Annotated in this window: 54 protein-coding genes (1 of these 54 only partly in view); 40 read left to right on the top strand and 14 right to left on the bottom strand. The window is 72.6% G+C overall.

From position 1 onward, the window contains the following. A protein-coding gene (locus Ade02nite_RS03895; RefSeq protein ID WP_239168503.1) for a hypothetical protein crosses the window boundary here: on the bottom strand, positions 1-869 show its 5' portion. Its footprint begins 424 nt before the window's first position; only the first 869 of its 1293 coding nucleotides appear in the window; it begins with the start codon at positions 867-869; the stop codon falls past the left edge of the window. Continuing rightward, positions 866-2395 carry a DUF3492 domain-containing protein gene (locus Ade02nite_RS03890; protein ID WP_203760097.1) on the bottom strand — a complete coding sequence of 510 codons (1530 nt, stop codon included), beginning with the start codon at positions 2393-2395 and terminating at the stop codon, positions 866-868. The genes Ade02nite_RS03895 and Ade02nite_RS03890 overlap by 4 nt, the downstream gene beginning before the upstream one ends. A 498-nt stretch (positions 2396-2893) precedes the next feature. On the opposite strand from Ade02nite_RS03890, the gene Ade02nite_RS03885 reads away from it, so the two are divergent. The 3 genes from Ade02nite_RS03885 (at position 2894) to Ade02nite_RS03875 (ending at position 7478) form a co-directional block, all read left to right on the top strand. After that, positions 2894-3088 (top strand): hypothetical protein, encoded by a 195-nt coding sequence (locus Ade02nite_RS03885; RefSeq protein ID WP_127497323.1) that lies wholly within the window; start codon positions 2894-2896, stop codon positions 3086-3088. Positions 3089-3283: 195 nt separating this feature from the next. Then, the gene (gene smc, locus Ade02nite_RS03880) at positions 3284-6865 is read left to right on the top strand and encodes a chromosome segregation protein SMC (protein WP_203760096.1); all 3582 of its coding nucleotides are present in this window, start codon (positions 3284-3286) and stop codon (positions 6863-6865) included. A 1-nt stretch (position 6866) separates the two neighbouring features. Further along, positions 6867-7478 carry an HAD family hydrolase gene (locus tag Ade02nite_RS03875; RefSeq protein WP_203760095.1) on the top strand — a complete coding sequence of 204 codons (612 nt, stop codon included), beginning with the start codon at positions 6867-6869 and terminating at the stop codon, positions 7476-7478. A gap of 37 nt (positions 7479-7515) precedes the next feature. Here the strand turns inward: Ade02nite_RS03875 and Ade02nite_RS03870 are convergent, their stop codons facing one another. Genes Ade02nite_RS03870 through Ade02nite_RS03860 form a run of 3 tightly spaced genes read right to left on the bottom strand, consistent with a single transcriptional unit; the run spans position 7516 to position 10240 of the window. Further along, positions 7516-8058, bottom strand: coding sequence for a hypothetical protein (locus Ade02nite_RS03870; RefSeq protein ID WP_203760094.1), 543 nt, complete (start codon positions 8056-8058; stop codon positions 7516-7518). Next, positions 8055-8573 carry a DinB family protein gene (locus Ade02nite_RS03865; protein ID WP_203760093.1) on the bottom strand — a complete coding sequence of 173 codons (519 nt, stop codon included), beginning with the start codon at positions 8571-8573 and terminating at the stop codon, positions 8055-8057. Before Ade02nite_RS03865 ends, Ade02nite_RS03870 begins: the two co-directional genes overlap by 4 nt. Further along, positions 8570-10240: an alkaline phosphatase D family protein gene (locus Ade02nite_RS03860; RefSeq protein ID WP_239168502.1), complete on the bottom strand. Its 1671-nt coding sequence runs from the start codon at positions 10238-10240 to the stop codon at positions 8570-8572. The genes Ade02nite_RS03865 and Ade02nite_RS03860 overlap by 4 nt, the downstream gene beginning before the upstream one ends. A 118-nt stretch (positions 10241-10358) precedes the next feature. Here Ade02nite_RS03860 and ftsY point away from each other — a divergent pair, with 118 nt between their 5' ends. The 7 genes from ftsY (at position 10359) to Ade02nite_RS03825 (ending at position 21405) form a co-directional block, all read left to right on the top strand. Further along, positions 10359-11540, top strand: coding sequence for a signal recognition particle-docking protein FtsY (gene ftsY, locus Ade02nite_RS03855; protein ID WP_203760091.1), 1182 nt, complete (start codon positions 10359-10361; stop codon positions 11538-11540). A 45-nt stretch (positions 11541-11585) separates the two neighbouring features. After that, on the top strand, positions 11586-12389 hold the full coding sequence (locus Ade02nite_RS03850; protein ID WP_239168501.1) for a phosphotransferase: 804 nt from the start codon (positions 11586-11588) through the stop codon (positions 12387-12389). A 249-nt stretch (positions 12390-12638) separates the two neighbouring features. After that, on the top strand, positions 12639-14009 hold the full coding sequence (locus Ade02nite_RS03845) for an ammonium transporter (protein ID WP_275409869.1): 1371 nt from the start codon (positions 12639-12641) through the stop codon (positions 14007-14009). Positions 14010-14044: 35 nt separating this feature from the next. Further along, positions 14045-14383: a P-II family nitrogen regulator gene (locus tag Ade02nite_RS03840; RefSeq protein ID WP_203760113.1), complete on the top strand. Its 339-nt coding sequence runs from the start codon at positions 14045-14047 to the stop codon at positions 14381-14383. A gap of 9 nt (positions 14384-14392) precedes the next feature. Beyond that, positions 14393-16657: a [protein-PII] uridylyltransferase gene (locus Ade02nite_RS03835; RefSeq protein ID WP_203760090.1), complete on the top strand. Its 2265-nt coding sequence runs from the start codon at positions 14393-14395 to the stop codon at positions 16655-16657. A 40-nt stretch (positions 16658-16697) separates the two neighbouring features. Then, the gene (locus Ade02nite_RS03830) at positions 16698-19127 is read left to right on the top strand and encodes a glycosyltransferase family A protein (RefSeq protein ID WP_203760089.1); all 2430 of its coding nucleotides are present in this window, start codon (positions 16698-16700) and stop codon (positions 19125-19127) included. A 1276-nt stretch (positions 19128-20403) separates the two neighbouring features. Further along, a complete protein-coding gene (locus Ade02nite_RS03825; protein ID WP_203760088.1) occupies positions 20404-21405 on the top strand; it encodes a class I SAM-dependent methyltransferase in 1002 nt (333 codons plus the stop codon). Positions 21406-21561: 156 nt separating this feature from the next. On the opposite strand, the gene Ade02nite_RS03820 is transcribed toward Ade02nite_RS03825, so the two are convergent. Further along, positions 21562-23715: a glycosyltransferase family 2 protein gene (locus tag Ade02nite_RS03820; RefSeq protein WP_203760087.1), complete on the bottom strand. Its 2154-nt coding sequence runs from the start codon at positions 23713-23715 to the stop codon at positions 21562-21564. A gap of 92 nt (positions 23716-23807) precedes the next feature. Here Ade02nite_RS03820 and Ade02nite_RS03815 point away from each other — a divergent pair, with 92 nt between their 5' ends. The 4 genes from Ade02nite_RS03815 to Ade02nite_RS03800 are packed head-to-tail and all read left to right on the top strand — an operon-like array spanning position 23808 to position 28459. Continuing rightward, positions 23808-25802 (top strand): glycosyltransferase, encoded by a 1995-nt coding sequence (locus Ade02nite_RS03815; protein ID WP_239168500.1) that lies wholly within the window; start codon positions 23808-23810, stop codon positions 25800-25802. Next, positions 25795-26415: a hypothetical protein gene (locus Ade02nite_RS03810; protein WP_203760085.1), complete on the top strand. Its 621-nt coding sequence runs from the start codon at positions 25795-25797 to the stop codon at positions 26413-26415. Before Ade02nite_RS03815 ends, Ade02nite_RS03810 begins: the two co-directional genes overlap by 8 nt. 30 nt (positions 26416-26445) lie before the next feature. Beyond that, on the top strand, positions 26446-28014 hold the full coding sequence (locus tag Ade02nite_RS03805) for a hypothetical protein (RefSeq protein WP_203760084.1): 1569 nt from the start codon (positions 26446-26448) through the stop codon (positions 28012-28014). A gap of 37 nt (positions 28015-28051) precedes the next feature. After that, the gene (locus tag Ade02nite_RS03800; RefSeq protein ID WP_203760083.1) at positions 28052-28459 is read left to right on the top strand and encodes a hypothetical protein; all 408 of its coding nucleotides are present in this window, start codon (positions 28052-28054) and stop codon (positions 28457-28459) included. On the opposite strand, the gene Ade02nite_RS03795 is transcribed toward Ade02nite_RS03800, so the two are convergent. Next, complete coding sequence (locus Ade02nite_RS03795; protein ID WP_203760082.1) at positions 28453-28935, bottom strand: CAP domain-containing protein; 483 nt, start codon at positions 28933-28935, stop codon at positions 28453-28455. The two genes, Ade02nite_RS03800 and Ade02nite_RS03795, sit on opposite strands and share 7 nt — an antisense overlap. Before the next feature lie 148 nt (positions 28936-29083). Here Ade02nite_RS03795 and Ade02nite_RS03790 point away from each other — a divergent pair, with 148 nt between their 5' ends. The 3 genes from Ade02nite_RS03790 to Ade02nite_RS03780 are packed head-to-tail and all read left to right on the top strand — an operon-like array spanning position 29084 to position 32789. Continuing rightward, the gene (locus tag Ade02nite_RS03790; protein ID WP_203760081.1) at positions 29084-31117 is read left to right on the top strand and encodes a glycosyltransferase family protein; all 2034 of its coding nucleotides are present in this window, start codon (positions 29084-29086) and stop codon (positions 31115-31117) included. Positions 31118-31119: 2 nt separating this feature from the next. Continuing rightward, the gene (locus tag Ade02nite_RS03785; protein WP_203760080.1) at positions 31120-31785 is read left to right on the top strand and encodes a hypothetical protein; all 666 of its coding nucleotides are present in this window, start codon (positions 31120-31122) and stop codon (positions 31783-31785) included. 38 nt (positions 31786-31823) lie between these two features. Further along, the gene (locus Ade02nite_RS03780) at positions 31824-32789 is read left to right on the top strand and encodes a glycosyltransferase family 2 protein (RefSeq protein ID WP_203760079.1); all 966 of its coding nucleotides are present in this window, start codon (positions 31824-31826) and stop codon (positions 32787-32789) included. Positions 32790-32886: 97 nt separating this feature from the next. Here Ade02nite_RS03780 and Ade02nite_RS03775 read toward each other — a convergent pair whose 3' ends face one another. The 3 genes from Ade02nite_RS03775 to Ade02nite_RS03765 form a co-directional block, all read right to left on the bottom strand. Continuing rightward, the gene (locus tag Ade02nite_RS03775; protein WP_203760078.1) at positions 32887-33663 is read right to left on the bottom strand and encodes a hypothetical protein; all 777 of its coding nucleotides are present in this window, start codon (positions 33661-33663) and stop codon (positions 32887-32889) included. Positions 33664-33726: 63 nt separating this feature from the next. Next, positions 33727-34983 (bottom strand): nucleotide sugar dehydrogenase, encoded by a 1257-nt coding sequence (locus Ade02nite_RS03770; RefSeq protein ID WP_203760077.1) that lies wholly within the window; start codon positions 34981-34983, stop codon positions 33727-33729. Next, complete coding sequence (locus tag Ade02nite_RS03765; RefSeq protein ID WP_239168499.1) at positions 34980-36749, bottom strand: stealth family protein; 1770 nt, start codon at positions 36747-36749, stop codon at positions 34980-34982. The genes Ade02nite_RS03770 and Ade02nite_RS03765 overlap by 4 nt, the downstream gene beginning before the upstream one ends. Positions 36750-36963: 214 nt before the next feature. On the opposite strand from Ade02nite_RS03765, the gene Ade02nite_RS03760 reads away from it, so the two are divergent. The 7 genes from Ade02nite_RS03760 (at position 36964) to Ade02nite_RS03735 (ending at position 41932) form a co-directional block, all read left to right on the top strand. Further along, a complete protein-coding gene (locus Ade02nite_RS03760; protein ID WP_203760076.1) occupies positions 36964-37194 on the top strand; it encodes a hypothetical protein in 231 nt (76 codons plus the stop codon). A 65-nt stretch (positions 37195-37259) separates the two neighbouring features. Further along, positions 37260-38813: a signal recognition particle protein gene (ffh, locus tag Ade02nite_RS03755; protein WP_203760075.1), complete on the top strand. Its 1554-nt coding sequence runs from the start codon at positions 37260-37262 to the stop codon at positions 38811-38813. Between the two features lie 147 nt (positions 38814-38960). Then, complete coding sequence (locus tag Ade02nite_RS03750; RefSeq protein ID WP_203760074.1) at positions 38961-39578, top strand: Uma2 family endonuclease; 618 nt, start codon at positions 38961-38963, stop codon at positions 39576-39578. A gap of 55 nt (positions 39579-39633) precedes the next feature. Continuing rightward, positions 39634-39813 carry a hypothetical protein gene (locus Ade02nite_RS49025; RefSeq protein ID WP_239168498.1) on the top strand — a complete coding sequence of 60 codons (180 nt, stop codon included), beginning with the start codon at positions 39634-39636 and terminating at the stop codon, positions 39811-39813. Positions 39814-39815: 2 nt separating this feature from the next. Next, positions 39816-40235, top strand: a complete 420-nt coding sequence (locus Ade02nite_RS03745; RefSeq protein ID WP_239168497.1) for a Uma2 family endonuclease — start codon at positions 39816-39818, stop codon at positions 40233-40235. Between the two features lie 195 nt (positions 40236-40430). Beyond that, on the top strand, positions 40431-40823 hold the full coding sequence (locus Ade02nite_RS03740; RefSeq protein WP_239168496.1) for a Uma2 family endonuclease: 393 nt from the start codon (positions 40431-40433) through the stop codon (positions 40821-40823). Positions 40824-40855: 32 nt separating this feature from the next. Next, positions 40856-41932 carry an amidohydrolase family protein gene (locus Ade02nite_RS03735; protein WP_203760072.1) on the top strand — a complete coding sequence of 359 codons (1077 nt, stop codon included), beginning with the start codon at positions 40856-40858 and terminating at the stop codon, positions 41930-41932. Here the strand turns inward: Ade02nite_RS03735 and Ade02nite_RS03730 are convergent. Both Ade02nite_RS03730 and Ade02nite_RS03725 read right to left on the bottom strand, forming a co-directional pair. Next, positions 41922-43289 (bottom strand): outer membrane protein assembly factor BamB family protein, encoded by a 1368-nt coding sequence (locus Ade02nite_RS03730; protein ID WP_203760071.1) that lies wholly within the window; start codon positions 43287-43289, stop codon positions 41922-41924. The genes Ade02nite_RS03735 and Ade02nite_RS03730 overlap by 11 nt on opposite strands. Further along, the gene (locus tag Ade02nite_RS03725) at positions 43279-43797 is read right to left on the bottom strand and encodes a SigE family RNA polymerase sigma factor (protein WP_203760070.1); all 519 of its coding nucleotides are present in this window, start codon (positions 43795-43797) and stop codon (positions 43279-43281) included. Before Ade02nite_RS03725 ends, Ade02nite_RS03730 begins: the two co-directional genes overlap by 11 nt. Before the next feature lie 75 nt (positions 43798-43872). On the opposite strand from Ade02nite_RS03725, the gene proS reads away from it, so the two are divergent. From proS to Ade02nite_RS03660, 13 genes are all read left to right on the top strand, one after another. Next, on the top strand, positions 43873-45279 hold the full coding sequence (gene proS, locus Ade02nite_RS03720) for a proline--tRNA ligase (protein WP_203760069.1): 1407 nt from the start codon (positions 43873-43875) through the stop codon (positions 45277-45279). After that, positions 45279-45935, top strand: coding sequence for a ribonuclease FAU-1 family protein (locus Ade02nite_RS03715; RefSeq protein ID WP_203760068.1), 657 nt, complete (start codon positions 45279-45281; stop codon positions 45933-45935). Before proS ends, Ade02nite_RS03715 begins: the two co-directional genes overlap by 1 nt. Positions 45936-46106: 171 nt before the next feature. Next, positions 46107-46622, top strand: a complete 516-nt coding sequence (gene rpsP, locus Ade02nite_RS03710; RefSeq protein WP_203760067.1) for a 30S ribosomal protein S16 — start codon at positions 46107-46109, stop codon at positions 46620-46622. Beyond that, entirely contained in the window at positions 46600-46857 is a 258-nt protein-coding gene (locus tag Ade02nite_RS03705; RefSeq protein ID WP_014447131.1) for an RNA-binding protein, read from the top strand. Before rpsP ends, Ade02nite_RS03705 begins: the two co-directional genes overlap by 23 nt. Positions 46858-46860: 3 nt before the next feature. Then, positions 46861-47427: a ribosome maturation factor RimM gene (gene rimM, locus Ade02nite_RS03700; RefSeq protein ID WP_203760066.1), complete on the top strand. Its 567-nt coding sequence runs from the start codon at positions 46861-46863 to the stop codon at positions 47425-47427. Continuing rightward, entirely contained in the window at positions 47427-48185 is a 759-nt protein-coding gene (gene trmD, locus Ade02nite_RS03695) for a tRNA (guanosine(37)-N1)-methyltransferase TrmD (protein WP_203760065.1), read from the top strand. The genes rimM and trmD overlap by 1 nt, the downstream gene beginning before the upstream one ends. 124 nt (positions 48186-48309) lie before the next feature. Beyond that, positions 48310-48666, top strand: coding sequence for a 50S ribosomal protein L19 (gene rplS, locus Ade02nite_RS03690; RefSeq protein WP_203760064.1), 357 nt, complete (start codon positions 48310-48312; stop codon positions 48664-48666). A 112-nt stretch (positions 48667-48778) separates the two neighbouring features. After that, positions 48779-49648, top strand: a complete 870-nt coding sequence (lepB, locus tag Ade02nite_RS03685) for a signal peptidase I (RefSeq protein ID WP_203760111.1) — start codon at positions 48779-48781, stop codon at positions 49646-49648. Beyond that, complete coding sequence (gene lepB / locus Ade02nite_RS03680) at positions 49645-50283, top strand: signal peptidase I (RefSeq protein ID WP_203760063.1); 639 nt, start codon at positions 49645-49647, stop codon at positions 50281-50283. Before lepB (Ade02nite_RS03685) ends, lepB (Ade02nite_RS03680) begins: the two co-directional genes overlap by 4 nt. 44 nt (positions 50284-50327) lie before the next feature. After that, a complete protein-coding gene (locus tag Ade02nite_RS03675; RefSeq protein ID WP_203760062.1) occupies positions 50328-50771 on the top strand; it encodes an NUDIX hydrolase in 444 nt (147 codons plus the stop codon). Further along, complete coding sequence (locus tag Ade02nite_RS03670) at positions 50771-51610, top strand: ribonuclease HII (RefSeq protein WP_203760061.1); 840 nt, start codon at positions 50771-50773, stop codon at positions 51608-51610. The genes Ade02nite_RS03675 and Ade02nite_RS03670 overlap by 1 nt, the downstream gene beginning before the upstream one ends. Further along, complete coding sequence (locus tag Ade02nite_RS03665; RefSeq protein ID WP_020517955.1) at positions 51607-51930, top strand: DUF2469 domain-containing protein; 324 nt, start codon at positions 51607-51609, stop codon at positions 51928-51930. The genes Ade02nite_RS03670 and Ade02nite_RS03665 overlap by 4 nt, the downstream gene beginning before the upstream one ends. A 56-nt stretch (positions 51931-51986) precedes the next feature. After that, on the top strand, positions 51987-52421 hold the full coding sequence (locus tag Ade02nite_RS03660; protein ID WP_203760060.1) for a M23 family metallopeptidase: 435 nt from the start codon (positions 51987-51989) through the stop codon (positions 52419-52421). Between the two features lie 3 nt (positions 52422-52424). Here the strand turns inward: Ade02nite_RS03660 and Ade02nite_RS03655 are convergent, their stop codons facing one another. Beyond that, a complete protein-coding gene (locus Ade02nite_RS03655; protein WP_203760059.1) occupies positions 52425-53609 on the bottom strand; it encodes an aminotransferase class V-fold PLP-dependent enzyme in 1185 nt (394 codons plus the stop codon). A 17-nt stretch (positions 53610-53626) separates the two neighbouring features. Next, positions 53627-54892 carry a tyrosine recombinase XerC gene (locus Ade02nite_RS03650; RefSeq protein WP_239168495.1) on the bottom strand — a complete coding sequence of 422 codons (1266 nt, stop codon included), beginning with the start codon at positions 54890-54892 and terminating at the stop codon, positions 53627-53629. 62 nt (positions 54893-54954) lie between these two features. Here Ade02nite_RS03650 and Ade02nite_RS03645 point away from each other — a divergent pair, with 62 nt between their 5' ends. From Ade02nite_RS03645 to Ade02nite_RS03635, 3 genes are all read left to right on the top strand, one after another. Further along, the gene (locus Ade02nite_RS03645) at positions 54955-55449 is read left to right on the top strand and encodes a DUF6636 domain-containing protein (RefSeq protein ID WP_203760058.1); all 495 of its coding nucleotides are present in this window, start codon (positions 54955-54957) and stop codon (positions 55447-55449) included. A 39-nt stretch (positions 55450-55488) separates the two neighbouring features. Continuing rightward, positions 55489-55950, top strand: a complete 462-nt coding sequence (locus Ade02nite_RS03640) for a pyridoxamine 5'-phosphate oxidase family protein (protein ID WP_203760057.1) — start codon at positions 55489-55491, stop codon at positions 55948-55950. A gap of 197 nt (positions 55951-56147) precedes the next feature. Further along, the coding region (locus tag Ade02nite_RS03635; protein ID WP_203760056.1) for a hypothetical protein at positions 56148-56337 on the top strand (190 nt) is incomplete at its 3' end.

Below are 56337 nucleotides of genomic sequence, written 5' to 3'. Positions count from 1 at the left end.
TCGGTGTGCCAGCCGATCAGCGCCTCGAGGATCGGCACCGCCAGCAGCAGCGGCAGCCAGAACGGCATGGTCGAACCGGACGGCCCGGCCTGCCAGAGCTGCCCCACGCAGATCGCCTGGGACGCGCCGATCAGCAGGAACGTGCTGCCGCGCCGCAGCTCCGGGCGGGTCAGCCGGGGGATCCGCCCGGGCACGCCGGGGATCACGACCGGGCGGAACGCGCGCACCGCGGCGACCACGATCGCGGCCGGCAGCAGCGTGCCGACCGGCAGCTCGGCGACCGACTCGCCGGCCGGCCCGGCCAGCGTGGCCGCGGCGAGCAGCCAGCACGGCACGCTCCACCCGACGATCGCCGCCTCGGAGCGGGTGACCAGCGCGGCCGTCACCGTCGCCAGGCTCGCCAGGCCGCCGAGGCCGATGACCAGGGCGAGCCCGCGGTCCGGCCCGACCAGGGCGGACGGTGTCACCCAGACCAGCGCGCACCACAGGGCGGCGACGGCGGCGAACCCGGCGCCCACCAGCCGGGTCGCGGCGGACGGGCCGGCGCGCCGGGCGACCGCCACGCCGGTGCTGGTGAGGGCCTGCGCCGCCGCCCAGCCGAGCAGCAGGGTGACGATCGGCACCGGCCAGGCGACCCGGCCGAGCGGCTCGCCGGCGGCCGTCGCGACGCTGAGCGGCCCCAGGTAGAGGCCGCAGCGCAGCAGGGCGGCCCGCAGGCAGGTGCGCCGGACCGGAGCGCGCCGGGACCGCGGCTCGGCGGGTGGGGCCGGCTCGGGCAGCAGGCTGATGGCGTGCCGGGGCGGCGCGGGGACCCGGTGCCGCCTCCTTCTCGGGGTGTGCGTGCGGGGACGGGCGGGGGTGATCGTCATCGTTCCTCCCGGACAAGCCAGCGAAGCGTGGCCGGCGGCTCGGAGCGCGGTGCCGGCACGGCGAGCGCCAGTTCGAAGGCGGGCGCCGGCGGGGGCGCCGCGAGGTCGGTGTAGAGGGCCCCGTAGACGCGGACCACCCGGTCGTTGGTGAAGTGGGTGAGCGCGCGCCGGCGGGCCGCGTCGCCGAGCTGCCGGCGGCGCGCCGGTGAGCGCAGCAGGTCGCTGATGGCGATCGCCAGCTCGGCCGGGTCGCCGGGCTGCACCAGCACCCCGGCGTCGCCCAGCGTCTCGGCGGCCGGCCCGACGTCGACGCCGACCACCGCGCGGCCCGACATCATGGCTTCGATCAACCGGTACGGCGGGTCGGCCGGCCCCGGCACGTGCGCCACCACGTGCCCCGCGGTGTAACGGTCGCGCGGGTCGGCGGGAAGCGGGTGCAGCCGCACGGCCCGGCCCAGCCGCATCCGCTCGATCTGCTCGGCGCAGTGGTCCTCGTGCGCGGCGGTCACCCCGACCAGGTGCAGCACGGTCCCGGGCACCGCCGCCGCCACCTGCTCGAACGCGGCGAGCAGGGGGGTGAGCCCGCTGTCCGGCCCGCCGCTGCCCGCCCACACCACGGCCGGATCGGTGTCGAGCTCGGCCGCGCCCGGATATTCCGACGGGTCCACCCCGGCCGGCACCTGCACCAGCTTGGCCGCCTGGGCGCCGTGCCGCAGCGCCCAGCTGTGGTGATAGGCGCTGAGCGGCGCGATCAGGCCGGCCTCGGCATAGCCGGTGCGGGCCACGGACCCGCGGAAGCGGCGCAGGATCGTGCGAACGGCGGGGGAGAGGCGCTCCTCGTGCGGCTTGTGCCGGGCGACCGGGGTGCGCGCCTCGGTGAGCAGCAGTGGCGTGCCGGCGCGCCACCGCCCGGCCAGCGCGGTGAGCAGCGGCGTCGTGCCACCCACGCAGTGCACCAGGTCGGACTCCGGCAGCTCGACGGCGAGCGCGCCGAGCGCGTGCCGCAGCAGCGTGGCCGCCGTGCGGGCGTCGCGCATGGTCAGCCGCGGCGCGGACGGGTCGGCTCCGGAGCGCCACGCGTCGAGCAGGGCGTCGGCCAGCGGCAGCGCACCGAGGGCGGCCGGGCGCTCCGCGGCCAGCTCGGCGAGCCGGCGCAGGCCGCCGGCGAAGGCCCGGCCGGCGTGATCCGGGCGGTCCGCCTCGTCCGGCCCGTCCGCCCGCTCGACCAGGCCCTCGCAGAGCAGCGTGGCGGCGGCGCGGCCGGGATCGTCGGCGTCGCCGCGGCGGCGTTCCGGCCGGGCCGAGTCGCGCCCGACGGCGACGGCGTGCGCCGAGCGCACGTTGAGGGGCAGCGGGTACGCGGGAGCGGACGGCGGCTCGCGGTCCGTGACGGTGAGCAACTCGAAGCGGAACCGGCGCAGCCCCTCGACAAGGGTGCGGCACCAACCGCTGAGCGCGTCCCGCCGGTACGGGTACCCGCCGCCGGTGAGCAGGCAGATTCGCTCTCGCGACGGGGTCGGATTCACGATGGGGGCAACGACGGACCGCCGCTCGGCGCGGAAGCGTGTCGGGTAGGTGACACAATTGGACGGTTTTCATCCGATTTGCCTACCAATATGGCATCTTATGTCCGGATTCGCGTTTGCCGGACCGTTTTGGATCTTTACTAGGGTCGGCACGCGCGCGCGTAACGGCCGCGACGCCACAAAAGCCCAGGTGAAGCCGTCAAGGTGGCAAGATTCACTCTCGGTCCGCGCCGGGGGCGGGTCGCACGGCTTGACGGGAGTTGGGTATCGGCGGACTATGGAGAAGTCGCCAGTCGCGCCCACTCATGCCTGTTTCGGAACGGACAGCTCCGGCCAGACGTGAGAGATCTGCACCTTAAGAAACACATCCGAGGGTGCATAGGTCTGTGCTCATGCGTGCCCTTGAGCATAGATGCCGCGGTGCACTGGGCGCGCGTAGCGCCGGCCTTTCCGGCAACGCTTTCACAAAGAAGAAGCACAGCTTCTCAAGGAGTCACCATGGCGAAGGCCCTCTTCGGCCACGTAGGTGCGGCGCCCGATCGGCGCCTGCTCGACGAGGTCACCCGACTGCGTTCCAGGGTGCAGGCCCTGGAGTTCGAGGTCACCCGCCTCCGGGCGGAAAACGATCGTCTCGCGGCCGCCGCCGCGGAAGCGGACGATTTCGCGCGGCTGACCGAGCCCGCACTGACCTGAGCTCCACCGGCCGTCGCGACCCGGCGGCCCTGACCCTTCGACGCACCCCCCTTGCAAAACCGCGCGCCTCCACCCCGTGGCGGCGCGCATCTTTTTGCCCGATTTCCGGGGCGCGGGGTGTTGCGGGTACGGCCACCGGCACATGCTGCGGGTAGCCTGCACCAAACGTAGGTACCGCTGACCCCCGGGAAATCCGTGCACCTCAAGAGCCTCACGGTCAAGGGCTTCAAGTCCTTCGCCTCCGCGACGACACTGCGGCTGGAGCCGGGCATCACCTGTGTGGTGGGCCCCAACGGCTCCGGCAAGTCCAACGTCGTCGACGCCATCGCCTGGGTGCTGGGCGAGCAGGGCGCCAAGGCACTGCGCGGCGGCAAGATGGAGGACGTCATCTTCGCCGGCACGGCGGGCCGCGCGCCGCTCGGCCGCGCCGAGGTGACCCTGACGATCGACAACAACGACGGCGCCCTGCCGATCGAGTACACCGAGGTGTCGATCACCCGCCGGATGTTCCGGGACGGCGCCAGCGAGTACGAGATCAACGGCAACGCCTGCCGCCTGCTCGACATCCAGGAGCTGCTCAGCGACTCCGGCATCGGCCGCGAGATGCACATCATCGTCGGGCAGGGCCGGCTCGACGCGATGCTGCACGCCAAGCCCGAGGACCGCCGCGCCTTCATCGAGGAGGCCGCCGGCGTCCTCAAACACCGCAAGCGCAAAGAGAAGGCGATCCGCAAGCTCGACGCGATGCAGGTCAACCTCAACCGGCTGACCGACCTCACGGCCGAGCTGCGCCGCCAGCTCAAGCCGCTCGGCAAGCAGGCGGAGGTGGCCCGCCGCGCCGCCGGCATCCAGGCCGACCTGCGCGACGCCCGGCTGCGGCTGCTCGCCGACGACCTGCACACGCTGCGCACCACGCTCGACAAGGAGATCGCCGACGAGTCGGCGATGCGCGAGCGCCGCCAGCAGGTCGAGGCCGAGAATCGCGAGATCCAGCGCCTGCTGGCCGACCTCGAGCTGGCGCACGCCGAGGACGCGCCGCTGCTGCAGGCCGCCCAGGACACGTGGTACAAGCTGTCCGCGCTCCAGGAGCGCTTCCGCTCCACCGAGCAGCTCGCCACCGAGCGCCTGCGCCACCTCGCCGCCACCCCCGACGAGGAGCGCCAGGGCCGCGACCCCGACCAGCTCGTCGCCGAGTCGGAGCGGGTGCGCGAGCAGGAGGAGGAGCTGCGCGAGGCGCTCACCGACGACCAGATGCGCCTGGCCGAGGCGATCGAGCAGCGGCAGGACCTCGAACGGCAGCTCGCCGCCGCCGAGGGCGCGCTCCGCTCGGCCGCCAAGGCGATCGCCGACCGTCGCGAGGGCCTGGCCAAGCTGGTCGGCAACGTGAACGCGGCGCGCGCCCGTACCGAAGGCGCCACCGACGAGATCGAACGGCTCGCCGCGGCGCACACCGACGCGATGATGCGCGCCGAGGCGGCGCAGGCCGAGGTCGACCTGGTCGCCGCGGAGTCGTCGGACGCCGACCGGGACAACGTCGAGCTCGACGCGCGCCACGCCGAGGCCGTCGCCGAGCACGATCGCGCGAACGCCGTCGTCAAGGAGCTCTCCGACGCCGAGCGCGCCGCCGAGAAGGACGCCGCGAGCTGGAAGGCCCGCGAGGAGGCGCTCGCCCTCGGTCTCCAGCGCAAGGACGGCGCCGGCGCCCTGCTCGCCAAGGGCGCCGAGGTGCCCGGCCTGCTCGGCAGCCTCGCCTCGATGCTCACCGTCCGGCCGGGACACGAGGCCGCCCTCGCCGCCGCGCTGGGCACGCTCGCCGACGCGGTCGCGCTCTCCGGAGTGGACGAGGCGATCGAGGCCATGCGTACGCTCAAGATCGCCGACGCCGGCCGGGCCGCGCTCGTGGTCGCCTCGCCCGCCGCGCCGGGCATGCAGGGGTCGCTCGACGCGCTGCGGCCCGCGCTGCCGGACGGCGCGGTCTGGGCGCCCGACGCGATCGACTGTCCCGAGACGGTGCGGCCCGCGCTCAACCGGGCGTTGCGCGACGTCGTCCTGGTGAACGACCTGCCCGCGGCCGCCGCGCTGATCGCCGGCAACGCGGAGCTGCGCGCGGTCACCCCCGACGGCGACGTGCTCGGCGCCTACGCCGCGGCCGGCGGCTCCGGCAAGGCCTCCAGCTACATCGAGGTGCAGGCGGCCGTCGACGAGGCGAAGGCCCGCCGGGCCGAGGCCGAGGCGTCGATCGGCGAGCTGAAGGCGCAGCTCGCCGAGGCGCGCGCCGAGGTCGCCCGGCGCAAGGAGGCGGTGAACGTCGCCGCGGCCGAGAAGCGCGCCGCCGAGGGCGAGCGCAACGCCGCCGCCCGCCGCCTCGCCGAGCTGGGCGCCGCCGCCCGCTCCGCCAAGGCCGAGACCGACCGGCTCGGCGCCTCGCTGCAGAAGGCGCAGGCCGCCCGCGACGCCGACCTGGTGCGCGTGGCCGAGCTCGAGGAGCGGCTGCGGCTCGCCGAGGCCACCCCGATCGACGAGGAACCCTCCACCGACGAGCGTGACCGGCTCGCCGCGCTGGTCCCCCAGTCCCGGCAGAACGAGATGGAGGTGCGCCTCGCGGTGCGCACCGCCGAGGAGCGGGTCGCCTCCATCGCCGGCCGCGCCGACTCGCTGCTGCGCCAGGCCAACGCCGAGCGGCAGGCCCGCGAGCGAGCCGCCGCCCGCCGCGCGGCCCGTGCCCGGGGCGCCGAGATCGCCCGGGCCGTGGCGCTCGGCGCGGCGGCCGCGCTGGCTCGCGTCTCGGTCTCGCTCGCCGCGGCCATCGAGGTGCGCGACGAGCTGGCCCAGGCCCGCACGGCCCGCGAGGCGGAGCTCCAGGAAGTGCGCGCGAGCGCGAAGCGCCTGGTCGCCGAGCTGGAACGGCTCACCAACGAGGTGCACCGCGACGAGGTGGCCCGCGCCGAGCAGCGCATGCGCATCGAACAGCTCGAGGCGAAGGCGGCCGAGGACTTCTCCCTCGACGTCGACACGCTGATCACCGAGTACGGTCCCGAGCAGCTGGTGCCGCCGACACAGGCCGAGGTGGCGCAGGCCGAGAAGGACGGCAAACCCGCACCGGAGCCCGTGCCGTTCCATCGCCCCACCCAGGAGAAGCGGGCGAACAAGGCCGAGCGCGACCTGGCCCTGCTCGGCAAGGTCAACCCGCTGGCGCTGGAGGAGTTCGCCGCTCTGGAGGAGCGCTTCAAGTTCCTCTCCGACCAGCTCGAAGACCTCAAGGCCACGCGCAAGGACCTGCTCACCGTGGTCAAGGACGTCGACGACCGCATCCTCGAGGTCTTCACGTCGGCCTTCGAGGACACGGCCCGCGAGTTCCAGACCGTCTTCCAGGTGCTGTTCCCCGGCGGTGAGGGCCGGCTGGTGCTCACCGATCCCGAGGACATGCTGACCACCGGCGTCGAGGTCGAGGCCCGCCCGCCCGGCAAGAAGATCAAGCGCCTGTCGCTGCTCTCCGGTGGGGAGCGCTCGCTGACCGCGGTGGCGATGCTCTGCGCGATCTTCCGGGCCCGCCCCTCGCCCTTCTACATCATGGACGAGGTCGAGGCGGCCCTGGACGACGTCAACCTGGGCCGGTTGATTACCCTCTTCCAACAGCTGCGTGAAAAGAGCCAGCTGCTCATCATCACGCACCAGAAACGCACGATGGAGGTCGCGGACGCCCTCTACGGCGTCACGATGCGCTCCGGCGTCACCCAGGTGATCAGCCAGCGCCTCAACCGCGAACCGGAGGACTGAGATGACGCGCGATCGCGCCCGGGCCCTGCTGATCGACTTCGACGGCGTCCTGCGCCGCTGGGACCCGGCCCCGATGATCGCCGTCGAGGTCAAGTACGGCCTGAAGCCGGCCGCCCTGCTGGAGACGGCCATGGCGTGGGACATCTACCGTCCCGCCATGGCCGGCGAGATCTCCGACGCCGAGTGGATGGAGCTGGTCGCCCAGCGCCTCCCCATCGACAACGCCGCCGAGGCCGTCGCCGAGTGGCAGGCCTACCGGGGCGAGCCCGACCCCGACGCCCTGGCCTTCGTCCGCTCGGTGCGCGCGGCGGGCCGCAAGGTGGGCCTGGCCACCAACGCCACCGACCGCCTCCGCGGTGACTTGGAAGCCCTCGGCCTGACCGGCGAGCTCGACGTGATCGTCAGCTCCTGGGAGATCAAGGTCCACAAGCCGGCCCCCGAGTACTTCACGCGCGCCTGCCAGATCATCGGCGAGCAGCCCAAGCACGTCCTCTTCGTCGACGACGACGACCGGGCCGTCCGCGGCGCCCGCGCGGCCGGCCTCTCCGCCTACCGCTGGAGCGGCCCCCAGCACGTCGCATACCTGCGCAAGGCCCTCGACCTGCCGGAGTGACGGCGGCGAGCGGCTGTCCTCGATCTGGATCTGCCGGTCAGGCCCAGGAGCTCCGGGGCCGGCGCACGGCGTGCTCGACCTGCTCCTCGGTGACCTCGGGCCAGCCGTTCTCGCGCAGGCGCTGGGTGACGCGGGCGAGGGTGATGCCGTAGGCGTCGCCGCGGATCCGGAGAGCGGCCGTCCTCAGCCGGGAGAGCTCGGCCTCGCCCATCGCCACCGGAGCCGGTGCCGGCTTGCGCCGGACGGCCACGGCCGACAGGGCCCGCACTCGCGCGCCCGGAAGAGGCGGCGGCAGGAGCGCCTCCACCTCGGACCTGGTCACGTCCGGCCAGCCCTCGTGGCGCAGCCGCCGGACCAGGCCCTTGCTCCCGATGCCCGGGACCTCCTTGCGGGCCAGATCGATCGCGACGCCCAGGAGCCGGCGCCGGGTGGATTCGGGCGCCGTCCGGCCCCGCCCCGCCATGGCCGACGGAGCCGGTGTGAACATGCTCCGGCGCGCCCGCCGCACGATCAGGCCGTCGGGCAGCCGCGCGAGAGGCCCGTCCGCCGGGTCGTCGTTGGCCGGGTCGTGGCGGCTCATGCGCCGGTGACGCCGTCTATGCGTTCGCGGAGCAGGTCGGCGTGGCCGTTGTGGCGGGCGTACTCCTCGATCATGTGCAGGTAGACCCAGCGGAGGCTGCGGCGGCCGCGGGCCGTCGCGAACTCGTGGTCGAGGTCCAGGGTGGCGGCGGCGCGGTCGGCATCGGCGCAGGCCGCTTCGAAGCGGGCGAGATCGGCCTCGGCGTCGGCGGTCGCCACGTCGTCGAAGTCGCCGTCGGGGTTGTCGGCGGAGTTGTAGGGCGAGCCGACGGTGTGGTCGCCGGCCGCCCGCCAGCGGAACCACACGCGCTCGACGTCGGTCATGTGCCGGACCAGGCCCAGCAGGGTCAGGTTCGAGGGCTCGACGGCGGCCAGCTTGAGCTGGTCGGCGGTCAGGCCCGCGCATTTGGTGAGCAGCGTCCGGCGGTGCCAGTCGAGCCAGCCTTGCAGCATGGGGCGCTCCGGGCCGGTCAGGGGCTCGCCGACGCGGGTGGGCTCAGGGGCTGTCCAGGTCATCTCGGGTAAGTCACCTCAGCTACTTCGAAGAGAGTGCCGTCTTTTTCGGTGCCTTCCACCCGCACGGTCGCGCGGGGGCCGGCGAGCTTGAGCGTGCTGATGGCGTTGCCGAAGTACGGGCCGGCCAGGCGTTTCCAGCGCCAGTGGGGCTTGTCGACGCCGGCCGAGCGGGCCAGGCCGCGGACGCCCTTGGCGGCGGCGCGCGACCAGGCGAAGCGCATCAGGGGGCGCATGACGGCGGGCACCTGGTTGTGGACCGGCGAGCAGGTCAGCTGCATGACGGGGGTGGCCATGGCGTGGCCGAAGTCGGCCTCGGCCACGTACGAGTGGTGGACGTCGCCCGAGAGGACGCTGATCGAGGCCGGCGCCGCGTAGGCCCCGCCGGCGCCGACCCGGTGGCCGGGTGCGCCGGTGCCGCCCTCGCCGAGGCGGCGGAAGAGCTCGCCGAGCGCGTTGAAGGAGCGGCCGAAGGCGGCCCAGTGTTCCAGGTCGACGGCGCGGCGCAGCTTTTCGGCGGCGGTGGCCACGCGCTTGTTGCCGGAGTCGGCGGTGCGCTCGTTCCACGCCTCGAGGTGGTGGATCGCGGGTGGCATCAGCCAGGGCAGGGACGAGCCGACGACGAGGTGATCGTACGAGCCGTGCGCCTGGTCGACGAACCAGTTCCACTCCTCGGCGGGCAGCATCTCGCGGCGGCCGGGGGTGAGGACGCGGCTGCACCGGTTGTCGAGCATCACCAGCCGGGTGCGGCCGATGTCGAGGGCATAGCTCCACTGGTACGGCTGCTCGCCCGTGTCGAGCGAGCGGCCGAACTCGTGCAGCAGGTCGGTGGCGTCGTCAACCGTGGTGACCTTTTGATAGAGCGGGTCGGTCGCCAGCTCGTCGGGGCTCAGGTTGCCGAGGTGCTGATAGACCCAGTAGGAGGCCAGGCCGCCCGTGATGCGCTCGGTCCACCACGACTGGGCGCCCATGTCGGCGCGCCACGAGGCCGACGTGTTCCAGTCGTCGATCATCTCGTGGTCGTCGAAGATCATGATCGTGGGGACGGTGGCGAAGAGCCAGCGCACCTCGGGGTCGCGCCACGACTCCAGGTAGAGCTTGGTGTACTCGTCGAAGGTGACGACCTGGTCGGAGGGGCCGTCGTGGCCGGACGCGCGGCGGCGCCGCAGGAAGCGCCGGACCTTGGCCGACGTCTTGTCCGCGTACACCTGGTCGCCGAGCAGGACGATCAGGTCGGGACGCAGCTCCGGGTTCTGCGGATCCCGCATCAGCCTGCGGGCGTACGCGTCGAGCGCGTCGGGCGGCAGGCGGCGGCCCGTCGCGTGCGGCGTGGCCTCGCGGCACGAGCCGAAGATCAGCCGGACCGGCTCGGTGTCGTCGTCGGCGGGACGCGTGTGGATCGCGGGCGGCGGATAGGTCGACTCGGCCGAGGGCCAGACCACACGATCGTCCAGGAGCACCTGGTACGAGCTGGACGCACCCGGGCGCAGGCCCTCGACCACGACGAGCGCGTAGTGGTGCCCGTACGCCGAGAAGGTCGCCGCGGAGCCGGAACCGCCGCCCTCGGCCTCGACCCGCACGACGGCCGGCTCGGTGGTCTCCACCCAGATGGTGGCGCGATCTCCGGCGACCCGCCGCAGCAGCGGGCCGATGAGCAGGTGAGCAGTCACCGGGGTGGGGGTCCTTCGCTGGAGGGGTGGGGGCGTCCCATCTTGCTGCACGAGCGCCACGGGCCGCCAGTGCACGGCCGACGCCACGGGCAGACGGCGCATCTGTCAGGATTTCGGCATGGAATACGTGGTCGCCGCAGTGATCCTGCTTGTCGTCCTGATCGCCGGCGCGGTCGGTCTGGTGGTGCCGCGCATGCGCCGCCGGGAGCTGCCCCCGCAGGGCGGGACGACCACTCTCGAGAAGCCCACCGTCGACGAGCAAGCGCCCCCGGTGGTCGTCCCACCCGTGCGGGACGAGGAGCTGCCGCCGCTCATCGTCGAGGAGAAGCCCGCGCCGGCGGTCGAGGAGAAGCCGGAGATCGAGCGGCCGGAGCCGACCGCGGGCCGCCTGGTGCGCCTGCGTGCCCGGCTGTCGCGCTCGCAGAACATCTTCGGCCGCGGCCTGCTCAGCGTGCTCTCCCGCGATCACCTCGACGAGGACGCGTGGGAGGAGATCGAGGACACCCTGATCTCGGCGGACGTCGGCGTCGAGGCGACCCAGGTGATCGTCGAGCGGCTGCGCGAGCGGGTGCGCGTGCTCGGCAGCCGCACCGCGGCCGAGGTGCGCGAGCAGCTCGCCGAGGAGCTGACCGCGGCGCTCGAGCCCGACCTCGACCGCAGCCTCAAGACCGCGCCGCACGACGGCCGGCCGGGCGTGATGATGGTGGTCGGCGTCAACGGCGCCGGCAAGACCACGACCTGCGGCAAGATCGGCCGGGTGCTGATCGCCGACGGCCGCAGCGTGCTCTTCGGCGCGGCCGACACCTTCCGCGCGGCCGCCGCCGAGCAGCTCGCCACCTGGGGTGAGCGGGTGGGCGCCGAGACCGTGCGCGGGCCCGAGGGCGCCGACCCGGCCAGCGTCGCCTTCGACGCGGTCAAGCGCGGCATCGAGACCGGCGTCGACACCGTGGTGATCGACACCGCGGGCCGGCTGCAAAACAAGATCGGCCTCATGGACGAGCTCGGCAAGGTCAAGCGGGTCGTCGAGAAGCACGGCCCGGTCGACGAGACGCTGCTGATCCTCGACGCCACAACCGGGCAGAACGGACTCGAGCAGGCGCGGGTCTTCACCGAAGTGGTGGACGTTACTGGTGTGGTGTTGACCAAGCTCGACGGCACCGCGAAGGGCGGAATCGTCATCGCCGTCCAGCGCAAGCTGGGCATTCCGGTCAAGTTGGTGGGTCTGGGCGAGGGGCCGGACGACCTGGCGCCCTTCGAGCCGGCCGCCTTCGTCGAGGCGCTGCTTGGCGGTGCCGCGTAGTCTCGGGGGAGACGTACGGCGCGGGGCCGTTGTGGTGCGGGGAGGATGTTGGTGACGCAGGAGCCGGTGCGGGAGATCCCGCTCCACGGCGGCAACGTCAGCACGGTCTCGCGCGTCGGCGACACCGTGCGGCGCAACGCCGGCCCGTGGACCCCGGCCGTGCACGGGCTCCTCAACCACCTCGAGCGCGTCGGCTTCACCGGCTCGCCGCACGCCCTGGGCATGGACGAGAAGGGCCGCGAGGTCCTCTCGTACCTCGACGGGGAGTGCGGCGAATATCCCCTGGCCCCGCACTGGGTGACCGAGGAGGCCCTGGTCACCGTCGCGACCATGCTGCGCATGTTCCACGACGCGCAGTACGGTTTCGTCCCGCCGCCCAACGCGGTGTGGCGCTCGTTCGGCCCGCCCCCGCCGGACACCGAGGTGATCTGCCACCACGACGCCGCGCCGCACAACGTGGTCTGGCGGCCCGACGGCACCCTCGCGCTCATCGACTTCGACCTGGCGTCGCCCGGTGCCCGCATCTACGACGTGGCCTACGCGGCGTGGACCTGGGTGCCCCTGTTCAGCGACCGTGACTCGTACACGCTGGGGTGGAAGAGGCCCAACAGGCCGCGCCGGCTGCGGCTGTTCGCCGACGCGTACGGGCTGATCCCGCGCGACCGGCACCGCCTCGTGCGCACGATCCGCAAGCGCATCGTCGACCACGTCGAGGGCATCCGGCGGATGGCCGCGGCGGGCGACCCGGCCTTCGTGCGCATCGTGCACAAGGGTCATCTGCGGCGCCCGATGCGCGATCTCCGGCTGCTCGATTACGAGCGCCACACCCTCGAATACGCGCTTCGTTGATCGGCCGTCAACAATACGGTTGACCTTCGCTGTCCGATTTTCGGTGGCAATTGTGCCTGTTCAAGCACGTTTGTCGAACGGGCTGTGAGAGTTTCTTCACACGTACGAAACAACCCGTCACGTGCCGGAAATCGCGCGTAGACCGTGCGTGAAACAGCGGAGCGGAAGGCTCCCGTCATCAACCGGCCGAGGGGCGACGCAGCTCTGTGGGTCGTGTGGGAGGACACCTTCATTCCGAGAGGAGGCAGCGTGGAGATCGACACCGGCAATACCGCCTGGTTGCTCCTGTCGTCTGCGCTCGTTTTGCTCATGACTCCGGGTCTGGCGCTGTTCTACGGTGGCCTCAACCGGTCCAAGGGCGTTTTGAACATGATGATGATGAGCTTCTCGAGCATCGGACTGGTGTCCGTGCTCTGGGTGCTCTACGGCTTCACGCTGGCGTTCGGCGCGAACGACAGCGACGGCCTCAACAAGTTCATCGGCAGCTTCACGCAGTACTTCGGCACCGGCACGAGCTGGGCCGGCGACATCTGGGGCGAGACCGGCATCCCGGTCTACGTCTTCATGGCCTTCCAGATGATGTTCGCGATCATCACCGTCGCCCTGATCAGCGGCGCACTCTCCGACCGCTTCAAGTTCGGCGGCTGGGTCCTGTTCGCGATCGGCTGGTTCACCATCGTCTACGTCCCGGTCGCGCACTGGGTCTGGGGCGGCGGCTGGATCGGCGCGCAGCTGCACGCGCTCGACTTCGCCGGTGGCACCGCGGTGCACATCAACGCCGGTGCGGCGGCCCTCGCGGTCGCGATCGTGCTCGGCAAGCGCATCGGCTGGCCGCGCGAGAACATGCGCCCGCACAACGTGCCGTTCGTGGCCCTCGGCGCCGGCCTGCTCTGGTTCGGCTGGTTCGGCTTCAACGCCGGCTCCGAGCTGACCGTCGACAGCACCACGGGTGTTGCCTTCGTCAACACGCAGGTCGCCACCGCGGCGGCGCTGCTCGGCTGGATCGTCGTGGAGTGGCTGCGCGACGGCAAGCCGACCCTCGTCGGCGCGTCCTCCGGCGCGGTCGCCGGCCTGGTCGCCATCACCCCGGCCTGTGGCTTCGTCGCCCCGCTGCCGGCCGGCCTCATCGGCCTCATCGCCGGCGCGGTCTGCGCCCTGGCCGTCGGCCTGAAGTACAAGCTGGGCTACGACGACTCGCTCGACGTCGTCGGCGTTCACTTCGTCGGTGGCTGGATCGGCTCGCTGTCGATCGGCTTCTTCGCCACCACCCAGGTCAACGGCGCCATGACCGAGGTCCTCGGCGGCGAGAACGGCCTGTTCTACGGCGGCGGCCTGACCCAGCTCGGCCGGCAGTTCGTCGGCAGCGCGGCCGTCTCGGTCTACTCCTTCGTGATCGCCCTCGTGCTCGCCCTGATCCTCAAGGCGATCAAGCTCGGCCGGGTCAGCGAGGAGGCCGAGGTCGGCGGCATCGACATCGCGGACCACGGCGAGACCGGGTACGACCTCACGCCCGCCGCGGGCTCCGGCGGGGGCGGCGCCTTCGCCATGGCCGGCCTCAAGCCGGGCCAGGGTGTCGACGCCGACGGCAAGGCCGACGCCAGCCAGAAGGTCGCCGGTTAGATTCGACCATGACTGCTCCGAGAGAGGGACTGAGCATGAAGCTGGTGACCGCGGTCATCAAGCCGTACCAGCTCGACGCGGTGAAGGAGGCCCTGCACGCCCTCGGCGTGACCGGCCTGACCGTGAGCGAGGTGCAGGGCTACGGGCGGCAGAAGGGTCACACCGAGGTGTACCGGGGAGCCGAGTACACGGTCGAGTTCCTGCCGAAGATCAAGGTTGAGGTGGTGACCGACGAGATCGACGTCGACAAGATCGTGGACGCGATCGTCACCGCCGCCAAGACCGGCAAGATCGGCGACGGCAAGGTCTGGGTCACCACTGTCGACGAGGTGATCCGGGTCCGCACCGGCGAGCGCGGCCTCGACGCGCTCTGAGCTGACCACATGACACGCATGACCAGCGAGCCGCCGGCGCCACCCTCGGTGCCCGTCGGCGGCTCGCCGGCCAAGCTTCGCGAGCACATCGGCGCCGCGGCCCGCGATGAACGGGCCGCGGCGCTCGACGCTTGGCTCACCGAGCTCTTCCCCGCCCACCTGCCCGGCGTCAGCCTCGTCGCGGTGGGCGGCCTGGGGCGGCGCGACTGCGCCCCGTACAGCGATCTCGATCTCGTGCTCCTGCACAACGGCGCGGCCGGCATCGACCGGATCGCCTCCTCGCTCTGGTATCCGATCTGGGACGCCCGGCTCGGCCTCGACCACTCCGTGCGCACGCTGCCGGAGGCGCTGTCGGTCGCGCACGACGACGTCAAGGTCTCGCTCGGCCTGCTCGACTGCCGGCACATCGCCGGCGACGCGTCCCTGAGCGCCGAGCTGATCGCGGCCGCCTCAGACCAGTGGCGGCGCACCGCCGTGCGGCTGCTGCCCCAGCTCAAGGACCTGACCACCGCCCGCTGGGCCAGCCACGGCGAGCTCGCCTTCCTGCTCGAGGGCGACCTCAAGGAGGCGGCCGGCGGGCTGCGCGACGTGACCATCCTGCGCGCCATCGGCCGTGCCGGGGTCGCCGACACGATGCGCCCGGCCGTCCGCGCGGCGAACCTGCGGGTGCTCGACACGCGCGACGCGCTGCACCTGGCCGTGGGCCGCCGGGTCGACCGGCTGGTCGCCCAGGAGCGGGCGGCGGTCGCCGACCTGCTCGAGCTCGACGACGGCGACGCGCTGCTGCGCCGGGTCGCGGGCGACGCCCGTACGATCGCCCATGCCCTGGACGACGCCTGGCGCGCGGCGGACCGGCTGCGCGGACGCCGCCGGGGTCTGCCCGCGGGCGTGCCGAACCGCCGGCCGGTCGCCCGCGACGTGGTGGAGCAGGACGGCGAGCTCGTGCTGGCCCGCACCGCCATCGGCCCGGTGCCCGACCCCAGCCTCTCCCTGCGCGTGGCCGCCGCGGCCGCCACCGTGCGGCTGCCGATCGCCCGCGCCACCAGCGAATGGCTGGCCGCGTTCTGCCCGCCGCTGCCCAACCCGTGGCCGCCGCAGGCGCGCGCCGCCCTGGTCTCGCTGCTCGGCTCCGGCCCCGGGCTGCTGCCCACCTGGGAGACCTGCGACCGGTACGCGCTCACCGACGCCTGGCTGCCCGAGTGGGCGCGGCTGCGCAGCCTGCCGCAGCACCACCCGATCCACCGGTACACGCTCGACCGCCACCTGGTGCAGGCGGCGTACGAGGCGAGCGCCTACACCCGCGAGGTGGAACGCCCCGACCTGCTGCTGATCGGCGCGTTCCTGCACGACATCGGCAAGGGCCTGCCCGGTGACCACAGCATCGTGGGTGCGCCGATCGCCGCCGAGATGGCCGCCCGGATCGGCCTGCCACCGGCCGACGTGGCGACCGTCGAGAAGCTGGTCCGGCTGCACCTGCTGCTGCCCGACGTGGCGACCCGGCGCGACCTGGGCGACCCGAAGACCATCTCGTCGGTGGCCGAGGCGGTCGGTGACGCGGCCACGCTCGACCTGCTGCACGCGCTGGCCCGGGCCGACTCGCGGGCCACCGGGCCGGCCGCCTGGTCGGACTGGAAGGGCCGGCTGATGGCCGAGCTGGTGAGCCGGGTGCACACGCGGCTGGACACGGGCGGGCTGCCGGAGCCGCCGGAGCCGGACCCGGAGCTGCTCGAGGGCGACCTGCCGGCCGTGCACTTGGACGGCGATCGTGTCGCGGTGGCCGCGGCCGACCGCAGGGGCCTGCTCGGGCAGGTGGCGGCGTGCCTGGCGATGCACCGGCTCGACGTGGTGGGCGCGAACACCGCGACGGTGGGCAACAGGGCGATCGTGGAGTTCTTCACGCAGCCGCGCTACGGCAGCCCGTACGACCCGGTGGCGCTCGCGGCGGACCTGCGCCGGGTGGCGGCGGGCGACGTGTCGGTGACCCAGCGGGTGCGGGCGCGGGCGATGAGCGCCCGCGGCGGCACGGCCTCGCCCCGGGTGGTGTGGCAGCGCGGGGCGGCCACGGACGCGGCGATCCTGGAGCTGCGGGCGGCGGACTCGGCGGGCCTGCTCTACCGGGTGGCCACGGCGCTCGACGAGGCGGGCGCGGACGTGCGGGCGGCCCGCATCTCGACGCTGGGCGGCGACGTGGTGGACGCGTTCTACCTGGTCGGCTCGTGGGCCGACCAGGCCGAACGGGACCGGGTGGGCGCGGCCGTGCTGGCGGCCGTCTGAGGCCCGTCACCGGTGCCCTGGTGTGGGCGTTGGTCCCGGCATGCCGCAGCACCCTCCCGGCCTGCTCGACGATCATGTGACGGCGGCCGGCTCCCGTCTGCGCCTGGCGCTGACCGCCACGGCCGTCCGCAACCGTTCGCTCGACGCGCGGCTGCTGCTGGCGCGGGCGGCGCTGGGCCCGCACGGCACGCTGGACGAGCTGCTGGAGGCGGCACGGCGGGGCGACCGGCGGTGGTTGCGCCGCCTGCGCCGCACCATCGATCCGCCGTTGGTGGCGGCGGTCGCGCACTGCATGGCCCTCCAGGAGGAGACGGACGACGCGCTGGCGCTTTTCGAGCTGGCGCGGCGGGCGCTGGGGTCGCGGGCGCTGTCCCCGGCCAACCAGGTGTTGCACGCTCAGCTGGCGCTCGCCTGCGAGGGGCCGGCCCGGGCGCGCAAGCTGATGCGGCGCTACCGCAAGATCGGGGAGCCGGCCCGCGAGGGGCTGATGGCGGATCTGCTCAACCCGTTCGCCGCCGACGCCGGCCTTCCCGCGGAGCCCTGGCTCGCGGCGTTCGGGGCGCTGCTTCCCACACCGGCGTTCACGCTGGCCGAGTCGGACTTGACGCCGTTCGACCGGCTGGTGCCGGCGCCCGTCGACAGGATCGAGGGGCCGCATCGCGTCTCGGTGATCGTCACCTCGTACCGCCCGGATCGTGGCCTCCTCACCGCGGTGCGCTCGATCCTCGCGCAGAGCTGGGCCAACACCGAGGTGATCCTGGTCGACGACGCCTCGCCGCCGGAGTTCGACGACATCCTGGCCGAGGCGGTCGCGCTGGGCGACCGGGTGCGCCTGCTCAAGATGCCGATCAACGCCGGGACGTACGCCGCCCGCAACGCCGGCCTGGACGCCGCGGGCGGCGAGTTCGCCACGTTCCAGGACTCCGACGACTGGTCGCATCCGCGCCGCCTCGAACACCAGGTGCAGCCCCTGATCGACGACCGGCGCCTGGTGGCGACCACATCGGACGGTCTCGCGGTCACCGACCAGCTGCTGTGCACCCGCCCCGGCGTGCGCAGCGGCCGCCTCAACCCGTCGTCGCTGCTGATCAGGAGGGGCACGGTCCTGCGTACGGTGGGCTATTTCGACCGGCTCCGCAAGGCCGCAGACTCCGAGTACATCGGCCGCATCCAGGCGGCGTTCGGCGCGGCCCGGGTACGGCACATCGAATCGAGGCCCCTGGCCCTGATCCGCCTGTCGGCCGGCTCGCTCTCCCGCGCCGAGATCCGCGCGCACTGGATGCACCCCGCGCGCACCGCCTACATGTCGGCCTACCAGCGCCACCACCAGCTCATCGCCACCCGCAGGGCGAGCGCCTACCGCCCCGCGGACGGCGCGGACCGCCCGTTCCCCGCCCCCGACCACCTGCTGGGCACGGTCCGCGACAAGAGCTACGACGTGGTGATGGTCGCCGACTGGCGCTTCCTGGACAGCACCCAGCGCACGGCCCTCGACGAACTGCGCGCCCTGGCGGCCGCCGGCCTGCGGGTGGCGCTCCTGCACCTGGACTCGCTGCGCGCGGTCCACCAGCGCCGCATCGCGGCCTCCGCCCCGGTCCAGGACCTGATCAACGAGGGCGTCGTCGACCACCTCACGCCGGATGAGCCCGTGGAGACCGCCCTGCTGATCGTCCGCCAGGCGGCGGTCCTCCAGTTCACAGCCGAGCACAGAAGCTCCCTCCGCGCCGCCCGAACCATCGTGGTAGCCGACCGGGCCCCCACCCGAGCCGACGGCACAGACCACCGCTACGACCCGGCGATGTGCACGGAGGCAGCCCACCGCCTCTTCGGCGCGGACCCGCTCTGGATCCCCCAGGACGACGGCGTCCGAGCCCACCTGCCCACGCAGGCGCACGAGGAGAACCTGCCCATCACCCTGGCCCCGTCGGGCTGGGTGGCGGACCGCACCACCGCCGCCCCCGGCCCCGCGATCGTCGGCACAGACCTCTGCGACACGGCTTGCTGGCCCCCCGACGCCGCGGACAGGCTGGCGGTCTTCGGCCGCCTCCCCACAGCGGACGTACGGGTCAGACTGCCCGACCGCCCCGCGAACGAGATCTCCGTGCCGCTCGGCCCCACATGGCTCGGCTACGTCCCGGCGGACCTGGGCTCGCGGCCCTTCCTGCACCAGCTCGACTTCTACTTGCACTTCCCACCCCGCGAGTCGGCCGAGTGGTACAGCCGCCCCGCCCTGGAGGCGGCCCAGACCGGCTGCGTCGTGGTGATGCCCTCTCGGTATGCCCCCTTCTACGGCGACGCGGCCGTCTATTGCACGCGCTCCGAAGTCGAGCCGCTGATCGCCCGCTATCGCGCCGACCCGGCCCTTTTCGCCGAACAGAGCCGAAGGGCCAGAGCGGTCGTGGCGAATGCGAACAAGCCGGAGGCCTTCGTCGAATGGGTCCGCCAATTGTTGCCCATTGCGGTAGCCTGATGTCATCGCCGACCTGAACAGGAATTGCCGCGACGGAGTCGACTCGGTGGCGGTTTGAGGCGGCGCCGAAATGGCTGACATGGTCCGGTGCCGCAGGGCCGGCGGCGCAGGGTCCGGTTTGCCGGCCGGGCTGTCGGGTGAGACGGGTCCACCGGACTCGGGCGCTGCGGTCGCCGGGCATGGCGGCATGGCGCGCGCCCGCGGCGCGGAGTGAACGGGCCTCGGGCCGGGCGGCGCGGACGTGACCGACCTCGGGCTTGGCGGCGCGGGCGTGCCTTGCCGCGGGTTGGGTCGCGCGGGTGTGGCTGACTGCGGGTGGGGCGGCGCGGACGTGGCTGGCCTTGGGTTTGGCGGCGCGGACGTGGGTGGACCTGACCTGGGTGGCGCGGTGGTGACTGTCTCCGGCTCGCTCCGTCGGGTGGTGAGGGCAGGCTGGGCAACCCGCGCCTGTGGGATGGCGGCGCGCACCGTCTGACCGGCGCGCCTCAAGCCCTCGCGCTCGAGTTGGCGTAGGCGCAAGGCGTGGCGCTGGGCCAGGCCCCAGTCACGGTGCCTTTTGTGTTCGCGGCGAAACTCCTCGCCCGCGGCAGAATAATTGCGCGCCTTTGTGCGGTCGCGCATCTTGGCGAGCTGAGACGAGGTGAAAAATTGGAGCTGCCGCATGCTTGAATTATCTCGCCTCGCGGATGCAAAAGCCATTTCGGGGAGGATGTTGATCGTGCCAACCCGCCGACGTGCCAGGACGCGCGAACCTTCACTGTCGCAGGCGGAAAAATGCGATTGCTGCGAATTCGGGCGTGCGTGAAACTGGCCGTAAGAAGGATTGGCGCGAATCCCGGCGATGACTACAGGTCTGAAGGGTTACGGCCGTGAGGCGACGGTGAGCGTGGGCCGGGCGGCGGGCGCAGGGTGCCGCGGGCCGGCCCGTGGGATGCGGGCCGTGAGGCGACGGTGAGCGTGGGCCGGGCGGCGGGCGCAGGGTGCCGCGGGGCGGGCCGTGGGATGCAGGGCGCGAGGTGACGGTGGGCGTAGGCCGGGTGGTGGGCGCAGGGTGCCGCGGGGCGGGCCGTGGGATGCAGGGCGCGAGGTGACGGCGAGCGCGGGCCGGGCGGCGGACGGAGGGTGCCGCGGGCCGGGCCGTGGGATGCGGGCCGTGAGGCGACGGCGAGCGCAGGCCGCCCGCAGACTGCATCGGGGAGCACAGCCCGGACACCGAGAAAGACCCCAGCGTAACGACCCACCCCCACCCCGCGTTACCCCCGATGTGTGGCCCACCATGGATTTCCTCAGGCGAAAGCTGCGCCCCCGCGCCCGCAGATACGCCGCCAGCCTCTCCCGGCGTCAGCTGGCCGGCATCGCTGTGGTGCTTGCCGGATCGGCTGGGGTCGCTGTGGCGGCGGTCTTCGGGCAGGGTGCTGTGGCCATGTGCCTGCTTGCGCTTCTGCTTGCCACCGTTCTCGCCGGGGTCATTCATCTTTCGCGGCGGATCGCCGGTGGGAACAGGGCGACGCAGGCGGCCGTACGGGATCTGCGTCTTGTTGTGGAGCAGCTGCAACGACGGGTCATCGCCTCGGTGGAGAAGGAGCGGCTGGCCGCCGGTGACCGGCATCTGGAGTTGACCGAGTTGCTGGCTCGCACCGAGCGGCTCACCGGGCGGGGGGCCGAGCTTCTTCTCCGGGAGCAGAGCCGGGAGATCGAGGCCCTGGTTCAGCTTTTCCAGTGGGTGACGCCGCGGGCGCCCATGCCGGCCGGGGCGAGTTTGACGCCTACCGACCTTCTCGGCCTCGTGCATGTCGCCCGTGGGCGTGCGCCTGGGCTGACCGTGGCGCTCGGCAGTGGGCCTTCGACGATCTGGCTGGGCTATGCGGCCGAGCTGCGCGGTGGGCGCCTCGTCGTGGTCGAGCACGACAAGGCCCGGGCCGGCCGGACCGCGACGCTGATCGTCGAGCACGGTCTCGCGGCGGTGGAGGTGCGGCATGCGCCGGTCGCCGAGCTCGGCGTGGAGGGGCGCACGGTCGACTGGTACGACGTCGACGCCCTGGACGGCCTGCACGAGGTCGATCTGCTCGTCGTCGACGCCACGCTCGCCCCGGCGCGGTCGGACGCGCTCACGCCGGCGCTGCATGTGCTCGGCCGGCGGCTCGCCGTGCGGGGCGCGGTGGTGGTCGACGAGGATCCGCGCCACGCCTACGGGCTCACGGTTCAGCGCCCGTTGCCCGGCCGCTGGATGTCGCTGGAGTATCCACAGTCGACGATCGCGGTGAAGCAGAGGGCGTGAGGAAGACAGCGCGACCCCGCCGCAGGGGGAACGGCGGGGTCGCGGTCGCAGCCTCGGTGCGGGGGGCACCTGCCGCGCGGGCCGGCGGGGGCCGTCCCGCCTGTATGAATCGGTTGCGTGCCGGGCCGGTTGACGATTCCGGGGGGTGCCGGACGGTCACGCCTGCGTTGCCAATCGGGCGATGCGGTCGGCGTACAGCTCGTGGGCGTGGTTTCGGCGGACGAAGTCCGAACCCCGGCGGCCCTGGTCGCGCAGCGCTCGGCGGTTGCCGTGCAACATCCGTACCGTGTCGAGCAGTTCGGCGGGATCGCAGTAGACCGCCGCGTCGCCGAAGGCGTCGGCGTATCGGTAGGGGAGCACCGCGACGCAGCCGGCGGCCAGCGCGGCGAGCACGTCCGGGTCGGGGTCGGCGGGCACCTCCGCCGGGGGCAGGTGCAGGTAGAAATCGATCTGGTAGAGGAACGAGCGCCGGCTGACGTCGCCGGGGCCGTAGACGAGCCAGCTTCGCGGCGGGCCGAAGCGGCCGAACGAGGGGCCCGCGGTGCCGGCCGAGTCGAGCAGGCGTACGTCCATGCGCCCCGTGTCCGGCAGCTCGTCGCGCAGGCGATGCCACTCGGCCCGGCCGCCCCGGCAGTAGCGGCCGACGACGGGACGGTCGGCGCGCGGCCCGCGGCGGTCCAGGCGCCACTGCCCGGCGTCGAGCGTGCCGGGCAGGTCGAGCGTCGCGAGGTCGTTGCCGGCTTCGAGGCGCCGCCGGCCGTCCGGGCCCGCGGGGGCCCACAGCGGCCGCCTGCCGAAGAGCCGGTGCGCGGCCGAGGCCGCCGCCTCGGAGACCGTCGCGTCCTCGATCACGACGCGCTGGGCGCGGACGCCGCTGGGCAGGTCCGGCGCGTGCTGGAGGACCCGTGCCGTCCGGGCGACCAGCAGCCGCGTGCGCACGTCGTCGGTGAGCTCGACCTGGGTCAGGTCGCCCGAGTTGATCAGGTGTTGCACCACCGGGTCGAGGTCCTGCGGTCCTTCGCGCAGGTTCGCCAGCATGTCGAGCTGGAGTAGCGCCGCGCGCAGGCCGCGGGCCGCGAGCGCCCTCAGCTGCCCGACCCCGGCGGTGCCCGCGCCGCCGGCTCGCGTCCAGTCGCCGGCGAGCACCACGTCGTACGCCTGCGCCCCGGTCTCGCCCCGCAGCCGGCGCGGAACCGCGCAGCGGCCGTCCCCCGCCGCGTGCCGGGCCCGGAACGCCGACCGGTACGACCGGAGCGCCGGGTGGTCCGCGTCCGGCGGCCGGACAAGGGCGAGCGGATCGTTCAGGTGGCGCGTGGCCGCCGACCCCAGGACCGCGCGGGCCCGGGCGATGTACTCGGCGTCGGCGCCCGAGCGGATCGGCTCGAAACGGCCGAGCCGGTGCAGCGCCGGCTCGCGCCGCATCATCAGTGACGACAGGTGGTATGAGCGGACGTCGTCCTCGCCCACCCGGGTCAGCACGAGCTCGGGCGTCACCCGGACGCCGGCCGAGGTGGTCGAGAAGAGCGCGTCGTCGGCGAGGAGCGGCGCCACCTGCCGTTCCAGCCGCAGCGGATGGGACCAGTCGCCGGTTTCCTGGAAGGTCACGAAGTCGCCGGTGGCCGCGTCCAGGCCGGCGTTGCGGGCCACGTACGGGCCGCCCCGGGTCACCATCCGGATCACCCGGACGCGCGGGTCGATCGCGCCGGCCGCGCGCAGCACCGGCTGGAACGACGCCGGCGAGCCGTCGTCGACCACGAGGATCTCCTGGTTGGTCCAGGTCTGGCGGGCCAGCGAGCGGACGGCGGTGAGCAGGCTCTGATCCGGCTGGTACGTGGTGACGATCGACGTGATGCGCCGCGGGTGCCCGGTGCGCTGGATCGGCCGGGTGGTCACCCGATCGAGGGGCGGCCCGGTGCCGTCGGCGATCGACACCGAGGGCATGAGCTCGGCGAGGCTCCACCCGTGGCCGCTGCCGCCCGCGTACGGGTTGCGCAGATCGAGCCCGAGCGCCGTGCGGATGCCCGGTGCGACGTCCGCGTACGAGCCGAGCAGCGCCCCGGCCAGCGCGTGGTCGCCCGAGGCGTACGCGAGCTGACAGTGCAGCCCCTGATGGGCGGGCTCGACGGTGCCGAGGGCCCGCAGTTTGTCCAGCATGCCGAGCGCCGTGGACCGGTCGTCGGGCCGCAGGTTCTGCAGGGCGATCACCCGCGCGAGCTCGCCGACGGCGAAGGGGTCGGCGGCGACCCGTTCGAGCGGCGCTCGCGCGGCGACGGATCGGGCCTGAAGGGCCGCGACGGCGAGCGGGTGCATGGCGGGAGCCTCCTCGGTGGTGCCTTCTCCACCATGAACGACTCGGGCGAATTGTCCGTATCGCCCTGTTGGGGCGCGTCGTTGACCCAGCCGTGTACGACGTCGCCATCCTGTCCGACCTGCGGTACCCGGGCGGCAACTCGGCGAGCATCGTGGCCGAGGTGCGGGCGCAGGCCGCGGCGGGCCTGAGAACCGTCCTGATCCACGTGCCGTCCCCGCACCTGCGGCACGCCCGCCCGTTCCAGTCGCGCATCGTCGCCTGCCTGCGCGACGGCCTGGCCGACCTCGCGCACGACGACGGGTCCGAGACCGAGGCGAAGGTGCTGCTGATCCGCCAGCCGCGGATCTTCACGGCGGACCTGGCGCGGCCGCCCGTGGTCCGCGCGGACCACACCATCGTCGTGCTCAACCAGGCGCCGGGCGACGCGAGCGACCCCGAGCGCTACTACGTCTTCGACGAGGTCCGCGAGCGCGTCGAGCGATATTTCGGCGCGGGCGTCGTCTGGGCGCCGATCAGCGCGCGCATCCGCGACACCGTCGCGCCGCGGGCCGCCCTGCCCGACACCGACTGGCACGAGATCATCGACGTCGCCGACTGGCAGGTGGAGCGCCGCCGCGAGCCGGGCGCGCCGCCGGTGATCGGCCGGCACGGCCGCCCCGACCCGGTGAAGTGGCCCCGCGATCCGGGCGAGCTGCTCCAGGCGTACCCGGACTCGCCCGACGTGCGGGTGCGCGTCCTGGGCGGCGGCGAGATCGCCGTGGAGCGTCTCGGCCGCCGGCCGGAGAACTGGGACGTGGCCGACTTCGGCGCCGAGTCGCCCCGCGACTTCCTCGCCACGCTCGACTTCTTCGTCTACTTCCACGACCGCGATCTGGTGGAGGGCTTCGGCCGCACGATCCTGGAGGCGATGGCCGCCGGCGTGCCGGTCATCGCCGGGCCGCACTTCCGCGCGGTGTTCGGCGACGCCGCGCTCTACACCGACGCTTCGGGCGTACGGGATCTGGTCCGTCGCCTGCACAAGGACCGCCCCGCCTACGACGCCGTGGTGCGCCGCGCCCGGAGCTTCGTCAGCGAGCACTTCGGCAACGCGTCGCACATCGCCCGCCTCGCGTCCCTCGGTGTGATGCCGGGCCGGGAAAGGCGCGAACGGGTCACGGCCGCCGCGACGTCCCGCCCGGCGCGGCGGGTGCTCTTCGTGGCCGACGACATCGCGCGGTTCCGGGCCATCGCCCGACGCCTCCCCGCGCACGTGGAGGCCGTCGTCGTCGCCGGGTCGGCCAGCCTGCCCCAGGCGCACGCCGCCGGGCTGCTCACCGAGTATCTGCCGGCCGCCGGCGAACTGGGCGTCTCCGACGAGCGCTGGGCCGGCTTCGTCCGCGACCGCCTGCGGCACCTGATCGAGCTGTACGGCCCGAAGGCTGTGCTCGTCGGCGGCGTGCCCCACGACGGCATCGCCGCCGCGATCGCCGGCAACGCCGGGCCGCGCTGGCTGTGGCTGCGCCCCGCGATGTGGAAGCGCGGCACCGGCGGGGAATGGGCCGCCCGCGGCGCGCTCTTCGCCGGCATCCTCGAACCGGGCGAGTTCGCCGCCGCCGGGGACGAGGGGTGGACCACCACCGCGCGCGCCGGAGTGAGCACAGTGGACCCGATCACCGACCTGCCGCCGCGGCGCCCGCGCCGGACCCGTGAGCGCACCCTGCTCTGCCGCGGCGTCGAGGCGACCCTGCCCGGCTTCCGCACGGTCGAGGCCGGCCCCGACGGGCTGGGCGAAGTGGCGCTCGCCGTCTCCCGCGCCGACTACACGAGCTTCCACGAGCTGCTCGGCGCCGGCGTGCCCACCGTCTTCGTGCCCGACCCGGCGGCCGGCGACGACGAGCTGGCCCGGGCCCGGTTCGCCGCGGCGGCCGGGGTGGCGGTCTGCGCGACGAGCGACGACGAGGCGGCCGAGGCCCTGGAACGGCTGGCCGCCCGCGAGGCCCGCGAGGCGCTGAGCCGGCGCTGCGCGGAGATCTCCTTCGGCAACGGCGCCGGGGACGCCGCTGCCTGGCTGCTCCGACACACCACAGTGGAGGCACCCGTTGGATGAGCCGGAACTCGCCCTGGCCCGCTGGCAGGTGGCCACGCTGACCGGGCGGCTGCGCTGCGTCGAGGACGAGCGCGACGCGGCCGTGCGCGAGCGCGACCGGCACCGCGAGATCGTGCTGGCGATGCGCCGCAGCCGCTCGTACCGGCTCGGCCGTGCCCTGGTCGACCTGGCCCGCGACCCGGTGCGCTTCGGTCCCACCATCGCCGGCCGGGCCGCCCGCCGGTTGCGCGGGGCCACACCGCCGCCGGCCGGCCGCAAGCGGCTCGCGTCGCAGCCCGTGCCGGCGCGGGTCTACGTCGCGATCGGGCTCTCCCGGCCCGCCTCGCACGCGCTGATCCGGGCCCTGCGGCAGCGGATCCTGGTCGACGCCGACCACCTGCCGGTGGTGGTGACCGACCAGCCGTCGCTGCACGGGCTCCGGGTGCCCGGCGTGGTGCTGGAGTATCTGCCCGACCCGCAGACCTGGTCGCGGCACGATACCGGCGACGGCTGGGAGGCGTTGCTCGCGGGCCGGATCGCGCAGCTCTGCCGCGACCACCGCGCGGACCGGGCGGTGGTCGTCGACCCCCGCGATCCGCCGACGCTGGCGCGCCTGCTGGAGGCCGCCGCGTAATCGGGAGCAAGACCGATCGTTGGCGATGTCATGAGTGCCCCCACGGTCGATGCCCCGCCCGCCCCGCGCGTAGCCATGCGCTTCGTGGTCGAAGGGCCGCCGGTCCGCGCGCTCTGGCGGCGTGCCCTGCTGCGGGCGGCGCTGGTGCCGCTGCCGGTGCTCGCCCCGCTGGTCGCGCTGACGCCGAGCCGCGATCACCGGTTCAACATCTACTGGCACGGCGGGCTCTTCCGCGAGAACCCGCTCGCGATCGTGCCGCACACCGTCGACTCGCTGCCGGGCTATCTGCGGCTGGGCAATTTCCGGCTCTTCGGCCGGATGCTCGAGAAGGCGCTCGACCTGGCCGCGTACGCCCTGGGCGACGTGCTCGGCCTGCCGGCGAACGTGGCGTTCCGGCTGGTCTCGTTCGTCTCGGCCGTGCTGCTGTGCGTGGTCGCCCTGCTGCTGGTGGAGAGCGTGGTGTCGCGTGGCCAGCTCTTCGCGCGGCCGCCGTCGAGCGCCGCCGCGGTGGTGCCGTTCGCGGTGGCGGCGGGCTTCGTGGCGGCCGGCGGGTCGAGCCCGATCGTGCTCTTCGGCGGGCTCTATCTGGCGTCCGCGGCCCTGGTGCTGGGCGTCGCCGCGGCGCTGTGCCGCCTCGTGGAGCTCCGGCTCTGGTGGGCGCCGCTGCTCGCGCTCGGCGGGGCCTCGCTCGCCGCGTTCAACGAGATCGCCTATCTGGCGCCGCCGCTCGCGACCGTGGCCGTGCTCGCCCGCGGCCACCTCGTGCTCGGCCACGGCCCGCGCCAGATGGTCGCCTCCGCTGCCGCGAAGGCCGTGGGCCTGCTCTGGGTGGGCTTCCTTCCGGTCTTCCTGGCCGTACGGGTGGTGATCCACCGCTATTGCGCGACCGGCCGGTGCTACCGCGGCTCGGACGTGCAGTTCGGCCCGGAGACGTTCGAGGCCCTGCCGGTACGGGCGATCGCGTGGTTGCCGCCGTTGCTGTGGCAGGCGGCCGTGCGTGGCGGCAGCCCGCGCCCGTGGCTGTTCGGCGTCGTGCTGGTCACCGCCGTCGTGGTGCTGGCCGCGCTCGCCCGGCACGCGCTGCGCGATCTGCCCCGCCTGTCCGCTGTGGACCGGCGCCCGGCTGCGGCGCTCGCGGTCGTCGCGGTGACCGCCGTGCTGCTCGGTGCCGGCATGGGCTCGCTCAACGCCGACGTGCAGCGGATGACCGTGTGGGGCCTGGGCTGGCGCGACTCGGCGGTCACCACCACGGCGGGCGGCCTGATCGTCGTGGCCGCGCTGCTGCTCGCCGCCCGGCGGCGACGGTGGGTGCTGGTCGCGGCCGTGGTGGTGCTGGCCGGCGCCACGGCGGTGTCGGCGGCGGCCAACAAGCGGCAGCGCGACACGGTCATGGCGAGCGTGCCGGCCCGGCTCTACGACCGGATCGCCGTGGAGATGGCCGACTTCGACCGCACCCCGGCCGGCGAGCGGCGGCGCTGCGCCCTGCGGACGGAGTTCGCCGCCATCTATCCGGAGTCGCTGCGCCGCTTCGACGCCGCGCTGAGCGTGGCGACCGAGCAGCGGGCCGGCGTGCCGTTCTGCCCGGGCGTAACCCGCTGAGGGCCGTCGCGTTGACGAGGGGGACGAAGGGAGAGCGATGCGACGGCTGCGCAACCTGACACGACGCCAGGCGAGCCTCCTCGCCGGGGCCGCCGTGCTCTGCGCCGCGGTCGCCGGTGCCGCGCTGACCGGCTATGTCGGCGTCGCGCTCACGGTTCTCGGGCTCTTCTTCGCCGTCCTGCTCGGCCTGCTGTTGCTGCTCGTCCGGCGGCTCGCCGCGTTGCAGCGGTCCCACCGCAAGGCGCAGGCCGACCTGCGGGCCGTGCTCGACCAGACCCAGCGCCGGGTGCTCGGCGCGGTCGAGGAGCTGCTGCTCCACTCGGGCGACCGCCACCAGGAGGTCACCGACACCCTCGCCGCCCAGCGCCGCGACATCGAGGAGCTGGCCCAACGCGTCGAGGGCCGCACCGGAGACGGTGAGGCCCTCGAGACGATCGGTCAGTAGCCGAAGTTCTGGGTGTAGTACGGGTTGCCGTTCGCGGCGTAGACCACGCCGACGCCGACCGTGGCGGCCTTGCAGTTGAGGATGTTGGCGCGGTGGCCCGGGCTCGCCATCCAGCCCTTGACGACGTCGGTGGCGGTGCGGTAGCCGTACGCGATGTTCTCGCTCAGCGGGCGGGTGTAGCCGGCCGCCTTGACGCGGGTGACGAAGCTCGAGCCGCGGGCGCCGGTGTGGCTGAACGCGCCGCCGCGGGCCATGTAGGCGCTGTGCCCGGCGGCCGCCTTGGCGAGGCGGGCGTCGACGCGGACGGCCTTGCAGCCCTTCGCCGCGCGCTGCTTGTTGGTCAGGGTGACGATGTCGGCGGCCAGCTGGGTGGTGCTGACGGCGGCGTTGGCGGGCGACGCGAGCGCAACGATCGCAAAGAGGGTGGCGGGGATCATGGCGATCAGGGCCAGACGCTTGGTGATCGAGGAGCGCATCGACTGCCTTTCGGTAGGTGCCCCGGTCGGCTGCTACCGCCGGGTTCACCGTCATAGTTCGGCCCGATTCCAGTGACGATTACCGCTGGATGGGTGCGGTCGCGGCGCGCTTCGGTTGCCGGACGGTTCACCGCTCGTTGATCAGGTCATGCCCGTGACCGTGTACGACGTGGCGGTTCTCGCCGACTTCCGGCAGCCCGGCGCCGCGTCGGCGGCCCTCGCCGCCGAGGTGCACGCCCAGGCCGAGGCGGCGCTGAGCACCGTGCTCGTGCACGTGCCCGCGCCGCAGCAGCCGGCCGGGCCCCTGGGCTTCCGCCACCGGATCAGCGACCTGCTGCGCGCCGGCGCCGCGACGCTCGCCCGCGACGACCAGCCGGTCGCCGCGCGGCTGCTGGTGGTCCGGCGCCCGTGGACGCGCCCCGCCGCGCTGTCCGTACGGGCCGAGCGCACCGTTCTCGTGGCGGACCGGCCACCCGCCGAGCCGGCCGTCTACGAGCAGGCCCGGCACTGCTTCGGTGCCGAGGCGGCGTGGGCGCCGGCCGGCCCGCGGGCGCGCGAGCAGCTGCTGCGGGTCGCCCCGGACGCACGGATCGACCCGGACGACTGGCACGAGATCATCGACGTGGCGCACTGGTGGCGCGACCGCGACGGCTTCGTCGGCGACGAGCCGGTGGTGGGGCTGCGCGGGCCCTTCCCGGTCGACCTGGGCGACCTGCGGGTCCGGTGGCTGGGTGACACCTCGCCGTTCCCGCAGTGGGAGGCGGTGCCCTTCGGTGCCGAGCTGCCGGACGAGTTCCTGCGCACCGTCGACTTCCTCGTCGACTTCCAGCAGACCTTCTCCCGCTCCGCGCTCGAGGCGATGGCCGCCGGGGTGCCGGTGATCGTGGGCGAGCACCTGCGCCCGTTCCTCGCCGGGGCCGCCCTGCACTCGCCGCCGGACGGCGTACCCGCGCTCGTCCGCGAGGTTTACGCGGACCCCGAGCGCTACCGGGCCGTGGTCGACCGGGCCCGCGAGTTCGCCGAGCGGCACTACGGCCATCGCTCCCACCTCGTGCGCCTCGCCCGTTACGGCATCCGCCCGCGCATCAACGTCCCGGGCCCGCGCCGCGAGCTCGTCCCGGCCGCGCCGGCCGGGCCCCGCCGGATCCTGATGGCCGCCGAGGACGACCTCTCGCTGCTGCTGGCCGTCGCCCGGCGCCTCCCCGCCGGCCTGGCCGCGGTCGTGGTCACCCAGTCCTCCGAGGCGCCGATCGCCCACCGGGAGGGTTTCCTCACCGAGTACATCCCGTCCCGCGAGGCGCTCGGCGTCCCGGAGCCGCGCTGGACCCGGCTGCTGCGCGACCGGCTGGCGCACCTCGTCGACCTGTACGCGCCGGAGGTGGTGGTGGTCGACGGCCTGCCGTACGAGGGCATCGTCCGGGCGGTCCGCGACCATCCCGGCGTCACCTGGGTGTGGATGCGCCGCGCCATGTGGCCGCGCGGGGCCGGCGCCGAGTGGATGGCGGCGGGCCGGGCCTTCGAGCACGTCCTGGAGCCCGGGGAGTTCGCCGCGCTCGCCGACGACGGGCCGACCGTGGCCGAGCGCTCCCGCGTCCACCGGGTCGGCCCGATCACCGGCCTCGACGCCGGCGAGCTGCTCGACGCGGCCCGGGCGCGCGCCGAGCTGCGGCTCGACGACCGCCCGGCGGCGCTGCTGCGGCTCGCCCCCGAGCATCCGGAGGCGATCGAGCGGATCGCCGCGCACCTGCGGCGGCACGGTTTCCAGCTCGTGCTGGCCGAGTCGCCCGTCGCCGCCACCCCGATGCCGTCGGTCGCCGGCGCGCGGATCGTCCAGCCGCACCCGATCGGCCGCTTCCTGCGGGCGTTCGAGCTCACCGTCAGCACGGCCGGCTATCAGGCGTACCACGAGCACCTCGCGTCCGGCGTGGCCACGGTCTTCGTGCCCGACCGGCGGGCGGCGCTCGACGACCAGGTGGGCCGGGCCCGCTACGCGGACGCCGCCGGAGTCGCGCTCACCGTCGAGGACCCGGCCTCGGCCGAGCTCGACCAGGTGCTGGACGCCGCGGTGCGCCCGGAGGTGCGCGCCGCGTTGCGCCGGCGCTGCGCGGAGCTGACGTTCGGCAACGGCGCGGCGGCGGCCGCCGCCTGGCTGAGCGGGCTCACGGCCCGGGTGAGGGGCTGAGCATGCAGAGGACCGTGGTGCCGCTCGACGCGATGGAGCGCGCCCGCTGGGAGCTGGCCGCGATGGCCGGCCGGCTCCGCTCGCTCGAGGCGCGACTCGTCGAGGAACGCCGGCTCGCCGAGGCGTACCGCCAGGAACGGGATCGGGAGCGCAAGCGTGCCGATCGCCTGCGCGGCAGCGAGTCCTATCGGCTCGGCTTCGGCCTGGTGTCGCTGCTGCGGGATCCGGTGGGCACGCTGCCCCGGCTGACCCGTGCGGTGCTGCGCCGGGTGAGCCGCCCGCGTGCCGCCGGAGCGCGTCCCGTGCCGGGACCCGGCCGCGCACCCGTCGCCGCCGCCCGGCCGCCGGTCCACCTCTACGTGGTGATCGGCATGGACGCGGACGGGGTGCGCGACTTCGTGCTGACGCTGCGCCAGCGGCTGCTCGTCAGCCCGGACCACCGGCCGGTGGTGGTGACCGACTGCCCGTCCTTCGCGCCCCTGCGCGACCAGGGCGTGCTGCTCGAATACCTGCCGGACCGGGCCACCTGGGACCGGCACCGGCCCGACCGGCCGTGGGAGGACGTGCTCTCCGAGCGGCTGTCGCGGCTCTACCGCGACCACGACACGGTCCGCACGATCATCGTGGACCGCTCGCGGCCGCCCACGCTCGCCGAACTGCTGCGGTAAATCGCAACCTCCGGGTCCGGCGCGTCGTTTGCCCGGGCATGAGCGCGCTGATTTCGGTGGTCGCGCCGGTCCACAACGAGGGGCCGGGGGTCGAACGGTTCGTGCGGCGGCTCACGGAGGTGCTCACCGGCGCCGGGCTGCGGTTCGAGCTGGTGCTGGTCGACGACGGCTCCCGGGACGACTCGTGGGACCGCATCGTGCGGCAGTCCCTGCTCGACCGGCGGGTGCGCGGCATCCAGCTCTCCCGCAACTTCGGCAAGGAGCCCGCCGTGCTCGCCGGCCTGGAGCACGCGACCGGCGACGCCGTCGTGGTCATCGACTCGGACCTGCAGCACCCGCCGGCGGCGATCCCCGCCATGGTCCGCCGCTGGCGCGAGGGCGCGCACGTCGTCGAGGCGGTCAAGCGCAACCGCGCCGGGCAGGGCCTGGTCGGCCGGATCGGCGGGCGCCTGTTCAACAAGGCGTTCACGGCGATGACCACAGTGGACCTCGTCGACGCCACCGACTTCCGGTTGCTCAGCCGGGCCGCGCTGGACGCGTTGCTGCGGCTGCCCGAGCACTCGTCGTTCTTCCGCGGCACCAGCAGCTGGATCGGCTTCCGGCGCAGCACCATCGAGGTCGACATCGACCACCGCGCGGACGGCGGATCGCGCTGGACGTTCCGGTCGCTGTTCCGCCTCGCCGTCAACGGCATCACCTCGTTCACCTCCGCCCCGCTGCACCTGGTCACCTTCGTGGGGCTGGCGTTCGCGGCGTTCGCCGTGGTGCTCGGCGCCCAGACGCTGATCCGCTGGGTCAACGGCGGATCGGTCGCCGGCTTCCCGACGGTCATCCTGCTGCTGCTCGTGATGGGCACGTTCGTGCTGCTGGGCCTCGGCGTCATCGGCGAATACCTGGCCCGGATCCACGAGGAGGTGCGCGGCCGGCCCCGCTATCTGGTGCAGGAGCGCGTCGACGGGCTTCCGGTCGCGCCGGAGCCGGTCGCGGAGCGCGCTACGCGTTGACCCCGCGGCGGACGCGCTACGCGTTGACTCCGCAGCGGACGCGCTACGCGTTGTCTCCGCGGCGGACGCGCTACGCGTTGACCCCGCGGCGGACGCGCTACGCGTTGACCCCGCGGCGGGCGGCGGCCGGCGCGATGGTCTGCGGGAAGAGCGGGGCAAGCGCGGCCAGCACGAGCCCCAGCACGGCGAACAGGCGGACGCCGAACCGCATCGAGATCTCCCACGGCAGCGGGAACGGCCCGGTGCCGCGCACGGCGAGCGCGTCGGCCACCAGGCACGCCGTGGTGCCAAAGGTGTTGAACGCCAGGAACAGCAGCGCCGCGAGGCCCAGGCCGTTGCCGAACCGCTCGGCGGCCCGCCGGCCCAGCACCAGGCCCGCGATCCAGGCGAGCGCGGTCAGCACGAGCGCCGCGATCGGCGCCGCCCGCTCCACCCGCAGCTCGGCGTCCGAGCCCTCGCCGTCGGACGGCCGGAACGTCAGCCGCCAGTCGTCGTTCGCCGCCGTGAGCCCGCCGGAGCCGTCGTCGCCGACCCGCCATCCGTCCGCCTCGAGCCGCGCCCGGGCGGCGACCAGGTCGGTCCGGGCTTCGCCGAACGACATCTCGGCGAAGCCCGCGCCGTACTCGTCGATGCCGAGCACCCAGCCCAGGACGCCGCCACCGTCGTCGCCGTAGGCGGACCCGGAGACATGGCCGGCCCGGGTGATGTCGGTGCCCTTCTCCGATCCCTGGACGACCATCCCGGCGAGGGCGTGCATCCGCTCGTCACCGGGCAGATCGCCGGCCGTCACGCGCCACGCGGCCCAGGCGACGACGGCGGCGAGGAGAGCCGCCGCCGTGAGGGCGACGGCGATTCGCAGGGCGAGGCGGCGCATGGCGCGAATGATCCCGGAGCGCGACCGCGCCGCGCTACCCCGGCGTGCCTCTTTCGGCGGCGGTCAAAGGCGGTGCGCGTGCCGGACGGTCGTGGCGCCGCGGGTGTCGAAGAAGCGCTTCGCGAGCCCCGCCAGGTGGTCGGCGTCGTACTCGCGGTGGTTCTGCACCAGGATCACCAGGTCGGCGGAGGTGGTCGCGCCCTCCAGGTCGTCGGTGCGCGACACCTCGACGTCGCCGACCGTCCACTGGGGAACGTGCGGGTCGTGGTAGAGCACTGTCGCGCCGAGCGCGGCGAGCTGGCGGGCCAGCGGGGTGGCCGGCGACTCGCGCTGGTCGGCGATGTTCGGCTTGTAGGTGACCCCGAGCAGCAGCACGGTGGCGCCGTGCACGGCCTGCCCGTCCGCGTTCAGCAGGTTCTGCGCCCGCCGCGCCACGTAGTCCGGCATCGTCGCGTTGATCTCCTGGGCCAGCTCGACGAAGCGGAACGGATAGCCCAGCCGGCTGCGCACGTTGTGGCTCAGGTAGTTGGGGTCGATCGGGATGCAATGCCCGCCCACGCCCGGGCCGGGAAAGAAGGCCTGGAAGCCGAACGGCTTGGTGGCGGCGGCCCGGATCACGTCCCACAGATCGATGCCGAGCTCGTGGCAGAACCGCGCCATCTCGTTGACCAGGGCGATGTTCACGTGCCGGTACGTGTTCTCGAGCAGCTTGGCGGTCTCGGCCTCGCGGGTGCCGCGCGTGCGCACCACGGTGTCGACGAAACAGCCGTAGAACGCCGCCGCCCGGTCGGTGCAGGCCGGCGTGTAGCCGCCCACCACCTTGGGTGTGTTGCGCGCGCCGAAGCGCTCGTTGCCCGGATCGATCCGCTCGGGCGAGAACGCCAGGTGGAAGTCGATGCCGGCGGTCAGCCCGGAGAGCCGCTCCAGCAACGGGCGGACGACCTCGTCGGTGGTGCCCGGATAGGTGGTCGACTCCAGCACGACCAGCATGCCCCGGCGCAGGTTGCGGCCGATCGCCTCGGTGGCGGCGACGACCGCCCGCAGGTCCGGGCCGTCGCCCTCGGCGAGCGGGGTCGGCACGCAGACGACCGCCGTCGTGGCGGCGGCGATCGCCCGCTCGTCGCAGGTGGGCGTGAAGCCGCCGGCGAGCATCTCGGCGATGTCGGCGTCGCTCAGGTCGTCGACGTGCGAGCGGCCGGCGGCCAGCGAGGCCACCACCGACGGCTGCACGTCGAAACCGGTGACCGCCAGCCCGGAGCGCACGGCCTGCTGCGCGAGCGGCAGGCCCACGTAGCCGAGCCCGAGGATGACGACGGTCATGCGAGAGGCCTTTCGGTCAGCGGGGCCGGTCGCGGCGCCCTCGTCGCCTGGCGGCCGATCACCGGCGCGGCGACGGGGGAGAGCGGCATGGTCCCCGGTCGCGGCTCGGCGAGCTCCCAGCGCGAGGGGAACGGCAGGTAGGCCGGGAGGAACTCGGCCAGCAGCGCGGCCTGCTCCGGAGCCAGGTCGTCGGCCGAGTCGGTGTCGTTGAGGCAGAAGGCGTCCAGGTTGCGGTTGTGCAGCAGCCGCGCCAGCCGGAACGGCGTCGCCGGGTCGGCCAGGTCGGTGTACAGGTACTCGATCTCGCCCGGCGCGGCCCGCCCGGTCAGGTACGCGTAGTACTGCTGGAGCGAGGAGAGCAGCGCGATGTCCTCCGGATGCCGGAACTGGTGCCCGGCGGTGGCGGCCACCTCGTCGGCGAAACGCAGCTCGATCTCGGCGAGCACGCTGCGGCGCGACGGGTGCGGCGTGTGCTTCATCTTGCGGGTCAGCACCCGGCCGAACGCGTCCCGGATCAGATCGCGGTTGTTCTTGCCGGCCGAGTTCGCCGGGGTGTCGCCGGGCCGCCGCGGCGCCGAGTCGACCCGGGCCGTGGACGGGAAGAAGCGGGTGAGCCCGCCCGGGGTGAAGAACATCTCCGGCGGCACCGGCCGGCCCAGGAAGACGTCGTCGTTGAGGTAGAGGAAGTGCTCGGCCAGCCCCGGGATGCGGTGCAGCCGCGACTCGATCGCCTGCGAGTTGAAGGTGGGCAGCCGCCCGGTGTCGCCGAAGATCTCCCGGTGGCTGACCACGGTGAGGTCGGCGCGGTCCAGGTCGAGCCAGGCCGGCACCTGGTCGTCGGTGACCAGGAAGACGTGCCGGATCCAGGGGGCGAACGCGTGCAGCGAGCGCAGCGAGTAGCGCAGCTCGTCGCGGGAGACGAAGCGCGACCGGTTGGCGGTCTGCCCGCTGGAGCCGGCGACCCAGCCGTTGTCGCGCAGCGCCCGCGCCTTGCGCTCGTACCAGCCGGGGTCCTCGCCGTCGACCCAGGTGTAGACGGCGTCGATCGGGAACGCCACCCGGTCCGGGCTCACCATGGTGAAGATCTCGCGGGTGCGGTAGCGGGGGAGCGGGCCGGGGACGCCGAACGAGCCGAAGACCGGCTCGGGGGCGAGCGTGCCGGGCTCGCCGGCCGGCACCGAGCTCGCGACCGGGTTGGGGCGGGGCCCGGTGAGACGGCCGTCGGCCGCCCGCCACAGCTCGACCTCGCAGGCGTATTCCGTGCCGTACACGATGTGCCCGCCCGTGTCGGTGACCGGCCAGCTCACCCGCAGCAGCCGGGTGGTGGCGCGGCGGCCCACGATCTCCAGGCGCCCCACCTCGGCGGCGGTGAGGGCCGCGAGCACCTCCAGGACGCGCTCGCGGTCGTCCTCGGGCACGGCCACGGCGGTACGGGTCAGCGAGTCGGCGGGGACGCGGAACCAGTCGATGCCCGCCGTCTCGAGCGCCGCCACGACGCGGTCGAGGTTCTCACGGCGTACCGATGCGGGATCCGACCAGGGCGAACGACGGGCCGTGAGGCGCGCCGCGGCCGTGCGCACCCGCATGGCCGGCGCGTCGGCCGGTGGCGGCAGCAGCCGGCGGCGGGGTCCCAGCGGAGCCAGCCGCCGGGCCGTCCGCAACCGGCGGTCCGCCGGGACGCGGGGCAGGAGCCGCAGCTCCAGCTGGCGCATCACGCGCCGCCGGACAGGCCAGGGCGCCAGCCCGAGGATCCGCCGCAGATGCACGCCGTCGTCCTTCCGCCGGGGTCAGTCGCTGTGCTGTGACCCTCAACTGGCGCCTGCGCCGTAAGTGACGCCCTATATCACCGGTATACGCGATTTGCCGGTGTGACGTGGCCGATCTTCCCCGGCCGACCCCTACGGGTTCGCTCAGGGATACGGCCGATGCGCCGGGTTGCCTCGCTGCGTCATGGTGGACTCACAACCTGGGGAGGTCGAGATGGGCAAGGCCATCGCATTTCTCGTGGCTCTGATCGCCGGCGTCGTCGTGGTCGGCTGGGTGGCGGCCAACCTGATCGGGCCGGTGCTGTTCTACCTGATCGTGGGCGCCCTGGTGGTCGGCGGCGGCTACTACCTCTACGCCAAGGCCAAGAAGTCGATCTCGCAGGACGGGCGCACGCAGCGGCGCATCGAGGCCGCGGCGAAGACCTACCGGATGCGCAACAAGTAAGGCTCGGCGCGGGCGGCTAGGCTTGCGGTGCACCACCCACCTTCTGACCAACGGGAAGTCGCACCGTGTTTGACACTTTGAGTGACCGCCTTTCTGGGATCTTCACCAAGCTCCGCGGCAAGGGCAAGCTCACCGATGCCGACATCGACGCCACCGCGCGCGAGATCCGCCTCGCGCTGCTCGAGGCGGACGTCGCGCTGCCCGTGGTCAAGGCCTTCATCTTCAACGTGAAGGAGCGCGCCCGCGGAGCGGAGGTCTCGCAGGCGCTCAACCCGGCGCAGCAGATCATCAAGATCGTCCACGAGGAGCTCATCAACATCCTCGGCGGCGAGGGGCGGCGGCTCCAGTTCGCCAAGCAGCCGCCCACGGTGATCATGCTGGCCGGTCTCCAGGGCTCCGGTAAGACGACCCTCGCCGGCAAGCTGTCCCGCTGGCTCAAGAACCAGGGCCACCAGCCGCTGCTCGTCGCCGCCGACCTCCAGCGCCCCAACGCGGTCAACCAGCTCCAGGTGCTCGGCGGCCGGGCCGGCGTCGAGGTCTACGCGCCCGAGCCCGGCAACGGCGTCGGCGACCCGGTGCAGGTGGCGAAGGACTCCATCGAGCACGCGAAGCGCGCCGCCAAGGACATCGTCATCGTCGACACCGCCGGCCGCCTCGGCATCGACGCCGAGATGATGCAGCAGGCCCGCGACATCCGCGCCGCCGTCGACCCCGACGAGGTCATCTTCGTCATCGACGCCATGGTCGGCCAGGACGCGGTGCAGACCGCCGAGGCGTTCCGCGACGGCGTCGGCATCACCGGCGTGGTCCTGTCCAAGCTCGACGGCGACGCCCGAGGCGGTGCGGCCCTGTCGGTGCGGCACGTGACCGGCGAGCCGATCCTGTTCGCGTCCACCGGTGAGAAGCTCGAGGACTTCGACCTCTTCCACCCCGACCGCATGGCCAGCCGCATCCTCGGCATGGGCGACGTGCTGACCCTCATCGAGCAGGCCGAGCAGGCCTTCGACGAGGAGCAGAAGGAGAAGATGACCGGCAAGCTGCTTGCCGGCGAGACCTTCACCCTCGAGGACTTCCTCGACCAGCTCATCGCGGTCCGGCGGATGGGCCCGATCGCCAACATCCTCGGCATGATGCCCGGCATGGGCCAGATGAAGGCCCAGCTCGACGAGCTCGACGACAGCCACTTCGACAAGGTCACGGCGATCATCCGGTCGATGACCCCCCAGGAGCGCCAGAACCCGAAGATCCTGAACGGCTCCCGCCGCTCCCGCATCGCGAACGGCTCGGGCGTGACCGTCATGGACGTCAACCAGCTGCTCAACCGCTTCGCCGACGCGCAAAAGATGATGAAGCAGATGAGCGGCATGATGGGCCTGCCCGGCGGCCGCCGCAAGGCCACGAAGAGCCCGAAGAACAAGCGCAAGGGCACCAAGGGCGGCAACAACCGTCCCCGCACCGGCGGCGGCATGCCCGCGGGCTTCCCGGGCGGCATGCCCCAGCTGCCCCCGGGCCTCGACCCGAACGCCCTCGGCGGCGGCGGGGGCGCGGGCGGCTTCAAGCTGCCCAATCTCGACTTCAACAAGCTGATGAAGCAGCAGAAGGACGACGACAAGAACTGACTGGCGATCTAGGCATGGGTACAGTAGCTTCGTGACATCCCCTGAGGAGGTCCCGATGCCCGCGGCCCGCACACCTTGCCCGATCACCGTCGATGTCCCGGCGCTCACGGCTCTCCGTGACGGATGCCGCAGGGCTCAGGACGACGCGTGACCGTCGGGTCGCGCCTCACGGTCGACGACGTCGCGGAGTTCTCCGAGGAGCTGCGGTTCGAGCTGCTCGACGGCAAGGTCTTCCGCCGTCCGTCGCCACTGCCGTTTCATCAGATCCAGTGCGTTGATGTTGTTGACGCACTCCGGCGGAATGCTCCCGAGGAGTATCCGGCCGCGTATGGCATGGCGGTCGAACTGGACCGCTACAACATGCCCTTCATCGATGCCGTCGTCATTCGTGCCAGGTCGGCCCTGCGTGCGCCAGTCCCCGTCGGCGACGTGCTCCTTGCCGTCGAGGTCACCTCGTCCTGGTCCGAGGCCATCGATCGCGGGCCGAAGAAGTGGCTCTATGCCCGAGCGGGCATCCCGGCCTACTGGCTCGTCGATTCCGTGGCCGAACGGATCTCGATCACGCAGTTTGTGCTGGGTGCCGACCGCCGCTACCGCAGGCGCCTCCATTCCGCCGAGCGGGTCACGCTCGATGCGCCGTGGCCCACGGTCATCGATCTGCCCGCCATGACCCGCGAGCGCGAGGCGCTGCGTGCGGCCGCGTGGCCGTCGCGCGGCGGTGTGCCGATTACGATGGAGCGAGACGAGCGGGACAACATGGCATAGAGCAACTAGTCTGGGGCCTAGTGTGGTGAGGCGCGATCCCATCGAGGAGGACTCGATGACCGCTTCCCTTCGGCTTGCCGACCCTCGCCTGCTCGAGCGGCGCGACCTGACCGTCGATGACCTGGTGGACCTTCCCGAGGATCTCCGCTACGAGTTGATCGGCGGAAGGCTCGTGTTGTCCACCCACGCCAAGACCACGCACCAGCTTCTGAGCAAAAGATCGGTGACGCCATAGAGGTGAACTGCCCGGACGACTTCATGGTCAACATTGAGCAGGCGATCGCCCTCGGACGGCGCACGGAGCTTCGGCCGGACGTTGTCCTTCTGCGGGAGGAGAGCGGTGACTGCTCGCCTGTCCTTCCGAGAGATGTCCTTCTCGCCGTCGAGGTCGTGTCCGCCTCGTCGCGGGCGGCCGATCGGGGACTCAAGCTCGAGGAATACGCGGCCGCGGGCATCCCCTCCTACTGGATCGTCGATCCGCTGGCCGAAAGGGTCACCTTTTCCCAGTTCGTGCTCACCGCTCCGGGCGTTTACGAGCTGCTGATCGAGACGGATGGCCTTGTGACCGTCCATCAGCCGTGGGAGACGACGCTGGATCTTCCGGCCTGGACGAGGCGTCGCGATCGGATCAGGAGCAAGACCCGTCCCGGCGGGTGACGGGCCGATCCGGTAGGCCGCGTTCGAGCGCGTGCCGCTCGACGAGTCGTGGCCCACGGTCATCGATCTGCCTGCCATGACCCGCGAGCGCGAGGCGCTTGCGTGCGGCCGCGTGGCCGTCGCGCGGCGGTGTGCCAATTACGATGGAGGGCCCAGGGCGAGACAGCCGCCGGTTGCCCCGAATACGGCGACTTCGTGGTCAACCAGGAGCAGGCCGTTCTCGTCAGCTCGAGCAACGAGCTCAAGCCGGGCGCCCTGCTCATCCGCACGGACGGTGCGAACCGGTCGCCGGTGCGGGCGGCGGACGTGCCGCTCGTTGTGGAGATCATTTCCAGGTCCTCGGTGGTCTACGACCGCAAGCACAAGATGAAGAGCTACGCCGTCGCCGGGATCCCGTCGTATTGGATCATCGACCCGCTGGCTGATCGGGTGACCTTCACGCAGTACCTGCTCGGACCCGACGGCAATTATCACCAGCAGCTCCAGACCGACGAGTTGGTCACGGTCCACCAGCCCTGGGAGATCACGCTGGATCTGCCGGCGTGGACGCGGAAGCGGGATTGGATCGAGAGAAACGCCCGCCCCTGACAGGTGGGTGGCCGTCGGGTAGGACTGTTCCTATGGCGTTTCATGTGCGTGGGGCCGTCCTGCCCGAAGGGGACGTGAAGGATCTCTGGCTGGTGGGCGACCGGGTCACCTTCGAGCCGGTTGCGGGAGCCGAGACCATCAGTGACGGCGGGTTCGTGTTGCCGGGGCTGGTGGATGCGCACTGTCACCTCGGGATCGCGCCGGGGGCCAGGCCCATCGAGAGTCTCGACCAGGCGCGGGAGCTCGCGGCGATCGATCGGGACGCGGGTGTGCTGGCGCTGCGGGACGCCGGATCGCCGTACCCCTATCCGGAGCTGGACGACGAGCCGGGGATTCCGCGGCTCGCGCGGGCCGGGCGTCATGTGGCGCCGCCGCGGCGTTATCTGCGGGACATCGGGGTCGAGGTCGAGGCCCAGGACGTCGCCGAGACGGTGACCGCCGAGGCCAAGGCCGGCAACGGGTGGGTCAAGATCGTGGGGGACTGGATCCACCGGGAGCGGGGTGACCTCGCGCCCTCGTGGGACGCGGCGACGATGGCGGCGGCCGTGGAGGCGGCGCATGCCGCGGGCGCGCGGGCCGCGGTGCACACGTTCTCCGAGGAAGCCGTCGAGATCATGGTGCGGGCGGGGGTCGACTCGGTCGAGCACGGGACGGGGATCTCGCTCGGCCTGATCGACGAGATGGCGCGCCGGGGCACGGCGCTGGTGCCCACGATGATCAATATCAGGACGTTCGGGAAGATCGCGGATCAGGCGCGGGGCAAGTACGACGGGTACGCCGACCACATGATCTCGCTGCGTGACCGGTTCCCGGCGCTGGTGCGGGCGGCGTACGAGGCAGGGGTCCCGATCTACGTCGGCACCGACGCGGGCGGGGGCATCCGGCACGGGCTCGCCGCCGAGGAGATGCTGCTCCTCGAGGAGGCCGGGCTGCCCGCCGAGACCATTCTGGCCAGCGCCTCGTGGGGAGCCCGCGCCTGGCTCGGCTTCCCGGGGCTGGTCGAGGGCGGCCTCGCCGACCTGGTGGTCTACGAGGCCGACCCTCGGCGCGATCTGCGCGTGGTGCGCGCGCCCAGCCGCATCGTGCTGCGCGGGCGCGTTATCCGGTAAGGCTCCAGAGCCGCAGGTGGGTCGTCGTGGGGCAGGCCAGCCGGTCGGTGGTGTGCACGCAGGCTCCGCTCGGGGCCGGAATGTCCCCGAGCCGGGTGAGCCGCCGGTCGGAGATGCGCACCGTCATCACCGTGCCCGCCGTCAGCCTCGGCGTCACCAGCACCGTGTCCTCGTCGAGCCAGTCCACGTTCGCGTCGGGGGACCGGAACGCGGGCTGCCCGCCGCCGTCCAGGACCACGGCCGGGCCGCGGCCGGTCACCAGGGTGCTGTCGCCGATCGCCGAGATCGTCGCGGCGGACTCCGGCGCGGGCGACTGCCAGAGCTTGATGCTGCTGGCCAGGTCGACCGCGGTCACCTGGGGCTTGTCGTCGAGGACGCAGAGCCGATCGTCGCCGCAGGCGGTCATGCCCACGAGCCGTTCGGGACCATCGCTCAGGAGCACGTACGACTCGCCGGTGTCCAGGTCGGTCCCGACGATCTGGTACGCCGCGCTGTCGCAGCACGGGACCGTGTCGTGGAAGACCAGATCGCCGATCGTCACGAAGAGGGAGTCGGCGGCCGGGGTCATGACCGGGGTGATCGTGCGCAGCTCCCTGCCGTCGCGCATGTCGTGGACGATCATCTTGCCGGCCTTCGTCACCTCGACCAGCCGGTCGGCCTTGACCGGGTCCGGCATCAGGACGCGCACGGGCGGGTCGGGGTCCGCGGGCCCGGAGGTCTGCCAGCGCCGCACCCCGGTCCCGACGTCCAGGACCTCGACGATCTTGTTCTCGGCGTGCCTGTGCACGAGGGCCTTGTCAGTCAGGATCAGCTCGTCCTTCCGGTGCGCCGGGAAGGAGCGGATCCCCTTCCCGTTCGCCCGGTCGACCAGGAACGCCTGCCGCTCGCCGCCCGGAGATTCGGTGAGGACCAGCACGACGTTCCCGGCGGCGCGGACGTCCACCACCATGTGCCGGGAGTCGAGCGCCGTGTCCCAGAGCACCGCCCCCGTGTGCAGGTCGGCCGCGTTGAGATAGGTCTCGCCGCCGGGCGTCGTCCAGGCCGAGAAGAGCTTGCCGTCCCGGGTGGTCTGCACCACCGACTTGGCGGGGCCACCGGTGTTGACGGGCGAGCCGACCTCGGTCAGGGCGGTGCTCGACGGCGTCGGCGAGACCGTCCGGTCGGCGTCGTGGCGCGGGCGGGAGAGCACCGTGCCCAGGCCGGCCGCCACCAGGCAGACCGCCAGGGCCGCCGAGATCGCCGCCCGCCGCTGGGTGCGCTGCCGGCCGCGCTGCCGTGCGTGCTCCGCGCCGGCCAGCGGGATGGCGTCGGCCGCCCGGCCGAGTCCGGCGAGCAGGTCGTCGAGGTCAGCGGGCATCGTGGCTCTCCTCCTTCTCCAAGACGGGGTCCATGACGGGGCCCAGCGCGGCGGCCAGACCGGCGCGGCCGCGGGACAGCCACGACTTGACCGTTCCCGTGGACGCGCCGGTCTCGGTGGCGATCTCGCCCACCGAGCGGTCGAGCAGGTAGTACAGGGCGAGGGCGCGCCGGTGGGCGGCCGGCAGGGTCTGCATGGCCCGCACGAGCAGGACGGTGTCCTCGGAGGGCGGCGGCGCCGGTGGTGGCGCCGGTGCGTGGGCGAGCCTGTTACGGCGTACCCCCAGATGGCGCCATCGGTCCGCGGCCAGACGGCTCACCACCAGGCGCAACCACGCCTCGGGGTTCTCGTAGCCGGCTAATCGCCGCCATCGCTGCCAGGCGCGCGCATAGGCCTCCTGCACCAGGTCCTGCGCCTCCGCGGTGTCACCCGTGAGGCCGTACGCGTACCGCGCCAGCCTGCGTGAGGTGTCCCGATAGAAGCCGTCGAAATCGTCCGTCGCCGTCATCCGCACCGCCCTTCCCCCTAGGACACGGGATGCCTGTCGGAGTGGTTGCGCGGCCCCTGACTAGAATGTCGCCTCGTGGCTCGTGTGCTCACTCCCCGTGCGGAAGACTTCCCTCGCTGGTACCAGGACCTGATCGCCAAGGCGAAACTGGCGGACAACGGCCCGGTGCGCGGCACCATGGTGATCCGCCCGGTCGGCTATGCGATCTGGGAGCGCATGCAGGCCGACATGGACGCCCGGATCAAGAGCGTCGGCGTGCAGAACGCCTACTTCCCGCTCTTCATCCCCGAGAGCTATCTGCGCCGCGAGGCCGACCACGTGGAGGGCTTCTCACCGGAGCTCGCCGTGGTCACCCACGCGGGCGGCAAGGAGCTCGCCGAGCCGCTGGTGGTGCGCCCCACCAGCGAGACGGTCATCGGCGAGTTCATGGCCAAGTGGGTCGACTCGTACCGTGACCTGCCGTTGCTGCTCAACCAGTGGGCCAACGTCGTGCGGTGGGAGCTGCGCCCGCGCACCTTCCTGCGCACCACCGAGTTCCTCTGGCAGGAGGGCCACACCGCCCACGCCAGCGAGGCCGACGCCCGCGAGCACGCCCGTGACGTGCACCGCAACGTCTACGAGGCGTTCATGACCGAGTTCCTGGCCGTCCCGGTCGTGCCCGGCCGCAAGACCCGCAAGGAGCGCTTCGCCGGCGCCACCAACACCATGACCGTCGAGGCCATGATGGGCGACACCAAGGCGCTGCAGATGGGCACGTCGCACGAGCTGGGCCAAAACTTCGCCAAGGCGTTCGACATCTCGTACTCGTCGGCCGCCGGCGGCGTCGAGCACGCCTGGACCACCTCGTGGGGCACCTCCACCCGCATGCTCGGCGGGCTGATCATGGTGCACGGCGACGACAACGGCCTGCGGCTCCCGCCGCGCCTGGCGCCGATCCAGGTGCAGGTCATGGTGGTCAAGGCCGGTGAGGGCGTCGTCGAGGCGGCGGCCGCGCTGCGTGACGAGCTTCGGGCCGCGGGCGTACGGGTGAAGCTCGACGACCGCGCGGACGTGCCCTTCGGCCGTCGCGCCGTCGACGCCGAGCTCCAGGGCATCCCGATCCGCATCGAGGTCGGCCCCCGCGACCTGGCCACCGGCAACGTGACGATCGCGCGCCGGATCGACGGCTCCAAGACGCCGACCGCGCTGGGCGAGGTGGCCGGCGCGGTGACCAGCGCGCTCAAGGCGGACCAGCAGCGGCTCTACGACGAGGCGCTGGCGTTCCGCGCGGCCAACACGGTCGAGGTCAAGACGCTCGGCGACGCGATCGAGGCGGCGCAGACCGGCTGGGCCCGGGTGCCGTGGTCGGCGGTCGGCGAGGACGGCGAGGCCGAGGCGAACGGCAAGGCCGTCACCGTGCGGTGCCTGGTCCGCCCGGACGGCTCGATGCCCGACTCGGGCGACGAGGACGGCCTCATCGCGATCATGGCCCGGTCCTACTGATGGCTTTCGCCGCGGGACGGCTGATCCTGCACCGTGACACCCACCGCGGCCGGCTCGGCTTCGTTCACCCCGGCCGGGTGGTCTCGGACGACGAGCGTGGGCTGCTCCTCTGGGTGGCCGAGGCGTCGGTGGTCGCCGTGGAGACGGCCGCCGACGGGCGCGGTCCGCGTGACTTCGCGTCGTTCGCCGACTGGATCGCGGCGCCCCGCTCAGTCCGGCTCGCCACCTGGCGCGGGCCGGGCGTCCTGCGGTTCTTTCCCGCCGGCGCGAACCACTCGGTGTGGTTCTTCCGCGATGAATCGGACAATTTCGCGGCCTACTACGTGAACCTCGAAGAGGGTGCCGTCCGCTGGGACGACGGTGACGTGGCCGGCATCGACGTGATCGACCAGGATCTGGACATCGTCGCCACCTCCGACCTCGAGTGGGAGTGGAAGGACGAGGACGAGTTCACCGAGCGCCTCGAGCTTCCCGAGCACTACTGGGTGCCCGACCCGGCAGCCGTCTGGGCCGAGGGACACCGCGTGGTCAAGCAGATCGAGGCGGGGGAGTTCCCCTTCGACGGCACCTGGACCGACTTCCGGCCGGACCCGTCCTGGGAGACGCCCGTCGCGCTCCCGCCGGGCTGGGATCGCCCGGTCGTGGCGCGCGTTTGACGCCCGGTTGGGAGGTGCCGCCTCCCATCTGGCAGAATGGTTCCTTGGTCGGTACGCCGGAGCGCCCTCTAACCCTCCGGCGAAGCCAGTCCATCGAGACATCGGTTCCCGCAACCCCACGTGGGTGACCGTCGGCTCAACTCCACGCATTCATCAGGAGCGAAGAGAACCGTGGCCGTTAAGATCCGGCTTCTGCGGATGGGCAAGATCCGCAACCCGCAGTACCGCATCGTCGTCGCCGACTCGCGCACCAAGCGCGACGGCCGTGCCATCGAGTACGTGGGCATCTACCAGCCGAAGGAACACCCCTCGGTGATCCAGGTCAAGTCCGAGCGTGTGCAGTACTGGCTCTCGGTCGGCGCGCAGCCGAGCGAGGCCGTGCAGCGCATCCTGGAGAAGACCGGCGACTGGCAGCAGTTCAAGGGCCTGCCGGCCCCGCCGCCGCTGCTCGTGGCCCCCGAGAAGCAGAGCCGCGCCGAGGTGTACGAGGCCGAGGCCAAGGCCGCCGCCGGTGTCGCCGACGCGCCCGCCAAGACCCCCAAGAAGGCCGACAAGGTCGCCGCCGCTCCGGAGGCCGCCGAGGCCAAGCCGGCGCAGACCAAGGCCGCCAAGCCCGACGAGCCCAACCGCGAGGCCGTCGCCGAGACCGCAGAGGACCCGGCCGGTGCCGGCGCCGACGCGAGCTGACGGGGCGCTCCGGCCGGCGCTGGAGCACCTCGTCAAGGGCATCGTCGACAACCCGGACGATGTCCGGGTCCGACTGGTCGACTCGCGCCGCGGCAAGCGGCTCGAGGTCCGCGTGCACCCCGAGGACCTGGGTACGGTCATCGGGCGCGGCGGGCGTACGGCCAAGGCCCTGCGGCAGGTCATCGGGTCGATCGGTGGGCGCGGCATCCGCGTGGACATCGTCGACGCGTACTGATCGATGCTTCTAGTAGTCGGCCAGATCGGTAAGCCGCACGGCATCCGGGGCGAGGTCTCGGTTGTCGTGCGTACCGATGAACCGGAAGAACGTTTCGTCCCCGGGTCGGTGTTCGTCACGGAGGTCCCCCAGGACCGCCGCGTCAGCACCGGCCCGGCGGCCGTTGCTTCCGGCGTTCGCTATGAAGTGCCCAAGCAACTCGTGCTGGAGCAGATCCGCTGGCATCAGGGCCGCGGCATCGCCCTGTTCGAGAACGTCTACGACCGCAACGTCGCCGAGGCGCTGCGCGGCGTCTATCTCCAGGTGGACAGCGCCTCCCTGGCGCCGCCCGAGGATCCGGACGAGTTCCAGGACCACCAGCTCATCGGCCTGCGGGTCGAATCGGCCTCCGGCGAGGTCCACGGCACGGTCGAGCGCATCGAGCACGCTCCCGCGTCCGACCTGATCGTGCTGAAGAAGGCCGGTGGCGGTACGGCGCTGATCCCGTTCGTGAGCGCCATCGTCCCGGTGGTGGACATCGCGGGCGGGCGCGTCGTCGTGGACCTGCCCGAGGGCCTGCTGGACCTTTGATGCGCGTCGACATCATCTCGATCTTCCCGGAGTACTTCGCCCCGCTCGATCTGTCGCTGATCGGCAAGGCGAGGTCGACCGGGCTGCTCTCCGTGGACGTGCACGATCTGCGCACGTGGACGAGCGACGTGCATCGGACCGTCGACGACACCCCGTACGGCGGCGGGCCCGGCATGGTCATGCGGCCGGAGCCGTGGGGGCAGGCGCTGGACGCGGTCGGTCCCGGGACGCTCGTGGTGCCGTCGCCGGTCGGGAAGCCGTTCACGCAGGCGGACGCGTACGAGCTCGCCGCCGTTGATCATCTGATCTTCGCCTGTGGGCGCTACGAGGGCATCGACCAACGGGTGATCGACGACGCCGCGGCGCGGATGCCGGTGCGGGAGATCTCACTCGGCGACTACGTGCTCTTCGGCGGCGAGGTCGCGGTCATCGTGATCATGGAGGCCGTGACGCGGCTGCTGCCGGGTGTGCTCGGCAACGCATCGTCGCTCGACGAGGAGTCGCACTCGGCCGGCCTGCTCGAGGCGCCCGTCTACACCAAGCCGGCGTCGTGGCGCGATCGGGAGGTTCCCGACGTCCTGCGCTCCGGTGATCATGGGCGGATCGCGCGCTGGCGCCGTACCCAGAGCCTGCTGCGGACCGCTGCCCGGCGGCCCGACATGATGGCGTCCTACCCGCCGGAATTGCTGGACAAGTCGGACAGGGCGGCCCTGGCTGAGGGCGGATTTCAGATCACGCCTCCCTCTGTGGCAAAGTAGGGAGGTTGCCGACTTCGCCCCGCGCCGTGGGGCCGAAGCCGAGGACCCCTTGGAATAGCGGGGGGTCAGAATCACCCGCCGCGCACCGAACTCCCGGTGCGCCCTTGAGTACGAGGATGCAGCGATGAACACGCTGGACGCTCTCGACGCCCAGTCGCAGCGCACCGACATTCCCGACTTCCGCGCCGGTGACACCCTCAAGGTGTACGCCCGAGTCGTCGAAGGCAACCGTTCCCGCGTCCAGATCTTCCAGGGCGTCGTGATCGCCCGGCAGGGCGCCGGCCTCCGGGAGACCTTCAAGATCCGGAAGATCAGCTTCGGCGTCGGTGTCGAGCGGACCTACCCGATCAACAGCCCGGCGATCGACAAGATCGAGGTCGTGACCCGCGGTGACGTGCGCCGCGCCAAGCTCTACTACCTGCGTGAGCTCCGTGGCAAGAAGGCCAAGATCAAGGAGCTTCGCGAGAAGCAGACCGTCTGATCTTGATCGATCCTGTGCTACCGCCCGTAAGTTTCCCTAGGGAGATACTCGGGCGGTAGTGCTGTATCCGGGGCGGTTTCGTCGGCGGCGGGAGAAGCGAAGCGTGGAACCGATGGAGGGCTACCGGCCGTCCGAGCGACGGCGACGGTCCATGATCCGGCGCAAGGAGATGCCGCTCTGGCAGGAGCTCCCGCTCCTGCTGATCGTGGCGTTCTGCCTCGCCGTGCTGATCCGTACCTTCCTGGTGCAGGCGTTCTACATCCCCAGCGGCTCGATGCAGAACACGCTGGAGATCAAGGACCGGGTCCTCGTCAACAAGGTCGTCTATGACATGCGCGACCCGGTGCGCGGCGAGATCGTGGTCTTCCGCGGCACCGACAACTGGGCGCCCGAGGTCACCGAGCAGGTCAGCAACTCGTTCGTGGCCAAGCTGGGCCGCACCATCGGCGACCTCGTCGGGGTGAGCCGGCCGGGCGAGCGCGACTTCATCAAGCGGGTGATCGGGCTGCCCGGCGACAAGGTGGCCTGCTGCGACGCCAAGGGCCGCATCACGGTGAACGGCGTGGGCATCGACGAGTCGTACATCGCCGAGGGCTTCAACTCCGACATCAACCAGCCGCCCAACCCCAACCAGTGCACGAGCCGGCGCTTCACCGAGATCACCGTGCCCGAGGGTGAGATGTTCGTCATGGGCGATCACCGGGCCGTCTCGCAGGACGCGCGATGTCAGGGTCCCGTGCCGATCGACAACATCATCGGCCGGGCATTCGTGATCGTCTGGCCGAGCAGCCGGTTCACCAGCCTCTCGGTGCCGGACGTCTGGAAGACGTACGCCGCCGACCATCCGACCGCGGCGGGCCTTCCGGAGCGGCGGCCCGGCCCCGCGACGGAACTTTTCGCACTTCCTTTTATCTTAAGTGCGGCGTTATCCGCGCGTTCCGGACTGCCGTTCTCGATTCGGCGTCGTAGGCTCCCATCGTGATTGACGAGCAGACGGAAAAGCGCAAAAGCTCCTTCTGGCGCGAACTTCCGATTCTCCTGGGTGTGGCGATCCTGGTCGCCGTCCTGGTCCGCGCCTTCGTGTTGCAGACGTTCTACATTCCGTCCCCGTCGATGGAGCACACCCTCAACGTGCTCGACCGGGTGCTCGTCAACAAGCTCGTCTACGACTTCCGCGAGCCCAAGCGCGGCGAGATCATCGTCTTCGAGGCGCCCAAGGAGTGGCAGCCGGGCGCCGACGGCGAAGACTTCATCAAGCGCATCATCGGCACGCCCGGCGACCGCGTGCAATACACCGGCACCGGCAAGCTGATCATCAACGGCGTCCCGCTCGACGAGCCGTACATCTACAAGGACGCCGACGGCCAGCAGGACCCGCCCGCCAGCACCAACTTCGACATCACCGTGCCCGAGGGCCGGCTCTGGGTGATGGGCGACCACCGGTCGGCGTCCGGCGACTCTCTCGAGCACTACCAGGACAGCGACCACGACATCCAGCAGGCGACGATCACCGAGGACTCGGTGGTGGGCCGCGCCTTCACCGTGTTCTGGCCGGTCAACCGCGCCACCTGGCTCTCCGTGCCGGACGGCTTCGACAAGATCCCGGACCCGAAGTAACACCCGCTCGTAAGATCCACGCCGAGCGCAATAGGCTTGGTGGCGTGACCGTCATCGACCGCCGCGCCGGGCGCGTGCTTCTCGTCGATCAGGCCGGGCGCACCCTCCTGCTGCACGGCCGTGATCCGGCCCGCCCCGAGGCGCGCTGGTGGTTCACGCCGGGCGGCGGCCTCGACCCCGGCGAGACGGTGGCCGAGGCCGCCGCGCGCGAGCTCTTCGAGGAGACCGGGCTGCTGGTGCCGGCCGGCGAGCTCGGCGAGCCGTTCTGGCATCAGGTGACCGAGTTCAGCTACGACGGCCGCGACTATCGTCAGGAGCAGGACTTCTTCCTGCTGCGGGTCACCGAGATCCAGATCGACATGGCCGGCATGGACGAAGACGAGCAGGAGACCATCACCGAGCACCGCTGGTGGTCGGCCGAGGAGATCGAGGCGAGCGCCGAGCAGATCTTCCCGGTCGAGCTCCCCGAGCTGTTGCGGAGCCTGTGATGCTGGCCCCACCCCGCACGGTGGTCCGCCGGGAAGGCGGCCTCTACGCCCTCGAGCGCGCGCTCCAGCGCCGCGGCTTCCGTCAGGTGGCCGGCGCCGACGAGGCCGGCCGTGGCGCCTGCGCGGGCCCGCTCGTGGCCGCCGCCGCGATCCTGCCCGAGGGCAAGCGCGGCGAGATCGACGAGCTGGCCGACTCCAAGCTGCTGACCCCGGCCGCCCGCGAGCGCGTCTACGACGAGGTGGTGGCCCGCGCCCTGGCCTGGTCCGTGGTGATCATCCCGCCCACCGAGGTGGACGCCCGCGGCCTGCACGTGTGCAACCTCGCGGCGATGCGGCGAGCGCTCGCCTCGCTGTCCACCCCACCGGAGTACGTGTTGACCGACGGCTTCCCGGTCGACGGCCTCGGCGTGCCCGGCCTCGCGGTCTGGAAGGGCGACCGGGTGGCGGCGTGCGTGGCGGCGGCCAGCGTGCTCGCCAAGGTGACCCGGGACAGGCTGATGGTGCAGCTGCACGACCAGTTCCCGGCCTACGGGTTCGCCGTGCACAAGGGCTACATCACCGACGAGCACACCGCCGCGCTGCGCGAGCACGGGCCCTGCGCCGAGCACAGGTTCTCGTACGTGAACGTGGCCGCGGCCTCCGGGCGTGGCAACCGGCCGCCCCGGGCCCGGCGTCCCGGCCTGGTGGAGGCCGCGCCGGTACTGTTTGATGCATCCGAAGCCCAGCCGCCGATGCTTCCAGCCGTCGCTGGGGGTACCGTCGGCGTGGCGTCGGGCGACCAGCCTCAGCCGTCGCCGTGTGTGGGGGAAGATGAGGCCATGGAGGGCGAAAAGCGATGAGCGCAGAGGATCTCGAGAAGTACGAGACCGAGATGGAGCTGCAGCTCTACCGGGAGTACCGCGACATCGTCCGCCAGTTCTCCTACGTGGTGGAGACCGAGCGCCGTTTCTACCTGGCCAACCAGGTCGATCTGCACGTGCGCAACTCGGACGGCGAGGTGTATTTCGAGGTCGAGATGCACGACGCCTGGGTGTGGGACATGTACAGGCCGGCCCGGTTCGTCAAGAACGTGCGGGTGATGACGTTCAAGGACGTGAACGTCGAGGAGCTGGAGAAGCCGGACATCTCCCTGCCCGACGACGCGGGCTTCGGGAGCTGAGCGGGGTTATCCACAGCCCCTTTTTGTGATCTCCAGCAGACGGCAGGCTGGCGGGCATGCCGTTCCTGGGGTTCCTGCTCGCCGTCCTGTCGTTCGCGTGGCCGGTGTCGCCGCCGTCGGTGGCCCGTCCGTTCGACCCGCCGGCCCATCCGTGGCTCGCCGGGCATCGCGGGGTCGACCTTCGAGGGTCGCCCGGTGCGCCCGTGCTGTCCGCCGGGCCGGGCACTGTGGTCTACGCGGGCGTGCTGGCCGGGCGCGGGGTGATCAGCGTCGCCCACGCCGGTGGGCTGCGGACGACGTACGAGCCGGTGACCCCGTCCGTCTCGGTGGGTGACGTGGTCGCGGGCGGCGCCGTGATCGGGGCGCTCCAGGGCGGTCATCCGGGCTGCGCCGCGCCGGCGTGCCTGCACTGGGGGCTGCGGCGCGGCGAGCTCTATCTCGACCCGTTGGCGTTGCTCGGCCTCGGGCGGGTGCGGTTGCTGCCGCTCTAGCCGTCAGCGCCGCCACTCGCTCAACAGCTGGGGCAGGTGCTCGGCCAAGCGGTCGTAGTCGTCGGCGCGGTTGTAGACCTGGGCGCTGAGGCGGAGCAGGCCGCGGCCACCCCAGGCGTTCACCTGGACCTCGGCGGCCAGCTTCTCCGAGATCCGCGCGCGCAGCGCGTGCGCCTCCGGCGTCGTCGTGGCCAGCCCCGCGGGCAGCGGCACGATGCGCATCGCCACGTCCGGATGACCAGGGTGGGGCAGGTCGGTCGCGCCGAGCGCTTCCCCGATCACCCGTTGGCCGTACGATGCGAGCGCCGCGTTGTGGCGCCGCACGGCCTCCCAGCCGAGCGTGCGCAGCATGAAGAGCCCGGTGGGCGACGCGAGCCAGGGGGTGTAGTCGAGGGTGCCCTGATATTCGACGTTGAGTGGGTAGCCCTCCTCCTGCTCCCACGAGACGACCAGCGGCTCGATCCGCCGCCGCCACCGCGGGGCGACGGAGAGCAGCGCGGTGCCCCGCGGCGCGAAGGCCCACTTGTGCAGGTTGCCCACCCAGAAGTCGGCCCCGATCGCGGCGACCTCGACGGGCAGCTGGCCCGGCACGTGCGCGGCGTCGACCAGGATCGGGATGTCGTGCTCGTGCGCGGCGGCGGCGATCTCCCGCACCGGCAGGGCCACCGCGGTGGCCGAGGCGATCTGGTCGACGATCAGCAGCTTGGTCTTGCCCGGCCGCAGCGCCGCCCGGACCCGCGCGACGACCTCGGCGTCCCCCGCACCCAGCGGCAGCGCGACGGTGCGCGCGGTCGCCCCGGTCCGCCGGCACTGCCGCCGGGCGGCGAGGGCCACCGCGCCGTAGCCGTGATCGGTGAGCAGCACCTCGTCGGCCGACTCGAGCCGCACGGACTGCAGGATCAGCGAGACGCCGGTCGTCGTGTTGGGCACGAGCGCGCTGCCGTCCGGGTCGGCGCCGAGAAAAGCCGCGAGATGCCGTCGCGTATGGACGATGCGGTCCATCAGCCCGTTGCCGGCGTGGAACCGCATCGGGTTGGCGTCGACCTCGTCGCGCAGCCGCTGCTGGGCGCGCTGCACGACGATCGGCACGGCCCCGAACGAGCCGTGGTTGAGATAGGACACGCCCGGATCGAGCGAGAACAGAAGACGGGCGCCGGGGATGGCTGCGGGCGGTTCTCCGGCGCTCACCCCCTGATCGTACGGGCTCACGCCCGAGGGTGCGCCTGTTTGAACGCCGCCCGGAGCCGCTCGGTGGACACGTGCGTGTAGATCTGCGTGCTCGACAGCGACGCATGCCCGAGCAGATCCTGCACGGCCCGCAGATCCGCCCCACCGTCCAGCAGATGGGTCGCCGCCGAGTGCCGCAGATCGTGCGGACTGGTGTGCGGCAGCCCGGCTTCCCGCGCCGCCGCGTCCACGATCCGCCGCACCACGGTCTGCTGGAGGCGACCCCCTTTCACCCCGAGAAACAGCGCGTCGCTGTCCTTGCCCGCCCGCCCGGCCCGGCCTTCGTCTTTGTTCCCGCCGCCGTTGTCTCCGCCGCCTTCGTGCCCGCTGCCTGGCGCACCCGTTCCCTTGCCCGATTTGTGAGGTTGGGCAGTTGGCGTAGCGAGATGGGGTCGGCCGTGCCGGAGGTAGGCATCGAGCGCTCGCTGGGCGGGCAGGCCATAGGGGACCGCGCGCTCCTTGGCGCCCTTGCCGAAGACCCGCACCAACCGGCGCGCCTCGTCGAGGTCGGCGCGGTTGAGGCCGCAGAGCTCGCTGACGCGTACGCCCGTGGCGTAGAGAAGCTCCAGCACGGCCCGGTCCCTCAGCGCGACCGGATCGCCGGAATCCGCTCCCTGTGCCATTTCGCGCGCCGTCTCGTCCCGTGCGCCTTGCCCCCGCGCTGTCTGGCTGTCCGCGGTCTCATCCCAGGCGCCTTGCCCCTGCGCGGCGGGTCGCTGTGTGCCTTGCTCGCTGGCCTCTTCCCGCGTCCTCTCTTCCCGCGTCCTCTCCTCCCGTGCCCCCGTTTCTTGGGGGATCTTTCTCCGTTCGGACTCTCCTCTTCTGCCCTCTATGAGGGCTGCTGCCTGGTCGGCGCGGAGGACGGTGGGGAGGCTGCGATGCGCGCGCGGGCTGGCGAGGTGGGCGCCCGGGTCGGCGGGGATGCGGCCGGTGCGGGCGGCCCAGGCGGTGAAGGCGCGTGCTGCCGCGGCCCGGCGGGACTGGGAGGTGCGGGCGGCGCCCTCGCGCATGCGGGCGGCGAGCCAGCTGCGGAGCAGGCCGATGTCCAGGTCGGCGAGCGAGGTCGCGCCCTCCCGGACGGCGTGGTCGAGCAGCGACACCACATCGCCGAGATACGCCCGTACCGTATGGGCCGAACGATTGTCGACGCGCGCCAGATGGTGGCCGAAGTCGTCCACGGCCTCCCGCAGCCGGTCCGGAAGCCGCTCGTGCATGTCGCGCGTGTCCATCGGGTTGACGGTCATCGCTCCACCCGGTCCTCGTCAAGCGGCCACGCTGGTCGTGCGGCACTACACTGCCGGGCACCATGGCACGCTTCCGATGCTTTCTGGCGCTCGCCCTGCTCGCCTCGCTCTCGGGCTGTTCCCTGCTCGACGGCTCTCCTACCCCGTCTCCCACGCCCTCCTCGCCGTCGCCGTTCCCCTCCGCGGTCGCCGGCCTCGGCAGCCGGGTGCAGGAAGTCTCCGCCGCCACGTTCCAGTCGCCCTCGAAGAACATCGTCTGCGACCTGACCACCACGACGGTCCGCTGCGACATCCTCGAGAAGCAGTGGTCCGCGCCGCCGCAGCCCGAGGACTGCCAGCTCGACTGGGGCAACGGCATGTTCCTTCAGGACGGCAAGGCCGACTTCACGTGCGCCGGCGACACGCTCGCCGGCTCCGCGACCGAGACTTTGGAGTACGGCGAGGCCGTGCGCGCCGGCACGATCCGCTGCGACAGCACGCCCAGGTCCGTCACCTGCGAGGACGAGAAGTCCGGCCACGGTTTCGCGCTGGCCCGGGCCACGTACGACCTCTTCTGACACGGATTCTTGTCGTACCCCCGGCCTAGGGTCCACACCATGGCCAGCTGGATGGAAATCGAAAAGGACGCACCGGCCTTCGCGCAGCGCGTGAGGGCCCTGTTCGACGCGGGCACCAACAAGACCATCGCCACGCTCCGCCGCGACGGTTCCCCGCGCATCAGCGCCACCGAGGCCGTCTTCCAGGACGGCGAGCTCACCTTCGGCTCCATGCCGGGCGCGGTCAAACTGCTGGACCTGCGCCGCGACCCCCGCATGGCCATGCACGCCCCAACCCTGGAGCCGCCCAAGGACGCCCCCGAAAAAGGCCCGGGCGACGCCAAGATGGCCGGCGTGGCCGTCGAGATCCCCCCGCCCGCCGACTCTCCGCACACCGACGCCGGCTTCTTCCGGCTCGACATCCGGGAGGTGGTCCTCACCTATGTCGGCACCCCCGCCGACCACCTCGTCATCGAAACGTGGCACGCGGGCCGAGGCCACGAACGCCGCACTCGCCGCTGACCTTGCGGCAGGGCCGCTCTCGCTACGGGCTGTCCGAACGGGCTCGTCTTGGGTCGCCCGCCGCCACCGGATGGTCGGCCGCGTCGTGCTCTGCCGTGCCGTGCCCCCGGCGTCGTGACGCGGAGTGCCGCACGCGCGTCGGGCAGCGCCGTGCTCGCGTCATGCCTTCCCGCGGCGTGTCGGCGACGGTGTGCCGTGTGCGCATCGTGCCGGGCGGCATCGTGCCGGGCGGCGTCGTGCCGGGCGGCGTCGTGCCGGGCGGCGTCGCGTCGGGCGGCGTCGCGTCGCGGTGTGCCGTGTGCGCATCGTGTCGGGCGGCGCCGTACCTCGGCGTGTCGCACCCGCGGTGTGCCGGGCGGTGCCGTGCCTGCGGTGTGCCGCATCTGC

The sequence above is a fragment of the Paractinoplanes deccanensis genome (assembly GCF_016862115.1).
In the GTDB taxonomy this organism is placed as follows: domain Bacteria; phylum Actinomycetota; class Actinomycetes; order Mycobacteriales; family Micromonosporaceae; genus Actinoplanes; species Actinoplanes deccanensis.
Note: the sequence above shows the minus strand (reverse complement) of the source record. Positions and strands in the feature narration are given on the sequence as shown.

Coding starts and splice junctions, on each gene's coding strand:
- Ade02nite_RS03885 (WP_127497323.1), top strand. CDS start 2,894: ATGGCGAAGGCCCTCTTCGGCCACGTAGGTGCGGCGCCCGATCGGCGC.
- Ade02nite_RS03875 (WP_203760095.1), top strand. CDS start 6,867: ATGACGCGCGATCGCGCCCGGGCCCTGCTGATCGACTTCGACGGCGTC.
- Ade02nite_RS03870 (WP_203760094.1), bottom strand. CDS start 8,058: ATGAGCCGCCACGACCCGGCCAACGACGACCCGGCGGACGGGCCTCTC.
- Ade02nite_RS03865 (WP_203760093.1), bottom strand. CDS start 8,573: ATGACCTGGACAGCCCCTGAGCCCACCCGCGTCGGCGAGCCCCTGACC.
- ftsY (WP_203760091.1), top strand. CDS start 10,359: ATGGAATACGTGGTCGCCGCAGTGATCCTGCTTGTCGTCCTGATCGCC.
- Ade02nite_RS03850 (WP_239168501.1), top strand. CDS start 11,586: ATGTTGGTGACGCAGGAGCCGGTGCGGGAGATCCCGCTCCACGGCGGC.
- Ade02nite_RS03840 (WP_203760113.1), top strand. CDS start 14,045: ATGAAGCTGGTGACCGCGGTCATCAAGCCGTACCAGCTCGACGCGGTG.
- Ade02nite_RS03835 (WP_203760090.1), top strand. CDS start 14,393: ATGACACGCATGACCAGCGAGCCGCCGGCGCCACCCTCGGTGCCCGTC.
- Ade02nite_RS03830 (WP_203760089.1), top strand. CDS start 16,698: ATGCCGCAGCACCCTCCCGGCCTGCTCGACGATCATGTGACGGCGGCC.
- Ade02nite_RS03825 (WP_203760088.1), top strand. CDS start 20,404: ATGGATTTCCTCAGGCGAAAGCTGCGCCCCCGCGCCCGCAGATACGCC.
- Ade02nite_RS03820 (WP_203760087.1), bottom strand. CDS start 23,715: ATGCACCCGCTCGCCGTCGCGGCCCTTCAGGCCCGATCCGTCGCCGCG.
- Ade02nite_RS03805 (WP_203760084.1), top strand. CDS start 26,446: ATGAGTGCCCCCACGGTCGATGCCCCGCCCGCCCCGCGCGTAGCCATG.
- Ade02nite_RS03800 (WP_203760083.1), top strand. CDS start 28,052: ATGCGACGGCTGCGCAACCTGACACGACGCCAGGCGAGCCTCCTCGCC.
- Ade02nite_RS03795 (WP_203760082.1), bottom strand. CDS start 28,935: ATGCGCTCCTCGATCACCAAGCGTCTGGCCCTGATCGCCATGATCCCC.
- Ade02nite_RS03790 (WP_203760081.1), top strand. CDS start 29,084: ATGCCCGTGACCGTGTACGACGTGGCGGTTCTCGCCGACTTCCGGCAG.
- Ade02nite_RS03785 (WP_203760080.1), top strand. CDS start 31,120: ATGCAGAGGACCGTGGTGCCGCTCGACGCGATGGAGCGCGCCCGCTGG.
- Ade02nite_RS03780 (WP_203760079.1), top strand. CDS start 31,824: ATGAGCGCGCTGATTTCGGTGGTCGCGCCGGTCCACAACGAGGGGCCG.
- Ade02nite_RS03775 (WP_203760078.1), bottom strand. CDS start 33,663: ATGCGCCGCCTCGCCCTGCGAATCGCCGTCGCCCTCACGGCGGCGGCT.
- Ade02nite_RS03770 (WP_203760077.1), bottom strand. CDS start 34,983: ATGACCGTCGTCATCCTCGGGCTCGGCTACGTGGGCCTGCCGCTCGCG.
- Ade02nite_RS03760 (WP_203760076.1), top strand. CDS start 36,964: ATGGGCAAGGCCATCGCATTTCTCGTGGCTCTGATCGCCGGCGTCGTC.
- Ade02nite_RS49025 (WP_239168498.1), top strand. CDS start 39,634: ATGACCGCTTCCCTTCGGCTTGCCGACCCTCGCCTGCTCGAGCGGCGC.
- Ade02nite_RS03735 (WP_203760072.1), top strand. CDS start 40,856: ATGGCGTTTCATGTGCGTGGGGCCGTCCTGCCCGAAGGGGACGTGAAG.
- Ade02nite_RS03730 (WP_203760071.1), bottom strand. CDS start 43,289: ATGCCCGCTGACCTCGACGACCTGCTCGCCGGACTCGGCCGGGCGGCC.
- Ade02nite_RS03725 (WP_203760070.1), bottom strand. CDS start 43,797: ATGACGGCGACGGACGATTTCGACGGCTTCTATCGGGACACCTCACGC.
- Ade02nite_RS03715 (WP_203760068.1), top strand. CDS start 45,279: ATGGCTTTCGCCGCGGGACGGCTGATCCTGCACCGTGACACCCACCGC.
- rimM (WP_203760066.1), top strand. CDS start 46,861: ATGCTTCTAGTAGTCGGCCAGATCGGTAAGCCGCACGGCATCCGGGGC.
- trmD (WP_203760065.1), top strand. CDS start 47,427: ATGCGCGTCGACATCATCTCGATCTTCCCGGAGTACTTCGCCCCGCTC.
- rplS (WP_203760064.1), top strand. CDS start 48,310: ATGAACACGCTGGACGCTCTCGACGCCCAGTCGCAGCGCACCGACATT.
- lepB (WP_203760111.1), top strand. CDS start 48,779: ATGGAGGGCTACCGGCCGTCCGAGCGACGGCGACGGTCCATGATCCGG.
- Ade02nite_RS03670 (WP_203760061.1), top strand. CDS start 50,771: ATGCTGGCCCCACCCCGCACGGTGGTCCGCCGGGAAGGCGGCCTCTAC.
- Ade02nite_RS03665 (WP_020517955.1), top strand. CDS start 51,607: ATGAGCGCAGAGGATCTCGAGAAGTACGAGACCGAGATGGAGCTGCAG.
- Ade02nite_RS03660 (WP_203760060.1), top strand. CDS start 51,987: ATGCCGTTCCTGGGGTTCCTGCTCGCCGTCCTGTCGTTCGCGTGGCCG.
- Ade02nite_RS03650 (WP_239168495.1), bottom strand. CDS start 54,892: ATGACCGTCAACCCGATGGACACGCGCGACATGCACGAGCGGCTTCCG.
- Ade02nite_RS03645 (WP_203760058.1), top strand. CDS start 54,955: ATGGCACGCTTCCGATGCTTTCTGGCGCTCGCCCTGCTCGCCTCGCTC.
- Ade02nite_RS03640 (WP_203760057.1), top strand. CDS start 55,489: ATGGCCAGCTGGATGGAAATCGAAAAGGACGCACCGGCCTTCGCGCAG.